The following is a 54,212-nucleotide window of genomic DNA, read 5'->3' as shown; positions in this document are numbered from 1 at the left end:
ATGGCCGATCTCGACGGTGAAGCAAATCGAAAGCTGATCGCCCACGGCCTTGCAGCCTCTATCGATGACGGGAGGGTCGCCGGGCCGAATTAGGCGTGGTGCCGAGCGGGCTCGCGTTATCGATTTAATCGGCCCACCGGAAGACTGCCGTACACGCTCGCCTGGCGTGATCCGGAGATCATCCTCTGCCGTCCATCCGCTGATGTAGCCGGTCTTTGCGGCCACCGCGGCGAGCGGCAGGATCACCTACCCGGTGATATCAGCCACCCGACTATGTCGGACGCAACTTTGGTCTGTCGGGACTTCATAAGCAGACTGTCTCGTTTGTGCCCGGGTGGGAAGGTCTCGGCTCCGTCGCTCAACTGCCGGGCTTCTATAGCAAGCCGTACCTTCAGCGAGGACTTTGGTTTGAACCGGAGGCGCTTCATTGATCAGTCCCCATCCGTAAACCTGCCTCATCAATAAGAACTCGCCGTAGCGCATAAAGGTTCATGAACGCCCGGTGAATGCTCATTGAACTTTAGCGATTTGACCATCCTGCGATGGAGCGAGAACTATGACCAAAAGGTGTTTTCAGCCAGGATGCTGCAGAGACATGGTTTGAGGAGAACGATCCCGAAGGCGTGGCGTTCGAATATGAGGTCCTCGAATGAACCGGATCGGCCGCAGGACTATCTACGCCATGTTGTAGATCGTGGTGCTGTTGATCATGTGGCAATTTTTCGCATCGCTTTGGGGCCCGCCAGCGGCGAAGAGACTGCCAACTGAGGCGGCTTCAATGGATCATAGAGAGGATTGCAAGCAGACCGATACCGGCCAGCGCCCAGACCAACGATTGAACCGTCCACGGCCGCATGAGCACCCTCGCTCGGGTTTCCTGCTCATAGCAAGTGTACCGGGGAGCCGTGCGCGGCTTGAGTTAGATCAACTACCGAGGACGAGCACCGACGTGGCTGCGACGGTGAAGACTGCGGCCGCAATAACTAGTGTGAGAAATACGCTGTCGTTCATCTCCAAAAAAATTAACATAGGCTAATTCTGACCGACTGGCTGATCGACTGACCGACGACTGCCCCCCGAGCGCGCCAACGGTTTTCCCCGAGGCGCTGTTCACGCCGTTCATCAGCTCGCGAAGGCCGTTATAGTTCGGGATGGTCGTGCTCCACGACGTGCCATCAAACCACGACGTTCCCGCATTGGGCGCCGGAGGCGAGTTTGAGAACAGTGCACCGCCGCCGTAGTGGTGGAAGCCGTTCGACTGGCCGTAGATGCCAATCAGCACCTGCGCATTACGGACTTTAGAGCTCCCCCCTGTCGCTCTCCCAAGGAGTGCGTTAGCCACAGGATATGAAACAGGGAAAGTGACGGGGGTACGTAACGGGATAGGTGGGCACGGGCCGACGCCCTGGGCGCCGACGGTGAAGTCGCGCACCGCGCCGCCAACACTGCTCGGCAGGATCGACGCCGGGCGCTCGATGGGCTTCGGGGGCTCGGGGGAAACGTAGAGACGGCCGTTCTGCGCCGCGTTTTGGGCACCTAGACCGGGCGTAGCCGCGGGCGCGGCGGGCGCGGCCGCTGGCTGCAGCGGGATCAAATCCTCAAACGATACCGTCGGCGCTTGCTGCGCAGGTTTCGCCGGAATGAGATCGTCAAACATTCCCGGCTTGCTCGCCGGCGGAGCTCCTTCGAGTTGCGCGATCAACGCGGGATTTGTCACGGGTCTTGGCGGCGAGGTTTTGCCCTCGAGCTGCGCGATGAGCGCAGGATCCGTGACTGGACCATCGAGCTTGTAGCCGGGAGGAAGCGGCGGGACGGCGGCCGGCGGATCGAGCTGGTAGCCAGGCGGTAGCGGAGGAATTGGCGGCTGCGAGGAGCGCGGACGGGAGCTCAACGCGCGCCGAATTTCCGCTTGCGTGAAGTCATCAGGGAATTGGTGGACGTTGCCTTCGAATTCGACGAGTTGGGGCATTGTCAGTGCGCCTTGATAATGTAGTTGAGGACGATGCCTGGCGGCGGTGTCTGCACCGGTGTGCTGCTGCCGCCCTGCGCGCTGCCGGTGAAGGTCGAGCTGCCCTGCGATACGGTCAAAGACGCGTTGCCGGTAATACCAAAAGTGCCGCCACCGCCGACACCGCCACCGCCCGATGTGTTGCCGAGGACGACGGTGTTTGCTGTGCCTGAAATCGATCCGTTCGTGATGGTACCGGTCGGCGTATATGGCGGGAGGTTTGCCGTTTGCAGGGTGCGGTTTTGCTGCCCGCCGACTGAGCCGAGCGTAGAGCCGTCGATCCCGCCACCAGCGGAAGTTAATCTATTGGCAGCCACGCCGCCCAGGTTATCAGCGCCGAACGGGATCCGCCCTCGCATGTCCGGCAACGTGAAGTGCGTGCCATCGGCTGCGCCGTACGTTGTGCCGACCGCGGCGAACAGCGCAGGATAATCCGTGCGAAGCAAGGATTGCCCAAAGCACAACAACCACCCCGATGGGGCGCTTGTGCCCGCAAAAGGCACCAGCGCGCCGGCCGGGATCACCCGGTTGGCGTCATCAGCCAACTTTGTGAAGCTCACCGCGGCGTCAGCAATCTTCGGATTGGTGATGCCTTGGTCAGCCAGCTTGTTCGTCGTGACGGCGCCCGTCGCGAGCTTCGAATTGGCCACGACGCCATCGGCCAGCTTGTTTGCGGCCACCGCGCCGTCGGCCAACTTCGCGGAAGTGATCGAATCGTCTGGAATTGCGGCGGCCGCCGTGAAGTCAGCGATCTCGTCCCATTTGTCAGGCTCGAAGCCGGCGCCAGAAGTATGCGTGACGTTGGCGATATAGAAGATTGAATTGTGGAAAATTGTACTGACGTTCGCAGTGTAGAGAACGCCGCTCGCCCACTGCGCCGGTGCGGCGAAGCCAAGCGTCACACTTGAATTGAACTGCTCTTTGCCAACCGAGCCGCGCTTCAGCGCACCGTCGGCATCTTGGATCTTTGCGAGGTTTTGCTGGGTATCGTCGAGAGAGACCTTGACGGCGTTGAACTCGGCATCAAGGGCATTGCCCGGCTGCTGCGCGCTCGGGTTTTCAGCGCTGAACAGGGCAAAGGACGTCTGACGGTTGTAGGGCGTGGATGACATTGATCGCCGACGGGGGGGGGAGAGGAAGGGCGCGGGATTGCGCGGTGGGTGCCGTCGGCGAAGCGGCGTTGCGTCCGTGAGATGAAGTGTAACTCAGACGCGGTTATTGAGAAGTGAAAAGGTCTGGCGCTGGCGTCTCCCGATAGTCCCCTTCCAAGGTGAACGTGACAAGAATCACAGGCCTCATTTGTAGTCAGCGGTAGGATCTGCGTCTCCTCCGACCGAGAGAAAGCTTGCGAATATCGCAGTCCTGAGTAGCTTTGAAGTCCGCGATCGAGGGTGAGACCATGCCGCGCGCGCTTCGCAGAATGATGCTGCCCCTAGTGCTGATGATGCTCTGCCTGGGCACCGAGCGGGCGGTAGCAGAGAAACGGGTAGCGCTCGTTATAGGCAATTCAAAATACGAAAAGACAGCCCCCCTTTCCAATCCGGCGAACGATGCCACGCTGATAGCTGAGATGTTCAACGCTGTCGGCTTCGACAACGTGGAACTCCGTCGTGACCTTAAGGTGAACGACATGCGCCGCGCGCTACGCGACTTCATCGACAAATCTCGCGACGCCGATGTGGCCGTCGTCTACTACGCCGGACACGGCATCGAGGTCGATGGTGTCAACTATCTTGTGCCTGTCGACGCCGTCCTAGAGCGAGACATCGACGTTTACGATGAGGCGCTCACGCTTGATCGGGTCCTGGTGTCAGTAGAGCCTGCCAAGCAGCTGAGACTAGTTATCCTCGATGCCTGTCGGGACAATCCGTTCGCGCGCTCCATGAAGCGCACAATGGCCTCTCGGACGATCGGCCGAGGGCTTGCCAAGGTCGAGCCAGCGAGCGCGAACACGTTAATCGCCTTCGCTTCGAAAGCAGGTTCGACCGCAGCCGACGGCGATGGCAAGAACAGCCCTTTCACAGCCGCGTTGGTCAAGTATATCACAAAACCAGGCCTCGACCTTCGGAGGGCATTTGGGTATGTCCGGGACGACGTGCTGAAGTCCACCGGCAATCGTCAGGAGCCGTATGTTTACGGCTCGCTGGGGGGCGACGATGTGCCGTTGGTTCCGGCTCAGCCGAGTGCGCCCACACCGCGGGCAGACGCTGATGCGGGCGTGAGACGCGCATACGAGCTCGCGTTACAGGCCGGCGAGCGCGAGGGTTGGGAGGCTTTCCTCCAAGCCTATCCTGACGGTTTCTATTCCAATCTGGCCAGAGTCCAGCTCAGGAAGATCGCCGCCGAGGAGATTCGTGCAGCGGCCGCCGAGAAGGCACGGTTAGCGGAATTGGAAAGGGCGCGATTGGCGGCTCAGGGCGCGCAGCAGGCCGAGCAGATCAAGGCGGCCGAGGCCGTAAAGCGTGCCGAGGAGGCACGTATAGCCGCTGAGAAAGCGACGGCCGCAGAGCGGGAAAAGGCTGCTGCGGCGGAGGGCGCTCGCCTCGCGGCTCAGGAAAAGCTTGTCGGCTCGGCCGAAAAACGGGTAGCAGCACTCAATCCATCTGCGACGGCGGATCTGTCTCCCGCTGCACTGATAAGCTCCCTGCAACAGGAGCTTCGTCGGGTGGGCTGTCTCTCTGATGCGACAGCAGGCATATGGAGTTCAGCATCGGAGCGGTCTCTAGCTCTCTTCAACAAGAACGCTGGAACGATGTTCGACCCAAAGGCGGCGAGTGTTGAAGCCCTGGACGCCGTGAAGACGAAGACAGGTCGGGTGTGCCCGTTGACTTGCGGCAATGGCTATCGGCCGGAAGGGGACCGATGTACCCGGATCGCGTGCCGCTCAGGTTATCATCTGAACGAGGAAGGTGTTTGTCAGAAGGTAGCCGTGAACAAGCCGTCGTCTCGGGAGGAGGGAGAAGGCAGCACTGCTAGGGAGCGACCCGCGGCGCGGGCCGTGGCCGCCCAAGCAAGCGGTACCTACAAGCAGTGCATGGGTCCGCTGCCTGGCTGTTATGAACGGGCCATGTCTTCTTCGGGAGCCTTCCGCGGTAACCCGGAAGGCGCGCGGCGTTGGTGTACGCGGGCTCCGACCTGTTGAGCTACTGCGAGCCAACGGACTGCTTAAAAACCAGTCCTGAACTTCCCAAAAAACTGAAATTTAGTCGAGCGGCTTTGCGGCCTTTGGAGTGCGAACGGCTGCCTCCCCCCTAGGGGTCGGAAGCGGGCCGGGGGTGGATACCGGCCGGGCCCGACGCGTTCGCATGCCTGCACGTGTCAAATGAGCGAGCCCCTCGTCAATCGTATCCGCCAAGCGCCGCATTATCGCGCGGCCTTCCGCCGTCAAACGATCACCTTGCTACAACGCGACCTGGCGCGCTCGCTCAAGGTTTCGTTTCGCGCGCCCCCCCTTGAGCCGTAAGAGCGGAGCAAGTCTCGAGCTCAATGATCGCGGCGAGATACTTCTCGTCATCATCGCGTGCAGCCATGACTCGATTGAGCGCGATCACGGCGGGATCATCTGAAGGCGAAACTCGCTTTTGCTTCATGTACGTTCCTCCGCGGCGCACTGAGTCTAGCTAACTTATTGGCGCTGCTCAAATCTCCGAGTCACAAAAGTGCTTGTGGCACAGTGATTTCTTGTATTGTGTTGCGCGATTTCAAAACCCGACAAAAGCGCTGAAATCGACAAAAACGTAAAACGATCAAGCGCTAGCTTGTCGGGTTTTACGTATTAGACTTTCCAGACAAAATTTCTGTTGCTGAATTCTCAAACGAGCGCATCCTGATTGCGGGTCGAAAGCCCGAACACTAGCCGAGAGCCGATCCGGTGAGCGGCAATCACAAATCTTGTCCAGGGGCCGCGCGCGTATGTCCAAGGCGCACGCCCAAAGGTGCGCGGGGCCGCCTAGTGTCGGTCATTTCGCCCCTGGACTCGCATCTTGCTCGAAAGGCAAAACACTATGCGCACCTCAACCGCTGTCCGCACGTCGACGAACTCGAATGATCTCGGCGCCCTGCTCGCTCGCCGCCGCACCGACCTGATCCTGGCCATTGAAGACGGAAATGCCCTCCTTCGCTGCCAAGTGAGCTCGGCGATCGCCGCAGCGATGCTGGCGCCCCTCAAGGGCGAGGCAGCCGGACAATTCCGTCCTCTGCCCGGCAACCAGGTCCAGATAGACGCCGCGGTGACATTGCCCGTGGCGATGCAAATGATGGAGGCCAAGGCGGCCATGGAAAATCAGCTGCACTGAAACCGACGCCGGCGGGCGGTGCAAAAGCCGCCCGAAAGGCCTAGAATCGTCGCTCGTGCTTCCCCGGTGCTTCCCCGGTGGAAGCGCGGGCGCAATCCGCGATGGATAGGAGTGAAAATGTCCCTGCAATTGCAGTTTGTTAGATGGTCGGAGCGAGAGGATTTGAACCTCCGACCCCTAGTCTCCCAGACTAGTGCGCTAACCGGGCTGCGCCACGCTCCGAACGTCGTTCCATTAGCTAGGATCGCTGCTTTGCGCAAGGCGGGCTACGTCATTTTGACGTACTCGCCGAAGTCCCCGGAGCCGCCCGTAAAGCCGACTCACCCGTCCTTCAGCGCCTGGTCGAGCATTTCCCGGCAGGCGACGAGGTCGGCGAGCGCCCGTCCCAGCCGCTCGCGGTCGAGGGCGCTGGGGGCGGCTGGCGCGGCAGCGCCGCTCTTGCGGAAGGTGGTGAGGATTTCCTCGTCGTCGATCTCGGCGAAGCGGAAGTCGATGCCTTCCTCCTCCTCGCCCTGGTAATCGTCATCGTCGGTGTCGGCGACGCCGCGGATCGGAGTCTCGTCCTCGGGCTCCATCAGGCTCTGGCCGATGGCGTCCTCGATCGCCCCGAAGGAGACCGCAGCCGAGCTGTCGGCGAGGCCCTGCACCGACTTGACGCCGTGCTCTTTCAGGATCCGCTGCACACCGCGGATGGTGTAGCCCTCCCCGTAGAGGAGACGGCGGATGCCCTTGAGCAGGTCGACATCGTCGGGGCGGTAGTAGCGGCGGCCGCCGCTGCGCTTCATCGGCTTGATCTGGGAGAATCGGGTCTCCCAGAACCGCAGCACGTGCTGCGGAATGTCGAGTTCCTGCGCTACTTCGCTGATGGTTCGGAACGCATCCGGCGCCTTGTCCAAATGCCAAATCCTCCGCGCAGGCGATTACGCCTCGGGTTGAGCCTTGCTGGCATCGCCGTTGCCGCGATGCTGGGTATTGATCCGCTGCTTCAGGATCGCCGACGGCTTGAACACCATGACCCGGCGCGGCGAGATCGGCACCTCGGTGCCGGTCTTCGGGTTACGGCCGATACGCTGACCCTTCTTGCGAACCATGAAGGAGCCGAACGAGGACAATTTCACCGTCTCGCCCCGCTCGAGGCAGTCGGTGATCTCCTTCAGCACGAGTTCCACGAAGGCGGACGACTCCGTGCGCGACAGGCCTACCTTCTGGTAGACGGCCTCGCAGAGGTCAACACGCGTTACGGTTTTACTTTGGTCGGTCATCGCCCTGCCCCACATCACGGCGAACAATTGTTGTCTGAAATTATGAGGTTACGATGCGATGGTCAACAGCGCTCATCGATGCAGACGCATCGATAATCGGCGCCGATTCCGGCAAAATTTTATCGATTGCGGCTCTACCAGCGCACCAGCGCTGAGCCCCAGGTGAAGCCGCCGCCCATCGCTTCGAGCAGAACCAGGTCGCCGCGCTTGATGCGGCCGTCCTTGCGCGCCACCGACAGCGCCAGCGGGATCGACGCGGCCGACGTGTTGCCGTGACGGTCCACCGTCAGCACCACCTTCTCAGGAGCAATATGGAGCTTGTGGGCGGAGGCGTCGATGATTCGCTTGTTGGCCTGGTGCGGCACGAACCAGTTGATGCTGTCGGCATTGAGCCCGGTCGCCTCGAAGGCATCCACGATCACATCGGTGATCATGCCGACCGCGTGCTTGAAAACCTCGCGGCCCTCCATGCGCAGATGACCGACGGTCTGGGTCGAGGACGGTCCGCCGTCGACGAAGAGTTTGGCCTTGTGGCGGCCGTCGGAGCGCAGATGCGTGGTCACGACGCCGCGGTCGGTCGCGGCATTGCCCGGCTGCTCCTGCGCCTCCAGCACCACCGCGCCGGCACCGTCGCCGAACAGCACGCAGGTGCCACGGTCGTTCCAGTCGAGGATGCGGGAGAAGGTTTCCGCCCCGATCACCAGTGCGCGCTTGTAGGCGCCGGTGCGCAGGAAGTTGTCGGCGGTGGCGAGCGCGAACACGAAGCCCGAGCACACCGCCTGGAGGTCGAAGGCCGCGCCATGGTTGATGCCGAGCCCGTGCTGCACGGCGACGGCCGTCGCAGGGAAGGTGTTGTCCGGCGTCGAGGTCGCCAGCACGATCAGCTCGATCGACTGCGCGTCCACGCCGGCATCCGTGAGCGCGGCCTGCGCCGCCTTGATTGCCAGATGCGAGGTGAACTCGCCCTCGGCCGCAATGTGCCGCTCGCGAATGCCGGTGCGCTGCACGATCCACTCGTCGGAGGTGTCGATGCGGGCCGCCAATTGGGCATTGGTCACCACCTGCTCCGGCAGATAGGAGCCGCAGCCGAGCACGACCGAACGAATTTGAGTCACGAAACAGCCTCCTGCGCGGCCTGCACGGAATTGAGTGCACCGCCCTCGCGGTTGAGCATCTGATTGATCTTGTTCAGGAGATCGTAGTGAGCCATCTCATAGCCAACATCGATCGCATAGGCAAAGCCTTCGGCGGTGGTTCCGCCATGGCTCTTGACCACTAGTCCCTTCAGCCCCAGGAACACGCCGCCGTTGGACTTGTTCGGGTCCATCTTGTCGCGCAGGGCCTGGAAGGCGCTGCGCGCAAAGAGATAGCCGAGCTTGGACATCCAGCTCCGCTGTATCTCGTTGCGGAGTAATTCCGCCATCTGCCGCGCGGTTCCCTCGGCGGCCTTGAGTGCGATGTTGCCGCTGAAACCTTCGGCCACAATGACGTCGGCCAGCCCCTTGCCGATGCCGTCGCCCTCGACGAAGCCGATATAGTCGAGCTCGGGCAGGTTTCTCGCACGCAGGATTTCGCTGGCTTCGCGGATCTCCTCGTGCCCCTTGATCTCCTCGGCCCCGATGTTCAGCAGCCCGACGGTGGGCCGCTTCTTGTTGAACAGCACGCTTGCCATCGCAGCGCCCATCACCGCGAGCGACACCAGATGGTGCGCGTCGCCGCCGATGGTGGCGCCAAGGTCGAGCACGACGGACTCGCCGCGCCTGGTCGGCCATATCCCGGTGATCGCCGGGCGGTCGATTCCCGGCAACGTGCGCAAGTTGAAGCGCGACATCGCCATCAGCGCGCCGGTATTGCCGGCGGAGATCGCAACATCCGCCTCGCCCTTCTTCACCGCGTCGATGGCAAGCCACATCGAGGAGGTCTTGCGGCCGCGCCGCAGAGCCTGGCTCGGCTTGTCCGACCCGCTGACAGCGACGTCGGTATGGATGATCTTCGACGCGGCCTTGAGCTCGGGGTGGCGGTCAAGCTCGGGTTCGATCTTGGCGCGGTCTCCGACCAGGAGGAACTCGATCTCGCGATGCCTGCCGAGCGAGATGGCAGCGCCTGGAATGACCACGGGGGGCGCCGACATCGCCCCCCATGGCGTCAAGCGCAATGCGAACCTTGCTTAGCATAAAAGTCCTGGAAACCTGGTCTGCTGCGGTCTTGAACTAGCGGGGCCGCAAATGGGTTCGCCACGGACATGGCGACCGGCCTAGTGCCACGCCGCACCCGGACCGGGGCGCGACAATAGCGTTTTGTTATCCCGAAACAACCTCTTGCCCCCAGCCTTTTGCATTCGGGACGATCCGGCCACGGACCGGAAAAATTCAAAGAAAATATATTGAAATCAAATAGATAAAAGCACCTCTCAAACCATCCCGGCAAGCACTTCCCACCGCACGGCAAAGCGTTCTTACGGGGAATACGTAGCTATCTGCCTTTCTTCTTGTCCTGAAGCGCTTTCAGCGCCGCGAAAGGATGGTCCTCGGGGTCGAGAGCGATGACCTCCGCCTCGAACACAGCTCCCGGCTTTCGCGGATAGGGGTCGATCGCCAGGAACAGGGCATCGGTGGCGAGCCGGCCGAGATCGATGATTCCATTGATGATCGCCTCCGGCGGATCGACGACCTCGGGCGGCTCCTCATCGTCCTGCCCCTCCTCGATCAGGTCAGCCAGGCGGCGCGCCTCAGCCTCGGGGGCGAACATCAGATCCACCTCCTCCTCGATCTCGTTCTCGATCGGATCGAGTGTGACCACGCAGGTCTGGCCGACGCGGGCGCGGACGTGGCCCGTGACCTGGACCCGGCCACCGCTTTTCGGCTCAACGTCGAAGGCGGCGTGGGTGGACAGTATCTCCCGGAGGCCCGCGACCTCCGCCATGGCCTGCCGCTCGGCGGCTGAGGCCTCGAGCTCACGGTGCAGGCCGGTGTCGGGAATCTGGGCGACGATGACGGGCGCCCGCCAGGGATCGCGTTCGAATCCGGTAGTCGGTCGGCTCATGGTGTCACTTCCTCGCTGAGCGCCGGGGGAAATTTGAAGGACGCGCACAAGAGCGCGGCCTCGCCGGTCCGGCCGAGATCAGTCTCCGTGGCCCGGGCGTAGGCCGCGAGCCGCTTCGCCTGGTCCATGCCGGTCTCATTCAAGATATTCTTGCAGATCGCCGATGCCAGCGCCTCGCCGCCGCTTTCGATGGCCTGGTCATAGGCCTGCACGCGGCCGTAAAAGGCCTCGCCGAACGCCCGCATCCGCTTCGGCACCGTCTGGTCGCCGACCCCCATCTCGCGCAAATTGTCGTCCATGTCCTCGCAGAAGCGGTCGAACAGCGCCTGCGACAGCTCCGTGGCGCCCTGGACCGTACGCAGGCGGCGCAGCAGCAGCCAGAGGTGCAGCAGCAACAGGTCGAAACGACCGTTAACCGTATCAGGCACGCCCAAGTCGCGGTAAAATATGGGTTCTCGCGCCTGCGCCACGATCATGCCATAGATGGCTTCAATGGTGCCGCGCGGGGCTTGCCGGGGTTTCCTGAAGTGATTGAACGGCCAAACCATTGTGGCTTCCGCAAGCGGGCGTGCGCGTGTTGCAATTGCAGTCTCCGCCCGGTACTTCAGCGCCTCGCCCGACGCAAGGGGACGGAATCAGTTCCGCAATGACGATAACGAACCAGACCAGCCTGCGCGCAGACAAGCGGCGCGGCTTTCAAGCACGCTGGCGCGGTTTGCGCTTGCTCGCGGCCGCGACCCTGGTCGGGGTGGCGCTTGCGGGCTGCACCGGCGAGCAATTCCAGAAGGGCTATATCCTGCCGCCCGGCGCGCTGGAGCAGATTCCGATTGGCGCAAGCCAGGACCAGGTGCTGATCGTGATGGGCACGCCCTCCACGGTCGCGACCCTCGACGGCGAGGTATTCTACTACATCTCGCAGCGCTCGGAGCGTCCTGTCGCCTTCATGAACCAGAAGGTGGTCGACCAGCGCGTGATCGCGATCTATTTCGACAAGAACCGGCGCGTGCGCCGGCTTGCGAATTACGGCCTCCAGGACGGCAAGATCTTCGACTTCATCAGCCGGACCACGGCGACGTCGGGCCAGGAGATGAGCTACCTGACGCCGCTGTTCAAGCTGCTCAGCTTTAACTGAGCCTTCAGCCTGCGGCGTCCTGCCGCCCTCCGCGCGGCGCTTGCCGTCGTCCGCGCGGCGCTTTCCGTCGTCCGCGCGGCGCTTTCCGTCGTCCGCGTGGCACTTGCCATCGCGTGCGACTTGCCGTCGCGCACCGGGTTCCATACGCTTCCTGCAAAACAAAAGCAGGGAGTGGATTCGTGCCCAACAAGGTTCTGTCCCGTCGCCATGTGCTCGCTGGCGCTGCCGGCCTGTCGGCCGCAGCGATTCTGCCGCGATCGAGCCTGGCGGACTGGAAACCCACCGAAACCGTCCGCCTCATCGTGCCGGCTGCGGCCGGCGGCTCGACCGACGTCATGGCCCGGCTCTTGGCCGCCCATCTGCAAACCGCCTGGGGCCAGACGGCCGTCGTGGAAAACCGCTCGGGCGGCGGCGGCACGATCGGCACCGCCGAGGCGGTCCGCGCCAAGCCCGACGGCCACACCATCCTGATCGGAAACCCCGGGCCGAACGCTATCGCCTACAGCATCTTCAAGAACCTCACCTACAAGCCGGAGCAGCTGCAGCCGGTCTCCAACATGATCCGGATCCCGAACATCGTCTCGGCGCATCCGAAGACCGGCATCAAGTCGATCGCCGAGCTGATCGCCTATCTCAAGGCCAGTCCGGACAAGCTCAGCTACGCCTCCTCCGGCGTCGGCCAGAGCCCTCACCTCACCGGCGCCTGGTTCCTCCAGCTCACCGGACTGAAGATGACGCACATCCCGTTCCGCGGCGCCGGTCCCGCGCTCCAGGCTGCGCTCGCCGGCGACATCCAGATCCTGTTCGACAATCTCTATCCGAGCCTGCCGCAAATACAGAACGGTACCCTCACCGGCCTCTGCGTCACCACGAGCGAGCGCAGCGACCTCGCGCCGAACCTGCCGACCATGCGCGAGAGCGCGCCGGAGCTCGCTAATTTCGACGTCTCGTCGTGGTTCTCGGTGTTCCTGCCAAAGGGTGTCCCCGCGCCCGTGCTCGAGGCGCTGAACCTCCAGGTGAAGGCGATGCTCGAGCGCGACGACATCAAGAAGAACATCGCCGCCATGGGCGCCCGCGCCGACTACGGCACGCCACAGCAATTCTCCAACTTCGTGGACGCCGAGACGAAGAAGTTCGCCGGCATCATCCAGAAGGAAGGGCTGCAGATGGACGTGCAGTAGCTCTCGTGTCCCGGACGCGGTGCAGCCTAGGCGATGCGTAGCATCGTCCTGGCAACGCTGCGCCGCTGAGCCGGGACCCAGGCTCTTGAAACATAGACCCCTGATCTGCAGCGCATCACTTCGTGCTGCGCAGCGTCCGGGAAAGCAGGCAGATAGAGGCACCAAACACAAACCCCGCGGCTCGCGCCGCGGGGTTTGTCTTGTCTCGTTTGCGTCGCTAGTGCGCCAGGATCGCCAGCAGCAGCAGGGCCACGATGTTGGTGATCTTGATCATCGGGTTCACCGCCGGTCCCGCCGTGTCCTTGTAGGGATCGCCGACAGTGTCGCCGGTCACGGCGGACTTGTGGGCGTCAGAGCCCTTGCCGCCGAAGTGGCCGTCCTCGATGTACTTCTTGGCGTTGTCCCAGGCGCCGCCGCCCGAGGTCATGGAGATCGCGACGAACAGGCCCGTCACGATCACGCCGAGCAGCATCGCGCCCACTGCGGAGAAGGCCGCCGACTTGCCAGCCGCGCCGCCGCCCGCGATCGCGTAGATCAAGAAGTAGACGACGATCGGAGACAGCACCGGAAGCAGCGAGGGGATGATCATCTCCTTGATCGCCGCCCGGGTCAGCAGGTCGACCGCCTTGCCGTAGTCCGGCTTGTCGGTGCCCTGCATGATGCCCGGCTTCTCGCGGAACTGACGCCGCACTTCCTCGACGATCGCGCCGGCAGCACGACCAACCGCGGTCATGCCCATCGCGCCGAACAGGTACGGCAGCAGGCCGCCGAACAAGAGACCTACCACGACGTAAGGATTGTTCAGCGAGAAGTCCGGATTGACGCCGGCGAAGTAGGCGTGGTTCGCGGAGTCTCCAACGAAGAACTTGAGGTCCTGGTTGTAGGCCGCGAACAGCACCAGGGCACCGAGACCGGCGGAGCCGATCGCGTAGCCCTTTGTCACCGCCTTGGTGGTGTTGCCGACCGCGTCGAGCGCGTCGGTCGACTTGCGCACCTCCTTCGGCAGGCCCGCCATCTCGGCGATGCCGCCGGCGTTGTCGGTCACCGGCCCGAAGGCGTCGAGCGCGACGACCATGCCGGCAAGCGCCAGCATGGTCGCCGTCGCGATCGCGATGCCGAACAGGCCAGCGAGGCTGTAGGTGACCAGGATGCCGGCGATGATGACGAGCGCGGGCAGCGCGGTCGCTTCCATCGAGACGGCGAGGCCCTGGATCACGTTGGTGCCGTGACCGGTCACCGACGCCTGGGCGATCGACTTCACGGGACGATAGTCGGTGCCGGTGTAATATTCGGTGATCCAGATGATCAGCGCGGTGACGACGAGGCCGACGACGCCGCATTCGAACAGCGCCATGCCGGTATAGTCGACGCCATCGAGCTTGCCGAAGCCGATCAGATAGTAGATCACGCCGGCGATGCCGATCAGCGACAGGATGCCGGTTACGATCAGGCCCTTGTAGAGCGCGCCCATGATCGACTGGCTCGGCCCGAGCTTGACGAAGAAGGTGCCGATGATCGAGGTGATGATGCAGATGCCGCCGATCGCAAGCGGCAGCGTCATCATGTTGGAGAGGATCGGCGTCTTGGCGAAGAAGATCGCCGCAAGCACCATGGTGGCGACCGCGGTCACCGCATAGGTCTCGAACAGGTCGGCGGCCATGCCGGCGCAGTCGCCGACATTGTCACCGACGTTGTCGGCGATGGTCGCCGGGTTGCGCGGATCGTCTTCAGGGATGCCGGCCTCGACCTTGCCAACGAGGTCGCCACCGACGTCCGCACCCTTGGTGAAGATGCCGCCGCCGAGACGGGCGAAGATCGAGATCAGCGAGGCGCCGAAGCCGAGCGCCACCATGGCGTCGACCACGGTGCGACTATCGGGCGCAAGCTTCAGCGAGTGGACCAGGAAGCCGAAATAGAGGGTCACGCCGAGCAGCGCGAGCCCCGCCACCAGCATACCGGTGATCGCACCCGCCTTGAAGGCGAGTTCGAGGCCGCCCGCAAGCGACGTGGTCGCAGCCTGGGCGGTGCGCACATTGGCACGAACCGAAACGTTCATGCCGATGAATCCGGCCGCCCCGGACAGGATAGCGCCGATGGCAAAACCGATCGCGACGTAGAGTCCGAGGAAATAGGCAAGCACCAAGAAAATGACGATGCCGACGATACCGATCGTAGTGTATTGCCGCCGCAGGTAGGCCTGTGCGCCTTCGCGCACCGCTCCTGCAATTTCCTGCATGCGCGGCGACCCCGCATCCGCGCTCAACACCGAAGACGTCGCCCAAATCGCGTAGACGACGGAAAGCACTCCGCAGAGCACTATCAACCATAATGCTGTCATGTGATTTTTGCCTCAGATCCTTGATGTACCCCCGGCGCCTTTTGTTGTCCGTCGTGCGGTGCGGCGCCTTGATTTTGAACAAGGCCGTCCCTTGTTCCGAAGGGGCGGCCCTAGTCAGTCACAAGCTTGCCAAAATCAAATTGAGGGTGCAACGCCGTAAGCGGCCGAAAAAGCCGATCTGGGCAGGTATTTAGGTCGTAGACGCCCGCTTTGCGGAAATACCGGCAAACGGCTCTTCGCCACACCGACGGGGGCCAGTCCCCTCTGCCTCAGGCGGCGGGCCTTACGGGATGACGGGACGTTGACGCCATTTCCAAGGTCTGCCCGTCGGCTGTTGTGCGTCGGTTGAAGATCTTGACCTCGTAGACGCCGCCACTGGGGCCAGCCTCCTGCGTCACCGAGACGACCTGCTCGCGTGTGAGGACGCCGAGCTGCACATCCTGGTCGGGCAGGATGAGCGTCGCCAGTTCATTGACGAACACCACCACAAGATGGCCTTTCGCCATATTGTTCTTCGACAACAAGCGCAACTGGCTGTGATAAGGCTGCCGGGTCCAGGCCGACGGCAGGCCGGGATCAACCACGACCTGGATGTTGTTGGTCTCGGGGTGCAAGGTGAGCACCATCTTCGACTGATCGGGCTTCCATTGCATGGACATCGCCGGCTCGGTTTTCCAGAGACAGTTGAACGCCGCGCACTCGCTCGGCAGATTGTCGTGGATCGTGCAGCCCCGGCCGGGCTTACAGTGCGAGCACCACTTGCCGGCGGCCTTGCCGAGTTCGACCACGTTGTAAACCTTGCAACAGAGCGTGCAGCTTCCGCACTCCCTCCCGGGAACACCCCGCGCCTCGCTCAAGCTCGAAACGGCCGCCGTCATCCGAATCACATCCATTAGCTGCTTTTGCTATGGCGCTGATACATCTGTTTGCTGTCGCCGGGGTTGCGATCGCCAATAGTAACCGGCGACCGGGAACAGCCAGAGGACAGATCGGGTTCGAGGCGGACTTGAATTCAGAAGTGGCTGTACGACAGGCGCTTGAGGACCAGCTCCCTGCCCTGGCCGTCGACAAAGCGGGGCGGCGTCGGCCCTTGCACGATAGATCCGATCGCCGTGATCGCCACGCCCGCCGCCCGTCCCGCCGCCATGAAGGCTTCGGCTCGGCCTACCGGAACGGCACACAGGACCTCGTAATCATCGCCTCCCGCCACGAGCGATTCGATCCCAACGGCTCCGCGCGCGACCAGCCCAGCCGCCGGACCGGACAGCGGCACACTCGCGGCTTCAATGACCGCCGAGACCCCGGAGGCCGCGCAAAGCTTTGCGAGATCGCCCGCGAGCCCGTCGGACACGTCCATCGCGGCGCTGGCATGCTCGCGCACTCCCAGTGCCAGCGCGTTGCGCGGCTGCGGAATGTGGTAGCGCCGGACCAGCATCTCGCAGGACGAGGGATCGAGCGCCTGCTTGACGTTGCCGCCTTTGAGAATGTCGAGACCGAGCGCGGCGTCGCCGATCGTCCCGGTCACCATGACACGATCGCCGGGCCTGGCCCCGGTACGCCCGACCATGCGCCCCGAGGGCGCCCGGCCGAACGCCGTGATCGAGATCATCTGCGGACCGGGCGTCGAGACAGTGTCGCCGCCGAGCAACGGGCATGCGAAGGCGCTGGCATCCTCGCCAAGCGCATCCGCAAAGGGGCGCAGCCATGCATCGTCGGCGCCGCGCAGCGCCAGCGTCAGCACGAAGCCGGCCGGAGTGGCGCCCTTGGCCGCGAGATCGGACAGATTTACCCGCAGCGCCTTGCGCGCGATGGTGCCGGGCGGATCATCTGCAAGATAGTGCACGCCTTCGACAACGGCGTCCGTGGTGACGACGATGTCTTCACCGGCAGATTTCAGAATCGCGGCATCGTCGACCAGGCCGAACGCCCCGGGATCAGTCGCTAGCGGCTTGAAATAGCGCGCGATGAGGGAGTCTTCGGCGGAGGGATTTTGCGTATTTGCCACTGGCCTAACCCCACTCTCCACTGTCATCGCCCGGCTTGACCGGGCGATCCAGTATTCCAGAGACGGTCGTATGAGATCGATAGGCCGCGGCGTACTGGATGCCCCGCCGGAGCCTGTCATCGGGCTCGCCGAAGGCGAGACCCGGTGGCGGGGCATGACGGATGAATATGGGGCTGGCGTATTGCTTCAATCGACGGCCCCTTGAATCCAACTACCCCCGCCCGAACTCGTCGCCGCGAAACTGGCGGCCGATCTGGTCGAGCACCGCGTTGACCATGCCGGTTTCCTCGCGGTCGACGAAGGCGTTGGCGACGTCGACATATTCGGACACGACGACGCGGCCGGGAACGTCCTTGCGATGCTGGAGCTCGTAGGCCCCTGCGCGCAGCACCGCGCGCAGGATCGCCTCGATCCGCTTCAGCGGCCAGCCCTTGGACAGCGCCTCGTCGATCAAGGGGTCGAGCTTCTTCTGGTCGCGCACGACGCCGGAGACGACGTCGCGGAAGAACGCGGCTTCCGCCGGCAGATATGTGTCGCCCTCGACCTCGTTGCCGAGCCAGTGGCTCTCGAACTCGGCGAAGATGTCGTTGATGCCGGCACCCGCAATGTCCATCTGGTACAGCGCCTGCACGGCCGCGAGCCGTGCCGCACCGCGCCGGTTCGCCTTCCTCTCCGGAGCACCTGCCGGTTTCCTGGTGGTGTCAGCCATGGCTCAGACCCGCGCCAGGCGGCGTTTGATGCGCAGCATCGCAAGTGCTGCCCGCGCGGCATCGCCGCCCTTGTTGAGCTCGCTGGCGCGCGCACGCGCCCAGGCCTGTGCCTCGGTATTGACGGTGAGGATGCCGTTGCCGAGCGGCAGCTTTCGCGCCACCGCAAGGTCCATCAGCGCGCGCGAGGATTCCTGCGAGACGATCTCGAAATGGATGGTGTCGCCGCGGATCACGCAGCCGAGCGCGATCACCGCGTCGTAGGGCTTGCCATTGGCGGCCGCGGCGTCGACCGCGATGGTCACCGCCGCCGGGATCTCCAACGCGCCGGGAACCGTGATCACGTCATGCATCAGGCCGGCGGCCTTCAGCTCGGCCACCGCGCCGTCCAGAAGCGCGTCCTGGAGATCGTCATAGAACCGCGCCTCGACAATCAGCGCACGCGCGCCGGAGATGTCGGTCTGGTCCTTCAGGGGTGCGCGCCGCGCGTCTGCCATCGTCTAAATCCGTTCTAGAGGTCGGCGCGTTATGTAGTCGCCGCAGGCGGGTAAGCCAAGTTTTAAACTGTCGTTCCGGGGCGCGAAACGACCCCGGAATCTCGAGATTCCGGGTCTGGTCCCTCGGACCATCCCGGAATGACCGGCTGCGCCGGTCACTTCATTTCCGTCAGCCGCGCTGCGTAGCGGGCCATCAGGTCGACCTCGATATTGACCTCGGCGCCCGCCTTCCAACCACCGATCGTTGTGACTGTCAGCGTGTGCGGGATGATCAGCACCGAAAAGCTCACGTCCTTGACCGTATTGATCGTCAGCGAGACGCCGTCGAGCGTGATCGAGCCCTTGGTGGCGATGAACCGCGCCAGCTCGCGCGTGGTGCTGAGCTCGAACCGCGCCATGTCGGGCAAGTCCTCGCGGCTGACGATGGTCGCGATGCCATCGGCATGGCCGGCGACGATATGGCCGCCGAGCTCGTCACCGATCTTGAGCGCGCGCTCGAGATTGAGCCTCGTGCCCACCTTCCAGTGTTTTGCGGTCGTCAGCGCCAGCGTCTCGGCTGCAGCATCGACGTCAAACCAGGTTTTGCTGCCTTCGACGCCGGAAGCGACCACCGTCAGGCAGACGCCGTTGCAGGCGATCGAGGCGCCGTCGGCGATGGTGGCGCGATCGTAGCGGCAGGCGATGCGCAGACGGTGCAGCTGTCCCTGCGCCGTTGGCGTGAAGCTGACGATCTCGCCGATATCGGTGACAATGCCGGTGAACATTACGAGCGCTCGTAGATGGTGAGAGTATCCTTTTCGAATGTCTCGCTAGCATGAACCTTGTAGGCCTGCGACTGCGTGATTTTCGACAGGGGCATTGCATCGAGCGCATCCACCCCAGCGGCGCCGACCGCTTCCGCTCCGCGGAACAGCCAGATCTCGTCGACGAGGTCGGCCGCCACGAATGATGCAGCAACCCGGCTGCCGCCCTCGACCATCAGCCGCGTGATGCCTTTCTCGGCCAACGCATGCAGCACGGCCGGAAGATCGAGCCCGGAGGCGCGGCCCGGTGGCATTCGCATGATTTGCACGCCGGCAGCGCCGAGGCGGGTCGCGGCGGCTGCTTCCGCAAGCCTCGAGCCGAACACCCAAAGCGGCGTCTCTCGCGCGGAGCGCACCAGCTGGCTCGATGCGGGAATGCGCAGGCTCTGGTCGAGCACAACGCGCACCGGCGAGCGCGCCGCCATGCCCGGCAGGCGGCAGTTGAGCTGAGGATCGTCCGCCAGCACCGTGCCGATACCGACCAGGATCGCATCGCTCTGCGCGCGGAGCAGATGCACGCGATTGTGCGCCGCCTCCCCCGTGATCGCGAGCGGCTTGCCGCCGGCGGCGCCGATCTTGCCGTCGGGCGAGACCGCGAGCTTCAGGATGACATGCGGGCGCTGGTCCCGGATACGGCGGAAATGTCCGGCGTGGTCGAACGCGGCTTCCGCCGCGCAGAGGCCAACGTCGACGACAATGCCGGCGGCGCGCAGGCGCGCGTGGCCCTGGCCCGCGACTTCCGGATTGGGATCCTCGATCGCCGTCACCACGCGCTTGATGCCTGCGGCAATCACCGCGTCGGCGCAAGGCGGCGACTTGCCGAAATGCGAGCACGGCTCCAGCGTGACATAGAGCGTCGCGCCCCGCGCCTCTCCCGCGCGCCGCAGCGCTTCAGGCTCGGCATGCGGACGTCCACCGGGCTGCGTCCAGCCTCGACCGACGATGACGCCATCCTTGACGACGACGGCGCCGACGGCCGGATTGGGCCAGGTGCGCCCCTGCCCGCGCTTACCGAGCGCCAGAGCAAGCTGCATGAAACGGCGATCGGCGTCCTTGGCGTCGCGGGCCTTCCGCGCGAACTGATCTTCCAGGATACGGAAGATCATTTGCGGATCGCGGCGAGCCGCGCTTCCTCCTCACCGGAGAGCTCGCCGAGCACGTCGGCGAAATCCTTGGCCTCGCGGAAATTGCGGTAAACCGAGGCGAAGCGCACATAGGCGACGTCGTCGAGTGTGCGCAGATGCTCCATCACGGTCTCGCCGATCACCTCGGAGGAGATCTCCGCCTCGCCTCCGGTCTCGAGCTCGCGCACGATGGTGGAGACCATCTTCTCCACCCGCTCGGGCTCGACCTGCCGCTTGCGCAAGCTGATCTGCACAGATCGCATCAGCTTGTCGCGGTCGAACGGCACGCGGCGGCCGTTGCGCTTGATCACTGTGAGCTCGCGCAGCTGCACGCGCTCGAAGGTGGTGAAGCGGAAATTGCAGGCGACGCATACGCGCCGCCTGCGGATAACGGAAGAGTCCTCGGTCGGACGCGAGTCCTTTACCTGCGTATCGAGACTGTTGCAGTTCGGGCAGCGCATCCGTTTGCCTTGACCTTACTGGTAGATCGGGAACCGATCGGTGAGCGCCTTGACCCGTTCCTTGATCGCAGCTTCCACCAGCGGCGCCTTGCCGTCGTCGGACTGCGCGATGGCGTTCAGGACCTCGGCGATCATGCCGCCCACTTGCTGAAACTCGGCAACGCCGAAGCCGCGGGTCGTCGCCGCAGGGGTGCCGAGACGCAGGCCCGAGGTGACGAACGGCTTTTCCGGATCGAACGGGATACCGTTCTTGTTGCAGGTGATGGCGGCGCGGACCAGCGCCTTCTCCGAGACGTTGCCCTTCAGGCCCTTCGGCCTGAGGTCAACGAGCATCAGATGGTTATCGGTGCCGCCGGAGACAATGTCGAAGCCATGGCCCTTCAGCGTCTCGGCCAAGGCCTTGGCGTTCTCGACGATGTTCTTCGCATAGACCTTGAAGTCCGGACGTAGCGCCTCGCCGAAGGCGACCGCCTTCGCCGCGATCACATGCATCAGCGGCCCGCCCTGCAGGCCCGGGAAGATCGCCGAGTTGAGCTTCTTGGCGAGCGTCTCGTCATTGCTGAGGATAAGGCCGCCGCGCGGACCGCGCAGCGACTTGTGGGTCGTGGTCGTGGTGACGTGCGCATACGGCACGGGCGAGGCATGCACGCCGCCGGCGACAAGACCTGCGAAGTGCGCCATGTCGACGAGCAGATACGCGCCGACGCTGTCAGCGATCTCGCGGAAACGCTTGAAGTCCCAGGCACGCGAATAGGCCGAGCCGCCGGCGATGATCAGCTTCGGCTTGACCTCTTCGGCCTGCTTGGCGACCGCGTCCATGTCGATGATCTGGTCCTCGCGGCGCACGGTGTAGTGCGCGGCCTTGAACCACTTGCCGCTCATGTTGACGGGCGAGCCGTGCGTGAGATGGCCGCCGGCCGCGAGGTCGAGACCCATGAAGGTGTCGCCCGGCTGCAGCAGCGCCAGGAACACCGCCTGGTTCATCTGGCTGCCGGAGTTCGGCTGCACGTTGGCGAAGTTCGCACCGAACAGCTTCTTGGCGCGATCGATCGCGAGGTTCTCGGCTACGTCGACCCACTCACAACCGCCATAGTAGCGCGCGCCTGGATAGCCTTCCGCGTATTTGTTGGTCATCACCGAGCCCTGCGCTTCCAGCACCGCACGGCTGACGATGTTCTCGGAGGCGATCAGCTCGATCTCATGGCGCTGCCGGCCGAGTTCGCCCTTGATGGCGGCGGCGATTTCCGGGTCGGCCTGGTTGAGCGAGGCGGTGAAAAACGAATCGGGCGCGGAGGCGGTTTTGGCGAGGGTCATCTTGCGAATATCTCCACCGCCGCAGCCTTTTGGCGGGCTACGGGCGGGTCTGGTGTGGCGATCGGAAGCGGCGAGCGCGATCTACCACATCGCCCGCCCCCGGCCAAGTATTTGCGGGTCGGGCCTGATATTTATGCAAGATATGGTGGGGATTGAAGGATTTGGGCGCTGGGGCGGCCCTACGAAGCCGCTCATCCGCGAACATCGGGAATGGGGCCGATTTCAACCCCAAACCCAGCGCCTGGAGCCGCCCGCCGAGAGCAGCGTCCCATCACAGCCCAGTATACCCCGCTTTGACGGGGTCGACGCTGCCATCGAGCTGGCGCAAATAAGTCAGGCCGCAGACCGTCAACCTGTGGGGGTCCTTCTCGCCGGCTTCCATCAACGTGTTCAGGTAGTTCGTGACCTTGACCCGCGCCTCCTCGCTGGCCGCCGCCGTGCGGTTGGCGAGCAGATCATAGGTCTGCATGATGCGGTCGATGGCAGCTTCCATGGCACCCTCGGGTTCTTGCCGGTTTTGGGGGATTTGATCAGGCAACAGCTCTGGCCTCGGGCTCGGCCTCGAACCGGGCGATTGCCTTGTTGGCGAGCCTGAGCTTGTTGAACTCGCCGTTTTGGAGCAGCCTGATGATGATCTCGAGCAGACGTTCGTTGGTGACGAGCGAGTCGGGAATTGCACCGGAGCGACGGAGGTAATTCGCGGCGATGGCGTAGGCATCGCTCACGAGTTCGACGTTCATTGCCTGAGGCCCGCGCTCGACCAGCATCGCATCCTCCGATCCGGAGAAACAACTGCGGCGCGAGGAACTGGTTCCGCCCGGCCCGTTAATTTTTCGCAGTCGCGAAGACGACAAAACGCACCGGTCCGGGCAGAAGCCGGGCCGGCGCGCTTGGGGAAGTTAGGCACGTTCGGGAGGCTTGCCGGTCTTGTCGCGGGCCGGCTTGGCCTTGATCCCTCCGAAAGAGCTCAGAGGCGATACAGGATCTGGTCGGTCCAGAACCGCTCGAGGCGGTGCAGCGACTTGTTGAGGGTCGAGAATTCCTCGCCCGAGATGCCACCGACCTGCTCAACCGTCTTGACGTGCTTCTGGTAGAGCCCGTCGACGATGCGGCGGACTTCCTGGCCCTGCGGGGTCAGGCGGATGCGCACCGAGCGGCGATCAACGCGCGAGCGCTGATGATCGAGGAAGCCGAGCTCGACAAGCTTCTTCAGATTGTAGGAGACGTTGGAGCCCAGATAGTAACCGCGCGTGCGCAGCTCGCCTGCGGTCAGCTCCTTGTCGCCGATGTTGTAGAGCAGGAGCGCCTGCACCGAATTGATGTCCGCACGGCCGCGGCGATCGAACTCGTCCTTGATGACGTCGAGGAGACGGCGATGCAGCCGCTCCACCAGAGTCAAAGCTTCCAGATAGAGCGACTGCACCGAGCCCTGCTGGCCGGAGACGCGCTCTGCGGTATCTGCCGCAGTTGCGACGGCTTTCATCATGACACTTCCCCTGTTGTCGTTTTTATCGACACTTATTCGACGAAACTTTTGTCCCGCCTGATAGGTGCAACTTAAGGGGGCCGATTGAAGATCAGCTTAAACAAGACAATAAAGAGATCATGAATTTAAGACAGTGAATTGCGTATTAAGCCTGTGCCACAAGGACTTTTCGCAACCGTCTGTTGACCCTCGCAAGGTCCTGTTCACCCTCCGTCCGCCCCGATTGTCGCATTCCAGAACAGCCCCGCCCCGTTTCGAAACGGCTGCGTAACAGCTGTGGCGGAACGCGCTGGTTAGCGAAAAGTTAGAGCGAATTTTACGCAACGATCGGTCAACCAAGCGCGCAGTCAAAGTACTCGTGTCCCGGACAAGCGGAGCGCTGATCCGGGACCCAGACGCCACAACGAGATTGCGGTGAGATGGGCCCCGGCTCTGCAGCGCATCACGCCGCAGGCGCGGCGCGCTGCGCTGCGTCCGGGGCACGAGAGAGAGTATGTTGAGCCGCCTGCGCGCTACGGCGGTCGTTCGCGCGCGGCCATCCAGGCGAGCGCGAGATAGGCGGCGAGCATGAAAGCCTCGACGCCGACCACGATCAGGCTGCCGCCGTAGATGCCGGGAAACATCAGCTCGATCACGGCCATCGACACGACGGTCGTGAGCCACACCACCGCGCCCCACGGCGTTGCCAGCCATAGGCCGACCGCGGCGACGAGCTCGATCACGGCGAAGTAGACGGTTGCGGCCTGCCAGGCCATCGACTGGTTCTCGAACGCCTCGTCCTCGCCGCCAACGAAGCCGGTGACCTGCGCCCAGTGATAGAGGCCCTTGAGGATCGAGAGCAGAGCCATCACCCGCAGGAACAGGACGAGCCGGCGCGTCCAGACACTGTCGTCGGACTCGTGGCGCTCCGACGAGATCGCCGCCACCGACATTGCATTGTCTCTGGCGTTGTCTCTGACGGCGTCCCCGGCGCTGTCACGGGCCGCATCGCGGGTGGAGATCTCGGACATGGCACCCTTCTGGCTGCTTTGCCCCGCAAAATCAATCGGCTGCCATCCCTTGCGGCAGGTCAAGCCGCGGTGACGGGAACCGTGCGAACTGGTATAAGAATAATTCCAGCCGGAGGAAGAGTAATGGCGATCAAATACGGACGTCCGATCGAATTGCGCGAGGTTTCGCGCCGGGATGGCACAGCAGCCTCCCCTGCCCTCGATCTGACCGTCCGGCCGCGCCGCAACCGCAAGGCCGAATGGGCCCGGCGGATGGTGCGCGAGAGTGTGCTCACGACGGATGACCTGATCTGGCCGCTGTTCCTGATCGACGGCCACAACAAGCGCGAGCAGATCGCCTCGATGCCCGGCGTCGACCGCCTTAGCGTCGATCAGGCCGTGCGCGAGGCCGAGCGTGCAATGAAGCTCACCATCCCCTGCATCGCGCTGTTTCCCTACACCGATCCGTCCCTGCGCGACGAGGAAGGTTCGGAGGCAACTAACCCGAACAACCTCGTCTGCCAGGCCGTTCGCGCGATCAAGAAGGAGTTTCCCGAGATCGGCATCCTCTGCGACGTCGCGCTCGACCCCTTCACCAGCCATGGCCATGACGGCCTGATCGTTGACGGCAAGATCTTGAACGACGAGACGGTCGCCGTGCTGGTGCGTCAAGCGCTGGTGCAGGCCGAAGCCGGCTGCGACATCATCGCGCCCTCCGACATGATGGACGGCCGCGTCGCCGCGATCCGCGAGGGGCTCGATCGCACCGGCCTCCTCGACGTGCAGATCATGGCCTATGCGGCCAAATATGCCTCCGCCTTCTACGGCCCGTTCCGCGACGCCATCGGCTCGGCGAAGACGCTGACCGGCGACAAGCGCACCTACCAGATGGACAGCGCCAACACCGACGAGGCGCTCCGCGAGGTCGAGCTCGACATCGCCGAAGGCGCCGACATGGTGATGGTGAAGCCGGGCATGCCCTATCTCGACGTGGTCCGCCGCGTGAAGGACACGTTTGCGATGCCGACCTTCGCCTACCAAGTCTCCGGCGAATACGCGATGATCGCAGCCGCCGCCAACAACGGCTGGCTCGACGGCGACCGCGCCATGATGGAGAGCTTGCTCGCCTTCAAGCGCGCCGGCGCGGATGGTGTGCTCAGCTATTTCGCGCCGAAGGCGGCGGAGAAGCTGAGGGCGCAGGGGTAAGTTATCCGTAGGGTGGGCAAAGCGCAGCGTGCCCACTAACTCCAGCGTGCAGGACAGCGAGCGATGGTGGGCACGGCGCTAACGCGCCTTTGCCCACCCTACGAAGTCCGCGCTGGTGGTCCCGCCTCCCAGCGTCGTGGGTACCTCCTCCGCCGCCGAATCGCCGGAATATTTCCGCTTCTTGGTGCCGGCGCGCCCTTGGCACGGGGATGATCTGCTCCCATGTCGTGCCCGAGGGTTTTCCCCTGCGAGGACGAACCATGTCGTATGACTCGGGCAATTCAGGCGGCGCCTGGCGCAATGACGGCGCGGCGCAGCCGCACGCCTACGACCCCTATCTGCATCCGGAACTTTTCCGCGGCGTTGCGACGCGACGGGCGTTCGCCTTTCTGATCGACATGGTCGTGATTTCGGTGCCGGTGATCCTCGGCTACCTCTTCATCGCCGTATTCGGCGTGGTCACGCTCGGCATCGGCTGGGCGCTGTTCTGGCTGGCCTGGCCGGCCTCCGTGATCTGGGCCATCGTCTATTACGGCGCCTGCATCGGTGGTCCGTCGTCGGCAACGATCGGCATGAGGGTGATGGATCTGGAGCTGCGCACCTGGTACGGGGCGCCCGGCTATTTCGTGCTCGGCGCCACCCACGCCGTGCTGTTCTGGGTTTCGGTCTCGTTCCTGTCGCCTTTCGTGGTGCTGGTCGGCCTGTTCAACGGCCGCAGGCGCCTGCTGCATGATTTCGTGCTGGGAACTGTCGTGATCAACAACTCGGTCCGCGCACCTGTCCCTCAGGCGGCCAGGACTTACTGATCAACGACCTACCGATCAACGACCTACTAACTGGGATCGACTAAGCTGACTGCTGATCTGATCTGCCGAGCAGGCCAATTGACCGGGGGCTTCCGTAGCGCGATGCTGATGCACACTTCGGAGGCCCACGACGTCCCTTGACCCAGCACTCGCGCGACACCCCCCCAATTCTACCTCACGGCGCCTTCCCCTTGCCCCTATTTGCCGGGCCGGCACGAGCGCAAGGTGTTCACGCACCTCGTGGGTGACCGCGCTGGCGACCTCAACGACCTCCTGACCCATGGCGGGTTCCGCCGCAGCCAGTCGATCGCCTACCGGCCGGCCTGCGACCAGTGTCGCGCCTGCGTCTCTGTCCGGGTCATCGCCAACGAGTTCCGCCCTTCCCGCAGCTTCCGCAAGGTGATGGCGCGCAACGCCGATATCATCGGCGAGCAGCGCAGCGCTGTGCCGACCTCGGAACAATATTCAGTGTTCCGCGCCTATCTCGACGCGCGTCACCGCCATGGCGGCATGGCCGACATGACCGTGCTCGATTACGCCATGATGGTCGAGGACAGCCATGTCGAGACCCGCATCATCGAGTACCGCAAGCGCGGCCCCGACAGCGGCATCACCGGCCGCGGCGAGGAGCTGATCGCGGTGGCGCTGACCGACGTGCTCAGCGACGGCCTGTCGATGGTCTATTCGTTCTTCGAGCCGAGCCAGGTCAGCCGCTCGATGGGCACCTTCATGATCCTCGACCACATCGCCCGCGCACGGCGTCAGGGCCTGCCCTACGTCTATCTCGGCTACTGGATCGAAGGCTCCAAGAAGATGGACTACAAGGCCCGCTTCCTGCCGCAGCAGCGCCTCGCGCCCTCAGGCTGGCTGCGCGTCGACGCACAAGGCGATACAGCCTCCGAGCCGCAGGATTAGAGAATACGCGAGTCCCACTCGCATCGTATTCAAGACGAACTCTGAAGGCGTGCGTGGGATACGGAGGGTATCCTTGTCGAGCCAAAACTACGATTTGATCGCGCGAGCGATCATCGAACGACTCCAGGTTCTCTGTTTCTATCACGGTTGCCCGCGTGCAATCTGTCCAGCTTTATTGGGACACACGAACGGCGAGGAATACACGCTCGCCTTTCAATTCGCTGGCGGCTCGAGCAAAGGCCTTCCACGCACAGGCGAGTGGAAGTGCTTGAAAGTCGCCGAGATGAGCAACGTCGAGGTTCGCGCTGGAGAGTGGCACGCCGGTTCAAGCCACAATGAGCGCCAGCAATGCGTGAAAATCGTCGACCTCGACGTAAATCCGCTCAGCCCCTACCAGCCTCGACGTCGCGTGACACCCCGATCACCCCAAAATACCAAAGGGGCTGAACAAGCCCTGAGGGAACGAGCGAATGGCTTGGCTTCTTCTTGACATAGCGATGGATACACATATCATTTGATGTATATCCACAAGAGAGACGATCATGCAGGTAGCCAAATGGGGCAACAGCCTCGCCGTTCGTCTTCCAGCAGCCGTTGTTGACGCCCTCGAGCTTAAGGAAGGCGATGAGATTGAAATTCATGTCGCTGGGACGCGGCAATTCGGTGTCGCGCGCAAGCCAGATCGCAATGAGTTGTTAGAGCGGCTGCGTACTTTCCGCGGCCGGCTCCCCATCGATTTTAAGTTCGACCGGGATGAGGCGAATGAGCGGTAGCTTCTTCGACACCAACGTCCTTATATACCTCTTCTCGCGAGATCCCGCGAAGGCTGATCTGGTTGAACAGGCGCTTTCGCAGGGCGGCACGATCAGCGTCCAAGTGCTCAACGAGCTAGCGAATGTGTCCCGTCGAAAAATGCAATGTCCGTGGAAGGACACGAACTCCTTTCTGGCTCTCCTGCGAGGCTTGCTCACCGTCCAACCAGTAACCCTCGAAATCCACGATACAGGACTTCGTCTGGCTGAACGGTACGGGATCCCAATCTATGACGCTATGATTGCGGCTTCCGCGCTTCACGCCGGTTGCGACACGTTACTTTCGGAGGATTTCCAGCATGGCTTAGTCCTCAAGGAAGGGCTCCGTATCACCAACCCTTTTCTTTAAGCAGAAAGCGGTCGGCAGCCAGCCGCCCACCACCTCACCCGAACAGCGTATCCACCAGCACCTTCACGTTCAAAACCACGATCACCCCGGCAACGATCCACGCGATGGCGGCGATGGACGTCGGTATCGCGAACTTGCCCATCTTGCGGCGGTCGGAGACGAAGCGGATCAGCGGGATCACCGCGAAGGGCAGCTGCATTGAGAGCACGACCTGGCTGAACACCAGCAGATCGGCGGTGCCGCGCTCGCCGTAGATTGCAGTGACGACGATCACCGGAACGATGGCGATGCCGCGCGTGACCAGGCGGCGCGCCCAGCTCGGCAGGCGCAGATCGAGAAAGCCCTCCATCACGATCTGGCCGGCGAGCGTCGCCGTTACCGTCGAGTTGAGACCCGACGCAAGCAGAGCCACCGCGAACAGCGTCGAGGCAATGCTGAGGCCGAGCAGCGGCGACAAGAGTTCGAACGCCTGGCCAATCTCGGCAACGTCAGAATGGCCGCTCTTGTGGAAGGTCGCAGCCGCCACCACGAGGATCGCAGCGTTGATGAACAGCGCCAGCATCAGAGCGATGGTCGAGTCCGTCGTCGCCCATTTGATCGCCTCGCGCCGGCCTGTGTCGTTACGTTCATAGGCGCGCGTCTGCACGATCGACGAGTGCAGATAGAGATTGTGCGGCATCACGGTCGCACCGATGATGCCGATCGCGATGTAGAGCATCTCCGGATTGGTGAAGATCTCGGCCTTCGGCGCGAAGCCGCGCAGGACTTCCGCGACCGGTGGCGCTGCCGCCGCGATCTGGATCGCGAAGCAGACCGCGATCACCGCGAGCAGTGCCATGACGAAGGCTTCGAGGAAACGGAAGCCGCGGTTCATCAACAGCAGCAGCAGGAAGGCATCGAGAGCGGCGATCAGCGCACCGCCGATCAGGGGGATCCCGAACAGAAGCTTGAGCGCAATCGCGGTGCCGATGACCTCGGCGAGATCGCAGGCGATGATCGCCGCTTCGCAGACGAGCCAGAGCAGGAAATTCACCGCCGGCGAATAGGTCGCGCGGCAGGCCTGCGCGAGGTCGCGATCCGTGACGATGCCGAGCCTCGCCGCCAGCGACTGCAGCAGGATCGCCATCAAGTTCGAGAGCAGAATGACCGAGAGCAGCGTGTAACCGAACTTCGATCCGCCCGCGAGGTCGGTCGCCCAGTTGCCGGGGTCCATGTAGCCGACCGAGATCATGTAGCCCGGGCCGACGAACGCAAGCAGCCGCCGCCACCACACCCCTGCCGTGGGGACAGCGACTGAGGCGTTTACCTCGGCCAGGCTCTTGGTGGTGGGAGCGTCAGTGCGCCAGCCGGCGGCATCGGTGGTCAAATCGGGCGATCGGGCATCCATGAGGTGAGAATACCGAAGTCGAACCTTATTGCAACTAATTTGCAACTGCATCTAGCAGCATCGGTTCCGCCGCGCCCGTTATTCGCTGCCCTGTCGGGAAGCGGGTGGGTTTGGCCGTCCGCGGAAGCGGATACTGCCGTGAACTCGACTCCGCAGGAAATGAGCCATGTCAAATTCGCCCCACCTCCCCGGCACATTCAACCGCCTGGCCTGGTCGAACCTCGCGGCGCAGTCGGCCGAGCAGATCGCGCTGGCCGCGGCCCCCATCGTCGCGGTGCTCACGCTGGGCGTCGCGGAGGGCCAGACCGGCCTGCTGCAGACCGCCCTCACCCTGCCGTTCGTCCTCTTTGCCATTCCGGCGGGCCTGCTTGCCGACCGCATCTCTCGCCGCTCGCTGATGGCGGGCGCCGAGGCGCTACGGGCCGCAGCCCTTGCGGCCATCGTGCTCCTGCTCGCGCTCGGCGCGCTCAATTTGCCGCTTCTGGCGCTGCTCGGCTTCACAGCTGTCTGCGGTACCGTCGTCTACAGCGTGGCCGCGCCGGCGCTGGTACCGTCGCTGGTGAGCGCGGAGTTGCTGCCGGCTGCGAATGCCCGGATCGAGCTGGCGCGCACCATCGCCTTCGCCAGCGGCCCTGCGCTCGGCGGCGCGCTGGTCGGCTGGTGGGGCGCCAGCCCGGCCTTCGGCTTTGCCGCCGCGCTCTCGACCATCGCCGTGGTGCTGCTCTCCGGCATCTACGAGCCCTTGCGCCCGCCGGTGCCGCGCCGCCATCCGTTGCAGGACATCCGCGAGGGAGCCGCTTTCGTGTTTCACCATGCGCTGCTGCGGCCGGTGTTCATCACCCAGTTCATCTTCAACACCGGCTGGTTCCTGCAGATTGCCGTGTTCGTGCCCTACGCCGTGCGCCATCTCGGCTTGACGGCGGCTGGCGTCGGCATTGTGCTGACGATGTACGGGGTCGGCATGGTGATCGGCGCGCTGGTCGCAACGCGCGTGATGAAGCGCATCGCCTTCGGCACGGTGGTCGGCCTCGGCCCGGTTACCGGCTTCGTCGCCGCAGTGGTGATGGCGCTGACAGTGCTGGTCCCCTCGTCCTGGCTCGCGGGCCTCAGCTTCTTCCTGCTCGGCGTGGGGCCGATCCTCTGGGTGATCTCGACGACGACCTTGCGCCAGTCCGTGACGCCGCCCCGCCTTCTTGGCCGCGTCTCCGCCATCAACATTATGAGCTACGGCGCCCGTCCGCTCGGCTCGGCACTGGGGGCGATCGTCGGCGGCGTCTGGAGCGCGGAAGCGTGCCTCTATCTCGCGGCGGCCGTGTTCGGCGTGCAGGCGCTGGTCATCATTCTGTCACCGGCGGTCGCGCTCGATCGGCAGCCGGCGATGGTGGGAGACGAAGCGCCGGCGCGAGGTTAGCGCGACCATGACGAATATTGCCTGAGGTCACCTGCACGGGTTCGCCCCGCCGCAAGCACAAGCGCGTTCGGTTCAAAAACACGCCCCCCCGGCCTTGAAGTTGCATCTATTTTATGATGCACTTTCGACGCGACTCAAAACCGTTCCGGCGCACCATCCCTTTCGCCGCCTCAGCGTCAGCTTGTTTCGGAAGGCGGCCCTTACATTTCATCAGCCTCCTGGAGATTGCCATGCCCACTCGTCAGCCTCCGCTCGACTTGTCAAAATTTCATACTGACGACAATGATTTCGCCCACCTCTCATTGAAGAACCTGATCGACGCGCGTGAACTCTTCCACATCCACTTGATGCGGCACCCTAACGTCGTCGCAACCGCACTTGGCCGCTACCGCATCCGCAAGGGCGACAGCTGGCCGCACGCAAGGAAAAAGCACCACGGCAAGGGCGTGCGGAGGCTCGACAATTCGGAAGTCAGACCCTACTCGTGGCCGTGTATTCTGGTCTTCGTCTCGCAGTGGCAGAATCCGAATGAATTCGAATCCCGTCCGGGCGATCTGATCCCGAGCACGGTGTTCATGCCTGACGGCTCGAAAGTCCCGATATGCGTCATCGAAGCCCCCAGGGAATCGGCGACGCCCATCGCGGCACCGAACAACATCGCCTACCCCCTCAACAACATTGGCCCGGGCAACCCGCTGATCGCCAACGTGCAGGGACAGAAGTATCTCGCAACGATCGCCGGCCTCGTCAGCGACGGTCACAAGTTCTACGCCCTCACCAATCGCCATGTCACGGGCGAGGAAGGCGAGCCGGTGAACGCGATATTGGCGCAGACCGAGGAGCGGATTGGTGAGACCGCCGCGAAGCAACTCACCCGCCTTCCGTTCTCGTCGCTCTACCCGAACCTGACACTCAGCGACACCTTCGTAAATCTCGACGTTGGGCTGGTCGAGATCGACGACATTTCGCGATGGACAACGAAGATCGACGGCATCGAGGGCACGGTCGGACCGATGGCCGACTTTTCCGGCTCCAACCTCTCGCTGTCACTGGTCGGATGCGCTGTGCGCGGCATCGGTGCGGCAAGCGGGACCATGCTTGGCGAGATCCACGGCCTCTTCTACCGCTACAAGACGAGCGGCGGGTTCGAATATGTCGCCGACCTGATGATTGGACCGCGCACGCACGAGGCGAGCGGCAAGCAGGCGGTACCGAAATTCTTGACATTGCCGGGCGACTCCGGAGCGCTTTGGCTCCTGGAACCGGCGGAAAAGCCGGACGCCGCCGAGAAGGGCAAGTCCGCGAATGATCAGTACCTGCCTCTGGCGATGCAGTGGGGGCGCAATATGCTCTATTCGGCCGACAAGGCTCCGCCGCAAGGCTTCGCGCTGACCACCCTGCTATCGCGCACCTGCGCCTTGCTCGAGGTCGACTTCGTACGCGCGTGGAATGTCGATCAACCCGATACCTGGGGTGCCCTCGGGCATTTCTCCATCGCCTCAAGGACGCTGGTTGCGCTATCGAACCGTTTTCCCAAGCTGAAGGCGCTGATGGAGAACAATCTCCTGATCATCAGCCACGACGATGAAACCTTGAACAAGGGCGATTTCACCGGCATGGGGAGCGAAGATTTCGTGCCTATGGCCGACGTTCCGGATTTCTTCTGGAAACCGCGTGTCGCCCAGCAGGGCTTCGCCCGCCAATTCGAGGGCAGCAATCATTTCGCCGACATGGATCAGCCGGGTCCGCACGGCAAGACGCTGCTGGACCTCACCAAGGATGACGCGAACGTCGATCCGAACGTCTGGGAAGACTTTTACGACAGCGTCACCGACATCCTGAGTGGCCAGAAGATCAAGGAAGACCGGCGAGGCCTTCTGCCCTTCCGCGTATGGCAAATCTTCGATCAGATGTGCGACTTCGCTGCCAAGGGCAAGGCCGAGGAATTCGTCTGTGCCGCCGGCGTGCTCGCCCATTATGTCGGAGATGCTTGTCAGCCGCTCCATATCTCCTACCTGCACGACGGTGACCCCGGACATCCAGTCAAGCACGTCTTCACCAAGGGGAAGAAGGCCGGACAGACCAAGCTGCAGCCGCTCGGCACCGGCGTTCACAGCGCCTATGAAGACGCCATGGTGTTCGAGAACCGGAATGCCATTCTCCAGGGACTGAAACAAACGCCCAGGGTTCAGCAATCTGAACTCGTCGCCTCCGGCCGCGATGCGGCGATCGCGACCATCAAATTGATGCGCGACACGTTCAAGGCGTTGCCGCCACCGAAGATCGTGCGGGCCTATGTCGATGTCGGCAAGGGCGGCAAGGCTGCTTCGGCCAAATTGTGGTCGCTGTTCGGCAAGAAGACGATCGGCGTGATGCAGGACGGCGCGCACCTGCTCGCCGTGCTCTGGGAAAGCGCCTGGCAGGTCGGCAATGGTGAGAGGAACGTGACCCGTCGAAGCGCCCTGTCCAAGAAAGAAGCCATGAGCATCGTCCAGAACGAGAACTTCCTGCCCTCGTTCACTATCGGGCAAATCGGCAAGGCGCTGCACGGCCTGCCAGCCGCCGCTCCGTCCGAACAATCCGGTGTCAAACCCGTTTCGCGAAGTCGCAGGGCGGCGCCTCCCCGGCAGCAGCGAGGGAGTAAATCCCAACCGGGCCGAGGATCGACCACGGCCACCAGACGCTCCTCGACCCGTCGCTAACCTGCATCGAACACTCGGACGGGGCGCTCCAGCGATTTCCGGCGATCGGTCGAGGCGTGAAGCCGAGAGCGTTTTCGGGCGAAGTGGATACCGGTTCGCGTAAAGAAAACGCGTCAAAACAATAATCTAGAGCCCCGTTCCGATTCCATCGGAACGGAAATGGCTCTAGCCCGCCAGATACCGCTCGTAGCTCCCCGTCACGGGCTCGCTCGCGTCGACCTCCGGATCGAGCGTGTAGAGATCCTGCGCGCGGCCGATGCCGCGCAGTGCGTAGCGGCCGGTGGAGACGAGATAGCGGCGGCCGGCGGCGTCCAGGCCCTTGTAGAACTCCGCCGACGCCAGGAGCTCGCGGTCGACCGAGCGGCTCATCGAGGCGATGCGGCTGACCTCATTCACGGTCGGCCCGACCACCGTGAAGTCCAGTCGGTCCTCGCTGCCAATATTGCCGTAAAAGACCTCGCCGACATGCAGGCCGATATAGGCGGACGTGGTGGGGCGGCCGTCGGCCTCCCGGCGCACATTCAGCGCCGCGACGTTCTTGCGGAACAAATGCTCGGCGCGCAGCGCCGCGCGGCGGGCGTCCGCCATGTCCTCGCCGGTGAACATCGCGAGCACACCGTCGCCGATCAGCTTCAGCACGTCGCCGCCGGCATCATGGATCGCGTCGATCACGGCCTGGGCATAGTCGTTGAGGAACGGGATGATCTCGTCGGGGCCGATGCTCTCGCTGATCCCGGTCGAGCCGCGCAAGTCCGAATACCACAGCACGGCGTTGATGCGCTCGGTGACACCGCGCGAGATGCGCCCGCGCAGCACCTGCTCGGAGGCGTCACGGCCAAGATAGACGCGCCCCAGCGTGCGTGCGATGTCGACCTGCTGTGCCGACTTGATCGCGAGCCCCAGCACCGGCACGAGATCGCGCAGAGCCTCTAACTCGGCTTCGCCAAAACCTTCGGGGCGGCGCGTGGTCCAGCAGGAGTACAAGCAATCCATCAGACCGAGCGCGCCGTTCTCGCCGAAGCGGTGCACGAAGGCGAGATAGTGCCGGTGGCCCTTCTCGGCGAGCTCTCCGATCTGCGAGAAATCCATCGAGGGCGCGTCCGCAAGATCGATCACCATCTCGTCGTGGCCGTGCTCGAGCATGTGGAAGAACACCGAGCGGCGCCAGCTCTTGGCAGCATCGCCTTCGGCAGTCGAGCCGTATTCGAACGCGTCGCTCTCGTTGCTGGGCCGGTCGCTCCAGCGGAAACCGCGCCCCTCATAGATCGGATGCAGCGTGTCGATGACGACGAGCCCGCGCGAGAGTTCCAGCCCTTCGGCGCGGCAGCGCTCGCAGAACCCGCGGAGCAGTTCGCTTTCAGGCAGGCCCGTGAGCCCCTGGCCGGTCAGCCAGTTCATCAGCGCGAGGCGCGAGGTCAATTGCATGCGCCATTATGGCGTGCATTCGTGACGAGCGAAAGGCCACGCTCGAACCGCGCGAGGACCAAGGCTCACGTCCTTCGCAGGTCGAATATGCGGCGGCCACGGTTGACGCGCTCGCCACGCGGGCAGCAAATGCTGGTTATGAAGACTTCGTCGGCCAGGATCGGAAGCGCGCGCGGATGAGCCAGCGTCAGCTTCCGATCATCCTGGCGCTCGGCACTACGCAGACCCTCGCCTGGGCTTCGAGCTACTATTTGCCGGCGTTGCTCGCCGATCCCATGGCGCGCGACCTCGGCGTCTCCTCCAACTGGATTTTTGGCGCGTTCTCGGCCTCGCTGGTGATCTCGGCGATGCTCGGCCCACGTATCGGACGCCAGATAGATCTCGTCGGCGGCCGGCAGGTACTGTCGGCTTCGAACCTGACCATCGCCGCCGGCCTCGTCCTGCTCGGCTTTGCGCAATCCGTCCCAGTGATGGCGATCGCCTGGCTCGTGCTCGGCATCGGCATGGCGATGGGGCTCTATGACGCCGCCTTCGCCGCGCTGGGCCGCATCTACGGCACCGAAGCGCGCGGCTCGATCACCGGCATCACGCTGATGGCGGGCTTCGCCTCGACCGTCGGCTGGCCGCTCACCGCCTGGGGTCTGTCGCATATCGGCTGGCGCGAGACCTGCTTTGCCTGGGCGGCCGCCAACATCCTGATCGGCCTGCCCCTCAACTTTTTCATGCTGCCGGCGATCAAGGGCGCCAGGCAGGCGGCTGCGACCGCCGAGAAACCGCACGTGCCGCTTGACCGCACGATGATCCTGCTCGCCTTCATCTTCGCTGCGGTCTGGACCGTCACCGGTGCGATGGCCGTCCATTTCCCGCGCCTGCTGGAGGCAACAGGCGCGACGCATGTCGAGGCGATCGCGGCCGGCGCGCTGATCGGCCCGGCGCAAGTGGCCGCGCGCATTCTCGAAGCGGGCTTTCTGAGCCGCTTCCATCCGCTGTGGTCGACGCGCCTTGCCTGCCTCACCCACCCGATCGGCGCAGCCGTTGTGGCCATCTTCGGCGCCCCCGCCGCAAGCGCGTTTGCGCTGCTGCACGGCTCGGGCAACGGCATCTTGACGATCGCGCGCGGCACGCTGCCGCTCGCGATCTTCGGCCCGAAGGATTTTGGCTACCGCCTTGGTGTTATCGGCGCCCCGGCAAGGATGGCGCAAGCGGTGGCGCCGCTGGCCTTCGGCCTGCTCATTGACGTCATGGGCGCCAAGGTGCTGATCGTCTCCTCCGCGCTTAGCCTGTCGGCACTGGCGGCCTTGTTCCTGGTCCGCCCGGAACGGCGGCCGCATTGACCGTGCCTGAGCTTTCGCGCACAAGCGCGCCATGACCGACGACACCGGCAGCCCGTTCAAGCGCGCCATCCGCTGGGCAACCACGCCGCCGCAAGCCTGGGGCGTCTATCTCCTCGCCATCGTGCTGGTGTGGCTGCTGTCGTTCTACGCCGGCACGCTCAAGCCCAAGAAAACGCCGGAGAGCGGCCCGTCCACGGTGACTGCGCCGAGGAGCTAAGCCGGCTTCGCCTCGCTGGTTGCGATCCAGATGCCGGCGAACACTGCGACCAGCCCAATCAGAAGATTTGCCGTGATCGGCTCGCCGATGAGCAGCGCCGCCAGCAAGGCGGCGGCAATCGGGTTGATCGTCATCGTATTGGCAACCCGGGTCGGCGTTGCCCGCGCCAGCGCCATGACCCAGAGGATGAAGGCGAGCGCGCCGCCGCCAATGCCGAGATAGATTCCGGCGATCCACTGCGCCGTCGAGAAGTGATCGAGCGCCGCAAAGCTGCCCTTCACCAGACTCGCCAGCACCAGCATGGCAGCGCCCGCGCCCATGCCGACGGTGAGAAAGCCGAGCGCGCTGGAGCGCTGCATCAGCGGGCGCGACAGCACGTTGTAGAATGCCATGCAGAACACGGCGCCGGTCATGATCAGTTCGCCGCGCCAGGCGCCGGGCGGGCTCTGCGCGAGGCCCGCGGCCAGCGCCGCCGCAACGCCGAGCACGGCGATACCGACACCGGTGATCTTGCGCACGGTCAGCCGCTCCACGCCGAGGAGCGCGCCGACCACCATGGTGTAGAGCGGCAGCGTCGCCAGCGCGAGGCTGGCGCGCGCGGCCGTCGTGTAGGACACCGCGATGTTGTAGAGGATGAAGAACAGACCAAAGAAGCAGATTCCGAGCAGCGCCACTGCCGGCCAGTCAGACCGCTGCGGCCAGCGTACGCCGAGCATCAGTGCACACGGCAACAGGCAGAGAAAACCGATCCCCCAGCGCATGATCGCCAGCAGAATGGGATCGGCGCCGCCGACGAGATAGCGGGTAACGGCTGCCGCTGTCCCACCGAGACTGCTCGACGCCAGCGCGATCGCAACCCCGGTCCACTCGCCCACGATCGTCTCCTGTTGCGGAGCTTTTCGCGGGCCCTAGCACCAGGCTGCTGCCACCGTCATGGCAGCAGCTTCGGCGCACGCGTCAGTCGTAAAACTCCGGCGACATCTTCTGGCTGTCGCGCTGGGCCTTGTCGTGGTTGATCCAGAGCTGCGCCTTCTCCTTGGCGAGCGTGTCGGCGATCTTCTGCATCGAGGCCGCGCTCTGGTCCTTGTTGGTATTCATGCTGGGAACTCGGCGGTTGTCCCAATTATCCCTGAAGTGGACAGCGTCGCCGGACAGCACTACCGCACCGGTCTTCGGCAGTTTCACCAGCAACGACTGGTGTCCCGGCGTGTGGCCGGGCGTTGACAGGATGGTCACGCTGCCGTCGCCGAACACGTCCTTGTTGCCGGACAGCAATTCAACGGGATGCGAGGGCTTGAAGCGCGGCTCGTTGTTGACGCCGGGCCAGTCATATTCGGCCTTCTGCACATAGAGCGTGGCCTGCGGAAACAGCTCAACATTGCCAATGTGGTCGGGATGCGTGTGCGAGACGGCCATCGCCTTGATGTTATCAGGCTTGACGCTGAGCTGTTCGAGCTGGGCCGCGAGCGTCTTCGGGCGGCGCCAGGTGACGGCCTTGGGGTCGGCCGGCGTGAGGCCGTTGGGCATCGCGGCAACCGCATCGGCGATGCCGGTGTCCCACAGGAACCAGCCCTTGGCGTGCTTGATGAGATAGCAGGTGTCGACGAAGTCCATCGTCTTGCCCTCGTTCAAGCCCGGCGTCCAGCGCGAGATGTCGCCGGCGGTGCCCTCCCCGCAATTGAGGACGTAGAGCTTTTCGACGCCGGTCTTTTCCGACTGCGCGACGGCCGTCTGGGTGGACAGGGCGAGCGCGGCGATGGCGAGAGCGAGCGTGATCCTGGACATCATGTTGGTCCCTCCTTGCAGCGCCTTGTGCGGGCTGCGACCGAGGATCAACCCCGGCGGGTCGGCGGAATTCCCATCCACCAGCCTCGGCAAGCAGCGCCATCGAGCCGAGCAGCGATCGTCACACGGATTGACAGCCCCGCCTAGTTTCGCTGTAATCAGGGCCATGGGGATTGAGCGATCTCCCCACGAGGCGACATGCCCAAGTATCGCGTCCCGTTCGTTTTTTGCGAGGACGCATCATGTCAACATTCACGACCATATCATCTGACAAACTGGTACGGCTGATCGGCACGGCGAACGCCCCTGCGCTCATCGACGTGCGGACCGAGGAGGATTTTGCCGCGGATCCGCGGCTGATCCCAGGTTCCATCAGGCTCAGCCATGACAATGTTCCCGACTGGGGCGCCGCCTTCGCCGGCCGTTCCGCCATCGTCTCGTGCCTGCGCGGCGAAAAGCTCGCGCAGGGCACCGCGGCCTGGCTCCGCCAGCTCGGCGTCCGCGCCGAGACGCTCGATGGCGGCTTCGAGGCGTGGAAGGCGGCAAAGCAGCCGCTGCTCGACACGCGCAAGCTGCCGCCGCGCGACGCCACGGGACGCACCGTCTGGGTGACGCGGGCGCGGCCGAAGATCGATCGCATCGCGTGCCCCTGGCTGATCCGCCGCTTCGTCGATCCCAACGCGGTGTTCCTGTACGTGGCGCCGTCCGAGGTGGTCGCCGTCGGCGAGCGGTTTGGCGCGGTGCCCTTCGACATCGAGAACGTGTTCTGGAGCCATCGCGGCGAGCTCTGCACCTTCGACGTGATGATCGAGGAGTTCGGCATTGCCACGTCGCCGCTGCTCCGGCTCGCGACGCTGGTGCGCGGCGCCGACACCGCGCGGCTGGACCTCGCACCGGAAGCTCCCGGCCTGCTCGCAGCCTCCCTCGGGCTGTCGCGGATGTACGATGACGACCTCGAACAACTCGAGGCCGGCATGCTGCTCTACGACGCCTTCTACCGCTGGTGCCGCGACGCCACCGGCGAGACCCACAACTGGCCGACCAACAAGGCGAAGGCGTGATGGATACCCGTAGCGTTCAAGCAGGAGCTGATGCCGGTCACGGCATCAGCTTCGGTGAAGCCTTCCGCGTCTGGCTCCGCGTCGCCTGCCTGAGCTTTGGCGGGCCCGCGGGCCAGATCGCGGTGATGCACCGCATCCTGGTCGAGGAAAAGAACTGGATCTCCGAAGGCCGCTTCCTGCATGCGCTGAACTACTGCATGCTGCTGCCGGGACCGGAGGCCCAGCAGCTCGCGACCTACGTCGGCTGGCTGTTGCATCGCACCGCCGGCGGGCTGATGGCGGGCGGGCTGTTCATCCTGCCCGGCGTCATCGCCATCATGGGCTTGAGCTACATCTACGCCGCCTTCGGCAATGTCAGCTTCGTCGAGGCGTTGTTCTTCGGGCTCAAGGCCGCCGTGCTCGCCATCGTCGTCGAGGCCGTGGTGCGCGTCGGCAAGCGCGCGCTGAAGAACCGCATCATGATCGCGCTCGCCGCGATCGCCTTCGTTGCGATCTTCTTCTTTGCCGTTCCCTTCCCCGTCATCATCATCGTCGCCGGCATCATCGGTTATGCTGGCGCGAGATCCGGCCGTCCGGAATTTGCACCGGCTGGTCACGGCCATGGCGGCAACACCGCTGTGATCGACAGCATGCTCGGCGAAACGGTTCCCGAGCATGTGCGTCCCAACACCGCGCGCGCGATCCGCCTCAGTGCGCTCTGGCTTGCGCTCTGGCTCGTGCCGGTGATCGCGCTGCTTTTGGTCCTTGGGCAGGCCAACGTCTTCAGCCAGATCGCGCTGTTCTTCTCAAAGATGGCACTGGTCACTTTCGGCGGCGCCTATGCGGTGCTGGCTTACGTCGCCCAGCAGGCGGTCGAGCATTATCACTGGCTCGAGCCGCACGAGATGCTCGATGGCCTCGGCATGGCCGAGACCACACCGGGCCCGCTGATCATGGTGCTCCAGTTCGTGGGCTTCATGGCGGCCTACCGCGACGCAAGCGGGCTGTCGCCGATGCTCGCGGCGACCCTCGGCGGACTGCTCGCAACCTGGGTCACCTTCACGCCCTGCTTTCTCTGGATCTTCGTCGGTGCCCCCTATATCGAGCGGCTGCGCGGCAACACGGGACTCGCCGGCGCGCTCGGCGCGATCACGGCTGCCGTCGTCGGCGTGATCCTCAACCTCTCGATCTGGTTCGCGCTGCATATGCTGTTCCGCGAGACCGTGCCGGTGCACGCCTTCCCGCTGGACTTCGACATGCCGGTGCTGAAGAGCATCGACATCCCCGCGCTCGTGCTGTCGATCGCGGCCGCAACCGCGATCTTCCGCTTCAAGCTGGGAATGCTTACGGTGCTGGCGGGCAGCTGCGCAGCGGGCATAGCGCTGCGGTTGGCAGGGGTGATCTAGGGAGACCAATCAGATCATACCTGGACTCCTCGGGCCCTGCGAAAGACAGTAAGGTGTCGTTCGAGAGGAACCAGGCCTCGTGGGATCGTTTTCGGATCAGGCTGCCAAACCGCGCGGACGATTGCTCGTCGTCCTGCTGCTCCTCGGCCTGCTTGCGGCTGTGTGCTTTGGCGCCATCTACGCCGCCGGAGACCTGTCGAAGCTTCAGACCGTCGTATCTGCGCAGGAAGGCCTGACGGCGTTGCGCGGCGTGACGGATCCTGGCGAGCTCGATCAAGCCATCAAACAGCATCCGTCCAACAAGCTCCTCAGGCTCGTCGCACTCGCAAACAAGGACGTGAACGACATCGACGCTGCGGCCCAGAAGCTGCTTGATGAAGCCGCGCCAAGGCCCTTTCCGAAGCCAAGCGATCTCGGCGCGGCAAGCCGCGATGACCTTGATGCGCTTCTGCGCGACCTGAAGACTGCGGAAGCCAACGTCGCGACGTTCGCGCCGCGCTACGATGCGCTGCTTAAGTCTGCACGTGACCAAGCGGAGAATGATGCCCGGTCATTGAACGTCGGGGACGAGCGATTTTCGTCCTTCATGGCGATGATCGACGAGCAGCATGCGGGCTGGACTGCACTCACCTTCAAAATGCTCGCCGCGCGCGCGGACTATTACAACGCCTTCGAAAAATGCATGGCGCTGCTGGTGCGCGAGTTCGGCATCTACAGGGTTGAGGACGGTCAGCTCGTCTTTCCCTTCCAGTCCACGGCAAATGCCTACAATCGCGCTGCGACCGCAACGTCCGACGCGGCGAAACGCGGCTCCGAGCTCGATGGCGAAAGGGCGAGCCTGCGACAGTCGGAGCTGATCCGATGGAAGGCGCTTGTGGAGCGGTAGCGCTGTTGCTGTCTCTCGCGCTGGGCAACATTCGCGCCGCTGTTTGAAATGTGAACTGGAGAACGACGCTGTTGCCTTCCCGCCGTCATTACGAGCGCAGCGAAGCAATCCAGACCGTATCCACGGAAAGACTCTGGATTGCTTCGCTGCGCTCGTAATGACGATGTGGATCCAACCTGCCACCGTACATTCAGTCGTCATGCCCGGGCTTGTCCCGGGGGATCCACGTTTATCCCAACGCGCGGCGGCGCGCGGGTGGCCGGGACAAGCCCGGCCATGACGATGCAGCAATAGCCCGCAGCCCCTACCCGATCACCTTGCCGAACTTGTTCGACTTCGGGAAGCCCTTCGGCGGCAGGCGGCCGGCGTCGGCGCGGGTGCCTTGCCACTCGGCGAGCTCCTTCATGGTCGTGGAGAATTCGCGCCCCGCAGAGTCCTTCCAGGTCAGGCCTGCCTTGGCGTCGAACACGGCAAGGTCGGAGAGGCCGCCGTCCTTGTACTTCTGCAGGCGCACGCCGCGGCCGCGTGCCATCTCCGGCACCTGGTCGAGCGGGAAGACCAGCATCTTGCGGTTCTCGCCGATGACCGCGACGGTGTCGCCGAGCACCTCGGTGATCGCGCGCGCCTCGTTCGGCATGTCGACGTTGAGGATCTGCTTGCCCTTCTTGGTGGTGCCGACGCAATCGTCCTCATTGACGATGAAGCCCTGGCCCTCGTGGCTCGCGACCAGGAATTTGCGGCCGCCCTTGTTGACGAACAGCGCGACGGGAGCTGCCTCCTGCTCGAGATCGATGAACAGGCGGATCGGCTCGCCGTGGCCACGGCCGCCGGGAAGCTTGGCGACATCGAGCGAATAGAATTTGCCGTTGGTGGCAAACAGCAGCAGCTTCGAGGTCGTCTCGGCGAAGAAGGCGAAGCCGAGCTTGTCGTCCTGCTTGAAGGCAAGCCCGGAGAGATCCTCGACATGGCCCTTCATGGTGCGGATCCAACCCTTGTCGGAGACCACGATGGTCACCGGCTCGCGCTCGACGAAGGCTTCCTCGATCGCGGCGAGATCGTGCTCGGGCGCATCCGCAAACGTGGTGCGGCGCTTGCCGAGCGGCGTCTTCGGCCCGAACATGTCGCGGACCTTGCCGACCTGCTCGCCGACCTTCTTCCACTGCTCGGCCTCGGAGGCGAGCAGGCCTTCGATACCCTTCAACTCCTTGCGCAGATCCCTGTCTTCATTGCGGATCTCCATTTCCTCGAGCCTGCGCAAGTTGCGCAGACGCATGTTGAGGATGGCCTCCGCCTGGATCTCGGTGAGCTTGAACGCCTTGATCAACGCAGGCTTCGGCTCGTCCTCGCTGCGGATGATCTTGATCACCTTGTCGAGGTTCAGATAGGCGACCAGATGGCCGCCAAGGACTTCCAGCCGGTGCTCGATCTGCCCCTTGCGGAAGTTGGAGCGGCGGATCAGCACGTCGCGCAGATGGTCGAGCCATTCGCGCAAGACTTCGGCAAGGCCGACCACCTTGGGAACGCGGCCCTTGATCAGCACGTTCAGGTTCAGCGGAATCTTGCTTTCGAGCTCGGTCAGCCGGAACAGCGATTCCATCATCAAAGCGGGATCGACGTTCTTCGATTTCGGCTCGATGACGAGCCGAACGTCCTCGGCCGATTCATCACGGGCTTCACCGACGAGGGGCAGCTTCTTCTGATCGAGCAGCTCGGCGATCTTCTCGACAATCCTCGATTTCTGCACCAACCAGGGGATCTCGGTGACGACGACGACCCAGGTGCCGCGCGCGCCCTCCTCCACCGACCACCTGGAGCGGACACGGAACGAGCCGCGGCCCGTGGTGTAGGCTTCCGCGATCGCTTGCTTGGAATCGACGCAGATACCGCCGGTCGGGAAGTCCGGGCCCTTGACCCACTTCAAGAGCGCCTTGGATTTCGCGTCGGGCTTCTCGATCAGATGCAGCGCGGCTTCGCAGAGCTCGGCCGCATTGTGCGGCGGGATCGAGGTCGCCATGCCGACCGCGATGCCTTGCGCGCCGTTGGCGAGCAGATTCGGGAAGCCGCCGGGCAGAACGACCGGCTCTTTCGACTGGCCGTCGTAGTTCGGGCGGAATTCGACGCCGTCCTCGTCAATGCCCTCGAGCAGAAGCCGCGCGACATCGGTCATGCGGGCTTCGGTGTAGCGGTAGGCGGCGGCGTTATCGCCGTCGATATTGCCAAAATTGCCCTGGCCGTCGACCAGCGGGTAGCGCGAGGAGAAGTCCTGCGCGAGGCGCACCATGGCGTCGTAGATCGCCTGGTCGCCATGCGGATGGAACGAGCCCATCACGTCGCCGACGATCTTGGCGGACTTCTTGAAGGCCGTGCCGGGGTCCAGCCTGAGCAGGCGCATGCCATAAAGGATGCGCCGGTGCACCGGCTTCAGACCGTCGCGCGCATCGGGCAGCGCGCGGTGCATGATGGTGGAGAGCGCATAGGCGAGATAGCGCTCTTCCAGAGCGTCCCGCAGCGGCACCTCGTGAATTTCAGCCGGCTTCTCCGGCGGAATCAATCGTTTTCCCATGCCGCCCGGTTAAACTGTGGAAGCGAATCGGGCAAGGATCGATTGGTTCCCCTGGGATGGCCTAGTGGCCTGCCCAGCCGGCTGTCACAGTCTGGGTTTTGGCTTGGCCAGGCGCTTGGGCGGGAGCCGGCGCATTGGTCACACAGCGGCGGGCGGCCTCAATTTCGGCTTCCGTCGCACCGTGGGACCGCGCCCATGTCTCTGTGGCCGCAGCGGAATATTTCGCCACATAGTATCGGACGACGGTGCAGGACGCCCGGCGAAAAACGCCAGGTTGCGGCTCTCCGGCCATTGCATCAGGCACAAGCGCCAGTAGCGCCGCGGACACGGCAAATCCCTTGATCAGCATCTAGGCTTTCCCCGTTGTGGAACCCTGCCCGGCAAACTCAGGCGGCCGGAGTTCGTTCCGGGGGAACAAGCTGGGCAGAGGTGCAGTCAGCTCATGGCGCCGGGAGCGCCGCCTTGGCTTGCTGCCGCATCAGGGCGTTGATGAAGCCGGCGCGCGCATCGGAATGGCCCTGCCCGCGCGGCTCCAGCACGTGGCGCAGGAGGAACAGGCCGGTCAGCCGAAAACCGTCCTGGAGATCCTGTTCGGTGAGGTCGCTCGCGGCCTCGCCATGACGCAGGAACGGCGGCAGCCGCAACAGCCGGTCGCGCCACGGCTCGCCGGCGGTGCGCGACACCGCGCCGCCGGATTTCGGCGACACGTAGATCAGGTCCGTGGTCTCCCCGGTCACCGCGCAATTCTCCAGCGCCAGCCCGAAGCCGAGCTCGGCGAGCATCGCCAGCTCGAAATGGATCAGGTGCACGGCGGCGCCGCCGATGTCGTCGAAATCATCGAGCGAATGCTCGAGCAGCCCAAATATCTCCTCATGCGGATCGCGTTCGGGAAGGAGCCGCGCAATCGCGGCGAGATGAGTGACGCCGTAAACGCCATGGGACGAGCCCAGCAGCGTCGCGGCACGCAGCTTCAGCCCTTCGATCGCATAGGTGCCGAGATGCTCATCGAGCCTTGCCCGCCACACCGCGCTGACGCTGTTGCCGGGCTGCAGCAGCGGCCGCATCCGCGAGCCGGCGCCGCCGCGCACGAGACCGAGATGCCGGCCGTGCGCGCGCGTCAACAGCTCGACGATGGCGCTGCTCTCGCCATGCCGTCGCACGCCCAGCACGATGCCTTCGTCGGTCCATTCCATGGGGGAAGTCTAGCGCATTTCAGGTGATCGTAGGGTGGGCAAAGCGAAGCGTGCCCACCAATTTGATCCTCTGGGCGATTGCGGTGGGCGCGGCGCGCAAGAACGCGCCTTAGGCCACGCTGCGGCACCGCGCGAAAATTCACGCGTCGAACCAGCCCTGCGCGTCCCCGGTGAAGGAGAAATACAGCCCCATCGCCGTCAGCACGCAGGAGACGATCTCGATGGCGCTGTCGAGTTCCATGCCCTTCTCGCCGATGATCTGACCGAGCGAGATCACCGACAGCACGAGTGCTGCCGCCAGCACCCAGCGCGGCCAGTTCTTGCGCCAACGCGCGGCGAGCCAGACGAAATAGACCAGCAGCACGATCATCGCGCCGGCGAGCAGCGTCGCCGTCATGATCATCTGCTCGGTCATCTCGGCGTTGGGCGTGCGGTCCTGGACCGCGACCGACAGGGCATCCAGCATCAGCGATGCATAAAGCAGCGCTTCGAAGCGCCGGACGTTGCTGGGCACGCTCATCGGATACCGATCTTTTCTTGGTTATTCTTTGGGGAAGTCCAGGCCCATCTCGCGATAGCGATCGGGGTCGTCACCCCAGTTCTCGCGCACCTTGACGAACAGGAACAGATGCACCGGCACATCCAGGATCTGCATCAGCTCCTTGCGCGAGTCCGCGCCGATCGACTTGATGGTGGCGCCGCCCTTGCCGAGCACGATCTTGCGCTGGCTCTCGCGCTCGACGAAGATCGTCTGCTCGATGCGCACCGACTTGTCCTTGCGCTCCTCCCATTTGTCGGTCTCGACCGTGGACTGGTAGGGCAGTTCCTGGTGCAGCTTCTGATAGATCTTCTCGCGCGTGATTTCGGCAGCCAGCTGCCGCATCGGCGCGTCCGACATCTGGTCCTCGGGATAGAGGAACGGGCCCGGCGGCACCATCTCGGCAAGCGTGCTGCGAATGTCGTCGACGCCGTCGCCCGAGATCGCCGAGATCATGAAGGTCCTCGCGAACGGCATGCGCTCATTGGCAGCCTGCGCCAGCGCCAGCAGCTTCTCGCGCTGGACCAGGTCGACCTTGTTGATCACCAGGATCTTCTCGTGATTGACGCTGGCAGCCTTGGCGAGGATCGCCTCCGCCTCTTCATCAATCCCGGTCTTGGCATCTAACAGCACGCAGACAAGGTCGGCGTCATGCGCCCCGCTCCAGGCGGTCGAGACCATGGCGCGGTCGAGCCGGCGCTTGGGCAGGAAGATGCCGGGCGTATCGACCAGGATGATCTGCGCATTGTTCTCGATGACGATGCCGCGGATCAGCGCGCGCGTGGTCTGCACCTTGCGCGAGACGATCGTGACCTTGGCCCCGACCAGCGCATTGACCAGCGTGGACTTGCCGACATTCGGCGCGCCGATCAGCGCAACGAAGCCGCAGCGCGTCGCGGCAGGCGCCTCTCCGCTTGCTTCAGTCATCATTGCTGCCGCCAACACCTTCGCGTTCAATCATCACAGAAGCCGCCACCTTCTCCGCCGCGCGCTTGCTGCCGCCGACGCCTTCCGCCGGCGCCAGTCCCGGCAGGTCCACCGCGACGCGGAATTGCGGATCGTGGTGCGGGCCGGTGCGCTCGACCTCGCGATAGACCGGCGTCGGCAGCCCCTTCCCCTGCGCCCATTCCTGGAGCACGGTCTTGGGATCGCGCAAGGGACGTCGCGGCTTGTGCATGCGCTCGGTCCAGTTGCGCTTGACGAATTCGGCCGCGGCCGCATGGCCGCCGTCGAGGAAGATGGCGCCGATCACGGCCTCGCAGATGTCGCCGAGCACGCTCTTGCGCAGGCGGGCGTCCGCGCTGGGGCCGACCGAACCGAGCTTGACGTCGTCGAGCAGACCGAGCGACTTGGCGACGTCGGCGCAGCTTTCCTTGCGCACGAGTTCGGCAAGCCGCTTGGACAGCTCGCCCTCATCGGCATTCGGGAAGGCGTGATAGAGCATGTCGGAGACGACGAGTCCGAGCACGTGGTCGCCGAGGAATTCCAGCCGCTGATAGCTGTCACCGCGCTTGCGCCCGGACTTCAGCGCCGAGACATGCGTGATCGCCTGCATCAGCAGGTTCGGATCGGCAAAGCCGTGCCCGATACGCGCCTCGAGTGCAGCATTCGCATCCGCCGCCTTGGCCTTGCTGCCCCGCGCCCGCTTCTTCTTCGCAGGCGTCTTGGAAGCACCTTGGCCGTCAGGGGCCGCTTGCGCCTCGATCGGTTGGGTCGTGATGTCCTTGGCTTCGTCTTTCATCGGACGATTTTGAAGAAGCGATTCCAGCGTACCGCCCACGGCCAGCGCCAGAACATCCAGGCATGCTCGCCTTCGGCGATGGAGAAGAAAATCATTTGCGCACGGCCGATCAGGTTCTCCTTCGGCACGTAGCCGACCTGGCCAAGGAAACGGCTGTCGGTGGAGTTGTCGCGGTTGTCGCCCATCATGAAGAAATGGCCAGACGGCACGGTGTAGACGTTGGTGTTGTCCATGTAGCCGTTGTCGGCGCAATCCAGCGTCTCATAGGACACGCCGTTCGGCAGCGTCTCCTTCCAGCGCTTCACCCGGGAGATGCCGCCGCCTTCGGAACCGCAGGGGTCCTCGCCGACATACTCGCTCATGCGCTGCCGCTCGACCGGGGTGTCGTTGATGTAGAGCAGCCCATCCTTCATCTGGATGCGGTCGCCGGGAAGCCCGATCACGCGCTTGATGTAGTCGGTGGAGTCATCCTTCGGCAGGCGGAACACGACGATGTCGCCGCGGTTCGGATCCGAGCCCCAGATCCGGCCCGAGAACAGCGGCGGCGAGGACGGGATCGAGTAGTGGCTGTAGCCGTAGGAATATTTCGAGACGAAGAGATAGTCGCCGACCAGCAGCGTCGCCTTCATCGAGCCGGACGGGATGTTGAAGGGCTGGAACAGGAAGGTGCGGATCACCAGCGCGATCAGGAGAGCGTGGATCACGACCCGGATCGTTTCGCCGACGCCGCTCTCAGTTTTCGTTCCCGAAGTCACGCTCATTGCTCTCTCAATTCCGGCCGGCGATCACAGAACGCCCTCCTCCTGCGAACAGCCATCGGTTCGCAGCCCAAGGAGATTGTCCTGATTCTGATAGTGAGGGCCAATTCTGGCGTAAAGCCGAATTCGCCCAGCCTGATTTGCGTCCGCGGACTTTTAGACGGTTGTCGCAGGCCACGCAATCAAGGATCGCATCAAAACTACATAAGATATTGATTTTTAATACGAATTATAAGATAGCCGCCCAGCGGTCAGGGCTTGGCCTGCGGGACGGCGGAAATGATGACGAAGGCCTGTGCCAGCGGCCAGTCATCGGTGATCGACAGGTCGATCCGCGCCTCGAACCCCTCCGGCGTCAGGGCCTGGAGCCGGGCCAGGGCGCCGCCGGTCAGTTGCATGGTCGGCCGCCCGCCGGGCAGGTTGACCACCCCCATGTCGCGCCACCAGACACCTCGCCGGATGCCGGTGCCGAGCGCCTTGGAGCAGGCTTCCTTGGCGGCAAAGCGCTTGGCATAGGTCGCCACCACCATCTTCTCGTTCTTGGCGCGCCGCTCGGCCCTGGCCCGCTCGGCCGCGGTGAAGATGCGGTCGAGGAAACGCTCGCCGTGGCGCTCGATCACCTTGCCGACACGGGTGATGTCGATCAGGTCGGAGCCGATGCCGATGATCATGCCTGGCTCCGGCCGCGATCCATCGCCGCGCGCATGCTGCGCACCGTCTCGGCGAGCCCGACGAACAGGGCTTCGCCGATCATGTAGTAGCCGATGTTGAGCTCCATGATCTCCGGCAGGGCCGCGATCGTCTCTGCCGTCGCATAGTCGAGCCCGTGTCCGGCATGGACCTCCAGCCCCGCGGCCTTCGCCAGCTTCGCCCCCGCCACGATCCGCTGCCATTCGGCTTCGGCCTTCTCGGCGTGGCCGTCGACGACGGCATCGCACCAGGCACCGGTGTGGATCTCGATCACCGGCGCGCGCAGCCGTGCCGCCATCTCGATCTGCGCGGGATCGGCGGCGATGAACAGCGAGACGCGGATTCCGGCATCGTTCAGCCGCGCGATATAGGGCGCGAGCGCGTTGTGCTGGCCGACCACGTCGAGCCCGCCTTCGGTCGTCACCTCCTGCCGGCGCTCCGGCACCAGGCACACCGCATGCGGCTTCGTGGCGAGCGAGATGCGCATCATGTCGTCGGTCGCCGCCATCTCGAAATTGAGCGGCTTGGAGATCTCGGCCTTCAGCCGCGCCATGTCCTCGTCGCGGATGTGCCGGCGATCCTCGCGCAAATGCGCGGTGATGCCGTCGGCGCCGGCCTCGATCGCAAGCAGCGCCGCGCGCACCGGATCGGGATTGCGGCCGCCGCGCGCGTTACGCAGGGTCGCGACATGGTCGACATTGACGCCGAGGCGAAGCGGAAGAGCAGGCATTGCAAAACTCACGAAGTGACATTTCTCAACTCGTCATGCGCGGGCTCGACCCGCGCATCCATCTTCTTTGAAGAGATGGGTTGCCGGGTCAAGCCCGGCAACGACGCGCTTCATCCATTAACACGTTCGACGCGGGCAACGACCGCTTTCGCGCGCAACTGGGCCAGGATCGCGCTCAAATGCTTCAGGTCGTAGACTTCGAGATCGATCGTCGTTTCCGTGAAGTCCGGTGAGCGGCGCTGCATGCTGATATTGTCGATATTGCCGTCATGCTCGGCGATCACGGTCGCGATCTGTGCGAGCGCGCCGGGCTCGTTGACGTTCTCGACCTTGATGCGGGCCGGGAAGCGCTGCGGCGCGGAGTCCTCAATGTCCCAGCGGACGTCGAGCCAGCGCTCCGGCTCCTCCTCGAAATCCTTCAGGTCCGGCGACTGGATCGGATAGATCGTGATCCCCTCGCCCGGCGTGACGATGCCGACGATGCGGTCGCCGGGCACGGCGCCGCCGTTCGGCGCGAACTTCACCGGAAGGTCGGAGTTGATCCCGCGGATCGGGATTGCGACCGGGCTGCGTGGCGGCTCCGACGATTTCTCCTTGAGCTTGGCCGCGAGCCCCTTCTTGATGCCGTAGCGCGCGACGCGCTCCTCCTTGTAGTCGGGGTACATCGCACGCGCGACGTGGGAGGCCTTGATCTCGCCGCGACCGACCGCCGCCATGACATCCTCGATCGAGGTGCGGGCAAGCCGCGGCAGTGCACCCTTGAGCTTGTCGTCGGCGTATTCGATCTTGGCGCGCTCGAACAGGCGCTCCACGATGCGCCGGCCGAGGCCGACATACTGATCGCGCACGGCGGTGCGGGTGGCACGGCGGATCGCGGCGCGCGCCTTGCCGGTGACCGCGAGCGTTTCCCAGGCTGACGGCGGCGCCGATTGCGCTTCCGAGGTCAGCACCTCGACCTCATCGCCGTTCTGGAGTTCCGACGACAGCGGCGCGAACTTGCCGTTGATCTTGCAGCCCACCGCGCTGTTGCCGACGTCGGTATGCACGGCATAGGCAAAGTCGATCACGTTGGCATGGCGCGGCAGCGCGATCAGCTTGCCTTTCGGGGTGAAGCAGAACACCTGGTCGTGGAACAGCTCGAGCTTGGTATGCTCGAGGAACTCCTCGGGGTTGGCGCTCTCCGACAGGATGCCGATGGTGTGGCGCAGCCAGGCGAACGCGTTGGACTCGCGCTTGAGGAACTCGGTCGGCGAGCCCACGCCTTCCTTGTAGAAGACGTGCGCGGCAATGCCGCGCTCGGCGATCTGGTCCATCGCCTCGGTGCGGATCTGGAGCTCGACGCGCTGGTTGCCCGGGCCGATCACGGTGGTGTGGATCGAACGATAGTCGTTCTGCTTCGGCGTCGAGATGTAGTCCTTGAAGCGCCCCGGCACGACCGGCCAGGTGGTGTGGACGATACCAAGCGCGCGATAACAGGACTCGATGTCGTTGACGACGACGCGGAAGCCGAAGATGTCGGATAACTGCTCGAAGCCGATCGACTTGCGCTCCATCTTGGTCCAGATCGAGAACGGCTTCTTGCGGCGGCCATAGACCCGTGCGCCCAGGCCCCGGTGGCGCAGATTGTTGGAGAGCTGATCCTCGATCTCGCCGATCAAATTGCGGTTGCGCTCGGCGAGTGCATCGAGCCGCTGCATCACCACCGAATAGGCTTCGGGATCGAGCGTGCGGAAGGACAGGTCCTCCAGCTCCTCGCGCATTTGCTGCATGCCCATGCGGCCCGCCAGTGGCGCGTAGATGTCGAGGGTCTCCTCGGCAATGCGCCTGCGCGATTCCGTCGGCACGAATTCCAGCGTCCGCATGTTGTGCAGGCGGTCGGCGAGCTTGACCAGGAGAACGCGGACATCGTCGGCAATGGCCAGCAACAGCTTGCGCAGGTTCTCGGCCTGCTTGGCCTCCCGCGACACCAGCTCCAGCCGCTTCAGCTTGGTCAGGCCCTCGACCAGCACGCCGATCTCCGGTCCGAATATCTGGTCGATCTCGGCCCGCGTCGCCTCGGTGTCCTCGATCGTGTCGTGCAGCAATGCGGCCACGATGGTGGCGTCGTCGAGCTTCAGGTCGGTGAGAATCGCCGCGACTTCGAGCGGGTGCGAGAAATAGGGATCGCCCGAAGCGCGGGTCTGCGAGCCGTGCGCCTTCATGGCGTAGACGTAGGCGCGGTTCAGCAGATCTTCGTTGGTGTTGGGATTGTAGGACCTGACGCGCTCGACGAGGTCATATTGACGCATCATGCGCGCGCGCGGCTTCGTCGGACGGGCCACCGGCGCAGTCGGAGCCACGGCAACCGATTCGGTTGCGGCCAGCATCTGCGTTGATCTCCGGCGCCGATACACCATGCCATTCCTGCCTTCAAACGGACCACGGGACGGCCCGTTGCATACATCTTAGCTCCGATCGCGCGCGTATCCGATCAATTCAGTGACAGGGCGCGGCGCGAACCGCAACGCTATGGTAACCACGAAAACGCCAACAAAAGCAAAGGCCCGAACACGGGTTCGGGCCTTTGATAAGATCACAAGAATTCGACGATCGCGATAGGACGATTACTCGTCCTCCTCGGGCTGCTCTTCCGGCGGCGCGAGGCCTTCGAGGCCCTTCAGGAGCTCCTCTTCGGTCATGCGCTCAACGGCAACTTCGGTATCGTCCGCATCGACGCTGGCGCCGGCGGAACCGATCAGCGGCACCGTATCCGGCTCGGGCTCGTCGACCTCGACGAACTTCTGGAGCGAGTGCACCAGCTCCTCGCGGAGGTCCTCCGGCGAGATGGTCTGGTCGGCAATCTCGCGCAACGACACAACTGGGTTCTTGTCGTTATCGCGGTCAACCGTTAGTTGTGAACCGGACGAGATCATGCGGGCGCGGTGGGCAGCCAACAGGACTAGGTCAAACCGGTTGTCGACCTTGTCGATACAATCTTCTACGGTGACGCGAGCCATGGACTGTCGCTCCGTTGTAGGTGGGACGAAATATGTGGATGATCGGGGCTAGTTATAGGGGGCGGGACGGTTTCGCAAGGCCAATTTGTAATTTGGCCTCGCCAAACGGCTCTGCTATCCCCACATTGGGGCCAGGTCGAGTGGTTTTCCGGGCTGTCGGACGGGATAGCACCGGGTGTATCCAAGACCGCCATAACTATACCTTGATTGCCCCGACTTCTCCGGATTTGCGGTTTCGACGGGTTTAGGCAGCACTTAGAACTGCGCGGCTTGCTGCCGCCGCGCCAACAATAAACGATCAATCACGAACACTACGCGAGCAAACTGAATGTCACCTTCTCCCACCAACAAGATCGCGCTCTTCATCGATGGCGCTAATCTCTACGCGACGGCTAAAACCCTCGGCTTCGACATCGATTACAAGCGCCTGCTGAAGGAGTTTCAGAGCCGCGGGACGCTGTTGAGAGCGTTCTACTACACCGCCATCATCGAGGATCAGGAATACTCCTCGATCCGTCCGCTGATCGACTGGCTGGACTACAACGGCTACACCGTCGTCACCAAGGCGACCAAGGAATTCATCGACGCCTCCGGCCGCCGCAAGGTCAAGGGCAACATGGACATCGAGCTTGCCGTGGACGCCATGGAACTCGCCGAGCACATCGACCAGATGGTGCT

General features: G+C 63.9%; 53 protein-coding genes, 1 tRNA gene and 2 pseudogenes. 18 read left to right on the top strand and 38 right to left on the bottom strand.

Going from position 1 to position 54,212, the window contains the following annotated elements; genetic code table 11:
• Nucleotides 1-928: 928 nt before the first annotated feature.
• Both AC630_RS43645 and AC630_RS10440 read right to left on the bottom strand, forming a co-directional pair.
• The gene (locus tag AC630_RS43645; protein ID WP_143197949.1) at nt 929-1,969 is read right to left on the bottom strand and encodes a hypothetical protein; all 1,041 of its coding nucleotides are present in this window, start codon (nt 1,967-1,969) and stop codon (nt 929-931) included.
• 2 nt (nt 1,970-1,971) lie between these two features.
• Nucleotides 1,972-3,120 carry a phage tail protein gene (locus AC630_RS10440; protein WP_074118458.1) on the bottom strand — a complete coding sequence of 383 codons (1,149 nt, stop codon included), beginning with the start codon at nt 3,118-3,120 and terminating at the stop codon, nt 1,972-1,974.
• A gap of 308 nt (nt 3,121-3,428) precedes the next feature.
• Between AC630_RS10440 and AC630_RS10435 the strand changes: the two genes are divergently transcribed.
• The gene (locus AC630_RS10435; protein ID WP_083636179.1) at nt 3,429-5,150 is read left to right on the top strand and encodes a caspase family protein; all 1,722 of its coding nucleotides are present in this window, start codon (nt 3,429-3,431) and stop codon (nt 5,148-5,150) included.
• A gap of 283 nt (nt 5,151-5,433) precedes the next feature.
• Here the strand turns inward: AC630_RS10435 and AC630_RS45345 are convergent, their stop codons facing one another.
• Nucleotides 5,434-5,598 carry a hypothetical protein gene (locus AC630_RS45345; protein WP_167561166.1) on the bottom strand — a complete coding sequence of 55 codons (165 nt, stop codon included), beginning with the start codon at nt 5,596-5,598 and terminating at the stop codon, nt 5,434-5,436.
• A gap of 414 nt (nt 5,599-6,012) precedes the next feature.
• Here AC630_RS45345 and AC630_RS10430 point away from each other — a divergent pair, with 414 nt between their 5' ends.
• A complete protein-coding gene (locus AC630_RS10430) occupies nt 6,013-6,303 on the top strand; it encodes a hypothetical protein (RefSeq protein ID WP_074118456.1) in 291 nt (96 codons plus the stop codon).
• Nucleotides 6,304-6,447: 144 nt separating this feature from the next.
• On the opposite strand, the gene AC630_RS10425 is transcribed toward AC630_RS10430, so the two are convergent.
• From AC630_RS10425 to AC630_RS10395, 7 genes and pseudogenes are all read right to left on the bottom strand, one after another.
• A tRNA-Pro gene (locus AC630_RS10425) sits at nt 6,448-6,525 on the bottom strand.
• Nucleotides 6,526-6,623: 98 nt separating this feature from the next.
• Nucleotides 6,624-7,199, bottom strand: coding sequence for a MerR family transcriptional regulator (locus AC630_RS10420; protein WP_074118455.1), 576 nt, complete (start codon nt 7,197-7,199; stop codon nt 6,624-6,626).
• Between the two features lie 24 nt (nt 7,200-7,223).
• A complete protein-coding gene (locus AC630_RS10415) occupies nt 7,224-7,565 on the bottom strand; it encodes an integration host factor subunit alpha (RefSeq protein WP_208866994.1) in 342 nt (113 codons plus the stop codon).
• A gap of 134 nt (nt 7,566-7,699) precedes the next feature.
• Nucleotides 7,700-8,680, bottom strand: a complete 981-nt coding sequence (locus tag AC630_RS10410; protein WP_074118454.1) for a beta-ketoacyl-ACP synthase III — start codon at nt 8,678-8,680, stop codon at nt 7,700-7,702.
• A pseudogene (plsX, locus tag AC630_RS10405) lies at nt 8,677-9,739 on the bottom strand (phosphate acyltransferase PlsX). The gene AC630_RS10410 and the pseudogene plsX overlap by 4 nt, the downstream one beginning before the upstream one ends.
• Before the next feature lie 298 nt (nt 9,740-10,037).
• A complete protein-coding gene (locus AC630_RS10400) occupies nt 10,038-10,607 on the bottom strand; it encodes a YceD family protein (RefSeq protein ID WP_074118453.1) in 570 nt (189 codons plus the stop codon).
• On the bottom strand, nt 10,604-11,155 hold the full coding sequence (locus tag AC630_RS10395; protein WP_074118452.1) for a ubiquinol-cytochrome C chaperone family protein: 552 nt from the start codon (nt 11,153-11,155) through the stop codon (nt 10,604-10,606). Before AC630_RS10395 ends, AC630_RS10400 begins: the two co-directional genes overlap by 4 nt.
• Nucleotides 11,156-11,253: 98 nt before the next feature.
• Between AC630_RS10395 and AC630_RS10390 the strand changes: the two genes are divergently transcribed.
• Together AC630_RS10390 and AC630_RS10385 are read left to right on the top strand one after the other, a co-directional pair.
• A complete protein-coding gene (locus AC630_RS10390; protein WP_074118451.1) occupies nt 11,254-11,739 on the top strand; it encodes an outer membrane protein assembly factor BamE in 486 nt (161 codons plus the stop codon).
• A gap of 179 nt (nt 11,740-11,918) precedes the next feature.
• Nucleotides 11,919-12,920 carry a Bug family tripartite tricarboxylate transporter substrate binding protein gene (locus AC630_RS10385; RefSeq protein WP_074118450.1) on the top strand — a complete coding sequence of 334 codons (1,002 nt, stop codon included), beginning with the start codon at nt 11,919-11,921 and terminating at the stop codon, nt 12,918-12,920.
• Nucleotides 12,921-13,137: 217 nt separating this feature from the next.
• On the opposite strand, the gene AC630_RS10380 is transcribed toward AC630_RS10385, so the two are convergent.
• The 13 genes from AC630_RS10380 to AC630_RS10315 form a co-directional block, all read right to left on the bottom strand.
• Nucleotides 13,138-15,258, bottom strand: a complete 2,121-nt coding sequence (locus AC630_RS10380; protein ID WP_074118449.1) for a sodium-translocating pyrophosphatase — start codon at nt 15,256-15,258, stop codon at nt 13,138-13,140.
• 269 nt (nt 15,259-15,527) lie between these two features.
• A complete protein-coding gene (locus AC630_RS10375; protein WP_245330332.1) occupies nt 15,528-16,046 on the bottom strand; it encodes a hypothetical protein in 519 nt (172 codons plus the stop codon).
• A gap of 224 nt (nt 16,047-16,270) precedes the next feature.
• Nucleotides 16,271-17,290, bottom strand: coding sequence for a thiamine-phosphate kinase (gene thiL / locus AC630_RS10370; RefSeq protein ID WP_143197947.1), 1,020 nt, complete (start codon nt 17,288-17,290; stop codon nt 16,271-16,273).
• A gap of 184 nt (nt 17,291-17,474) precedes the next feature.
• A complete protein-coding gene (nusB, locus tag AC630_RS10360) occupies nt 17,475-17,972 on the bottom strand; it encodes a transcription antitermination factor NusB (RefSeq protein WP_074118445.1) in 498 nt (165 codons plus the stop codon).
• Between the two features lie 3 nt (nt 17,973-17,975).
• Nucleotides 17,976-18,467: a 6,7-dimethyl-8-ribityllumazine synthase gene (ribH, locus tag AC630_RS10355; protein WP_074118444.1), complete on the bottom strand. Its 492-nt coding sequence runs from the start codon at nt 18,465-18,467 to the stop codon at nt 17,976-17,978.
• Between the two features lie 155 nt (nt 18,468-18,622).
• On the bottom strand, nt 18,623-19,231 hold the full coding sequence (locus tag AC630_RS10350; protein WP_074118443.1) for a riboflavin synthase: 609 nt from the start codon (nt 19,229-19,231) through the stop codon (nt 18,623-18,625).
• Nucleotides 19,231-20,376, bottom strand: coding sequence for a bifunctional diaminohydroxyphosphoribosylaminopyrimidine deaminase/5-amino-6-(5-phosphoribosylamino)uracil reductase RibD (gene ribD, locus AC630_RS10345; protein ID WP_074118442.1), 1,146 nt, complete (start codon nt 20,374-20,376; stop codon nt 19,231-19,233). Before ribD ends, AC630_RS10350 begins: the two co-directional genes overlap by 1 nt.
• Nucleotides 20,373-20,855: a transcriptional regulator NrdR gene (gene nrdR, locus AC630_RS10340; protein ID WP_011087793.1), complete on the bottom strand. Its 483-nt coding sequence runs from the start codon at nt 20,853-20,855 to the stop codon at nt 20,373-20,375. Before nrdR ends, ribD begins: the two co-directional genes overlap by 4 nt.
• A 15-nt stretch (nt 20,856-20,870) precedes the next feature.
• Nucleotides 20,871-22,169 carry a serine hydroxymethyltransferase gene (gene glyA / locus AC630_RS10335; RefSeq protein ID WP_074118441.1) on the bottom strand — a complete coding sequence of 433 codons (1,299 nt, stop codon included), beginning with the start codon at nt 22,167-22,169 and terminating at the stop codon, nt 20,871-20,873.
• Nucleotides 22,170-22,440: 271 nt separating this feature from the next.
• The gene (locus AC630_RS10330) at nt 22,441-22,662 is read right to left on the bottom strand and encodes a hypothetical protein (RefSeq protein WP_074118440.1); all 222 of its coding nucleotides are present in this window, start codon (nt 22,660-22,662) and stop codon (nt 22,441-22,443) included.
• Nucleotides 22,663-22,699: 37 nt separating this feature from the next.
• Entirely contained in the window at nt 22,700-22,936 is a 237-nt protein-coding gene (locus AC630_RS10325; protein WP_074118439.1) for a hypothetical protein, read from the bottom strand.
• A 200-nt stretch (nt 22,937-23,136) separates the two neighbouring features.
• The gene (ldtR, locus tag AC630_RS10320; protein ID WP_074118438.1) at nt 23,137-23,655 is read right to left on the bottom strand and encodes a transcriptional regulator LdtR; all 519 of its coding nucleotides are present in this window, start codon (nt 23,653-23,655) and stop codon (nt 23,137-23,139) included.
• A 512-nt stretch (nt 23,656-24,167) separates the two neighbouring features.
• Complete coding sequence (locus tag AC630_RS10315) at nt 24,168-24,665, bottom strand: DUF6163 family protein (RefSeq protein WP_074118437.1); 498 nt, start codon at nt 24,663-24,665, stop codon at nt 24,168-24,170.
• 123 nt (nt 24,666-24,788) lie between these two features.
• On the opposite strand from AC630_RS10315, the gene hemB reads away from it, so the two are divergent.
• From hemB to AC630_RS10285, 6 genes and pseudogenes are all read left to right on the top strand, one after another.
• A complete protein-coding gene (gene hemB, locus AC630_RS10310; protein ID WP_074118436.1) occupies nt 24,789-25,850 on the top strand; it encodes a porphobilinogen synthase in 1,062 nt (353 codons plus the stop codon).
• A 260-nt stretch (nt 25,851-26,110) separates the two neighbouring features.
• Entirely contained in the window at nt 26,111-26,656 is a 546-nt protein-coding gene (locus AC630_RS10305) for an RDD family protein (protein WP_074118435.1), read from the top strand.
• A 137-nt stretch (nt 26,657-26,793) separates the two neighbouring features.
• A pseudogene (locus tag AC630_RS10300) lies at nt 26,794-27,571 on the top strand (arginyltransferase).
• Between the two features lie 73 nt (nt 27,572-27,644).
• Nucleotides 27,645-28,061: a hypothetical protein gene (locus AC630_RS10295; protein WP_074118434.1), complete on the top strand. Its 417-nt coding sequence runs from the start codon at nt 27,645-27,647 to the stop codon at nt 28,059-28,061.
• A 52-nt stretch (nt 28,062-28,113) separates the two neighbouring features.
• Nucleotides 28,114-28,344, top strand: a complete 231-nt coding sequence (locus AC630_RS10290) for an AbrB/MazE/SpoVT family DNA-binding domain-containing protein (protein ID WP_074118433.1) — start codon at nt 28,114-28,116, stop codon at nt 28,342-28,344.
• Entirely contained in the window at nt 28,334-28,732 is a 399-nt protein-coding gene (locus AC630_RS10285) for a PIN domain-containing protein (RefSeq protein WP_074118432.1), read from the top strand. Before AC630_RS10290 ends, AC630_RS10285 begins: the two co-directional genes overlap by 11 nt.
• A 34-nt stretch (nt 28,733-28,766) precedes the next feature.
• On the opposite strand, the gene AC630_RS10280 is transcribed toward AC630_RS10285, so the two are convergent.
• Complete coding sequence (locus tag AC630_RS10280; protein WP_074118431.1) at nt 28,767-30,119, bottom strand: Nramp family divalent metal transporter; 1,353 nt, start codon at nt 30,117-30,119, stop codon at nt 28,767-28,769.
• Between the two features lie 166 nt (nt 30,120-30,285).
• Between AC630_RS10280 and AC630_RS10275 the strand changes: the two genes are divergently transcribed.
• Together AC630_RS10275 and AC630_RS10270 are read left to right on the top strand one after the other, a co-directional pair.
• The gene (locus AC630_RS10275; RefSeq protein ID WP_074118430.1) at nt 30,286-31,530 is read left to right on the top strand and encodes an MFS transporter; all 1,245 of its coding nucleotides are present in this window, start codon (nt 30,286-30,288) and stop codon (nt 31,528-31,530) included.
• Nucleotides 31,531-31,760: 230 nt separating this feature from the next.
• Nucleotides 31,761-34,232: a phospholipase C/P1 nuclease family protein gene (locus tag AC630_RS10270; protein WP_208866993.1), complete on the top strand. Its 2,472-nt coding sequence runs from the start codon at nt 31,761-31,763 to the stop codon at nt 34,230-34,232.
• Nucleotides 34,233-34,397: 165 nt separating this feature from the next.
• Here the strand turns inward: AC630_RS10270 and AC630_RS10265 are convergent, their stop codons facing one another.
• On the bottom strand, nt 34,398-35,657 hold the full coding sequence (locus AC630_RS10265) for an adenylate/guanylate cyclase domain-containing protein (protein ID WP_074118428.1): 1,260 nt from the start codon (nt 35,655-35,657) through the stop codon (nt 34,398-34,400).
• 176 nt (nt 35,658-35,833) lie between these two features.
• Between AC630_RS10265 and AC630_RS10260 the strand changes: the two genes are divergently transcribed.
• Both AC630_RS10260 and AC630_RS10255 read left to right on the top strand, forming a co-directional pair.
• On the top strand, nt 35,834-36,991 hold the full coding sequence (locus tag AC630_RS10260) for an MFS transporter (protein ID WP_074118461.1): 1,158 nt from the start codon (nt 35,834-35,836) through the stop codon (nt 36,989-36,991).
• Between the two features lie 31 nt (nt 36,992-37,022).
• The gene (locus AC630_RS10255; protein WP_074118427.1) at nt 37,023-37,208 is read left to right on the top strand and encodes a hypothetical protein; all 186 of its coding nucleotides are present in this window, start codon (nt 37,023-37,025) and stop codon (nt 37,206-37,208) included.
• Here the strand turns inward: AC630_RS10255 and AC630_RS10250 are convergent.
• Nucleotides 37,205-38,083, bottom strand: a complete 879-nt coding sequence (locus AC630_RS10250) for a DMT family transporter (RefSeq protein ID WP_074118426.1) — start codon at nt 38,081-38,083, stop codon at nt 37,205-37,207. The genes AC630_RS10255 and AC630_RS10250 overlap by 4 nt on opposite strands.
• Before the next feature lie 82 nt (nt 38,084-38,165).
• Nucleotides 38,166-38,996, bottom strand: a complete 831-nt coding sequence (locus AC630_RS10245) for an N-acyl homoserine lactonase family protein (RefSeq protein ID WP_074118460.1) — start codon at nt 38,994-38,996, stop codon at nt 38,166-38,168.
• Nucleotides 38,997-39,235: 239 nt separating this feature from the next.
• On the opposite strand from AC630_RS10245, the gene AC630_RS10240 reads away from it, so the two are divergent.
• From AC630_RS10240 to AC630_RS10230, 3 genes are all read left to right on the top strand, one after another.
• Nucleotides 39,236-40,054: a chromate resistance protein ChrB domain-containing protein gene (locus AC630_RS10240; RefSeq protein WP_074118425.1), complete on the top strand. Its 819-nt coding sequence runs from the start codon at nt 39,236-39,238 to the stop codon at nt 40,052-40,054.
• A complete protein-coding gene (chrA, locus tag AC630_RS10235; RefSeq protein ID WP_074118424.1) occupies nt 40,054-41,439 on the top strand; it encodes a chromate efflux transporter in 1,386 nt (461 codons plus the stop codon). Before AC630_RS10240 ends, chrA begins: the two co-directional genes overlap by 1 nt.
• 79 nt (nt 41,440-41,518) lie before the next feature.
• Entirely contained in the window at nt 41,519-42,325 is an 807-nt protein-coding gene (locus AC630_RS10230; RefSeq protein WP_143197946.1) for a hypothetical protein, read from the top strand.
• 304 nt (nt 42,326-42,629) lie between these two features.
• Here the strand turns inward: AC630_RS10230 and parC are convergent, their stop codons facing one another.
• The 11 genes from parC to rpoZ form a co-directional block, all read right to left on the bottom strand.
• Complete coding sequence (gene parC / locus AC630_RS10225; RefSeq protein ID WP_074118422.1) at nt 42,630-44,888, bottom strand: DNA topoisomerase IV subunit A; 2,259 nt, start codon at nt 44,886-44,888, stop codon at nt 42,630-42,632.
• A 61-nt stretch (nt 44,889-44,949) separates the two neighbouring features.
• Nucleotides 44,950-45,237 (bottom strand): hypothetical protein, encoded by a 288-nt coding sequence (locus AC630_RS46840; protein ID WP_074118421.1) that lies wholly within the window; start codon nt 45,235-45,237, stop codon nt 44,950-44,952.
• A 91-nt stretch (nt 45,238-45,328) separates the two neighbouring features.
• Complete coding sequence (gene recO / locus AC630_RS10215; RefSeq protein WP_074118420.1) at nt 45,329-46,081, bottom strand: DNA repair protein RecO; 753 nt, start codon at nt 46,079-46,081, stop codon at nt 45,329-45,331.
• Between the two features lie 139 nt (nt 46,082-46,220).
• Nucleotides 46,221-46,601, bottom strand: a complete 381-nt coding sequence (locus AC630_RS10210; RefSeq protein ID WP_074118419.1) for a hypothetical protein — start codon at nt 46,599-46,601, stop codon at nt 46,221-46,223.
• A 21-nt stretch (nt 46,602-46,622) separates the two neighbouring features.
• The gene (gene era, locus AC630_RS10205) at nt 46,623-47,549 is read right to left on the bottom strand and encodes a GTPase Era (RefSeq protein WP_074118418.1); all 927 of its coding nucleotides are present in this window, start codon (nt 47,547-47,549) and stop codon (nt 46,623-46,625) included.
• Nucleotides 47,539-48,360 (bottom strand): ribonuclease III, encoded by an 822-nt coding sequence (gene rnc, locus AC630_RS10200; RefSeq protein ID WP_074118417.1) that lies wholly within the window; start codon nt 48,358-48,360, stop codon nt 47,539-47,541. Before rnc ends, era begins: the two co-directional genes overlap by 11 nt.
• Entirely contained in the window at nt 48,357-49,121 is a 765-nt protein-coding gene (lepB, locus tag AC630_RS10195; RefSeq protein ID WP_074118416.1) for a signal peptidase I, read from the bottom strand. Before lepB ends, rnc begins: the two co-directional genes overlap by 4 nt.
• A gap of 248 nt (nt 49,122-49,369) precedes the next feature.
• Nucleotides 49,370-49,789, bottom strand: a complete 420-nt coding sequence (acpS, locus tag AC630_RS10190) for a holo-ACP synthase (protein ID WP_074118415.1) — start codon at nt 49,787-49,789, stop codon at nt 49,370-49,372.
• On the bottom strand, nt 49,786-50,538 hold the full coding sequence (locus AC630_RS10185) for a pyridoxine 5'-phosphate synthase (RefSeq protein WP_074118414.1): 753 nt from the start codon (nt 50,536-50,538) through the stop codon (nt 49,786-49,788). Before AC630_RS10185 ends, acpS begins: the two co-directional genes overlap by 4 nt.
• Nucleotides 50,539-50,648: 110 nt before the next feature.
• Nucleotides 50,649-52,934, bottom strand: a complete 2,286-nt coding sequence (locus AC630_RS10180; RefSeq protein ID WP_074118413.1) for a RelA/SpoT family protein — start codon at nt 52,932-52,934, stop codon at nt 50,649-50,651.
• Nucleotides 52,935-53,141: 207 nt separating this feature from the next.
• Nucleotides 53,142-53,534: a DNA-directed RNA polymerase subunit omega gene (gene rpoZ / locus AC630_RS10175; RefSeq protein WP_027522935.1), complete on the bottom strand. Its 393-nt coding sequence runs from the start codon at nt 53,532-53,534 to the stop codon at nt 53,142-53,144.
• A gap of 328 nt (nt 53,535-53,862) precedes the next feature.
• On the opposite strand from rpoZ, the gene AC630_RS10170 reads away from it, so the two are divergent.
• On the top strand, nt 53,863-54,212 hold a 350-nt coding region (locus tag AC630_RS10170), incomplete at its 3' end, for a LabA-like NYN domain-containing protein (RefSeq protein WP_143197945.1).

Origin of the sequence: Bradyrhizobium sp. AS23.2 (assembly GCF_001908185.1) — a bacterium.
Taxonomy (GTDB): domain Bacteria; phylum Pseudomonadota; class Alphaproteobacteria; order Rhizobiales; family Xanthobacteraceae; genus Bradyrhizobium.
Note: the sequence above shows the minus strand (reverse complement) of the source record. Positions and strands in the feature narration are given on the sequence as shown.

What these genes read in the sequence shown, in the direction of transcription:
- AC630_RS10350 (WP_074118443.1), bottom strand. Translation starts at nt 19,231, where the DNA reads ATGTTCACCGGCATTGTCACCGATATCGGCGAGATCGTCAGCTTCACG.
- rnc (WP_074118417.1), bottom strand. Translation starts at nt 48,360, where the DNA reads ATGAAAGACGAAGCCAAGGACATCACGACCCAACCGATCGAGGCGCAA.
- AC630_RS10315 (WP_074118437.1), bottom strand. Translation starts at nt 24,665, where the DNA reads ATGTCCGAGATCTCCACCCGCGATGCGGCCCGTGACAGCGCCGGGGAC.
- era (WP_074118418.1), bottom strand. Translation starts at nt 47,549, where the DNA reads ATGATGACTGAAGCAAGCGGAGAGGCGCCTGCCGCGACGCGCTGCGGC.
- chrA (WP_074118424.1), top strand. Translation starts at nt 40,054, where the DNA reads ATGGATACCCGTAGCGTTCAAGCAGGAGCTGATGCCGGTCACGGCATC.
- AC630_RS10260 (WP_074118461.1), top strand. Translation starts at nt 35,834, where the DNA reads ATGAGCCAGCGTCAGCTTCCGATCATCCTGGCGCTCGGCACTACGCAG.
- AC630_RS10275 (WP_074118430.1), top strand. Translation starts at nt 30,286, where the DNA reads ATGTCAAATTCGCCCCACCTCCCCGGCACATTCAACCGCCTGGCCTGG.
- AC630_RS45345 (WP_167561166.1), bottom strand. Translation starts at nt 5,598, where the DNA reads ATGAAGCAAAAGCGAGTTTCGCCTTCAGATGATCCCGCCGTGATCGCG.
- AC630_RS10180 (WP_074118413.1), bottom strand. Translation starts at nt 52,934, where the DNA reads ATGGTGTATCGGCGCCGGAGATCAACGCAGATGCTGGCCGCAACCGAA.
- rpoZ (WP_027522935.1), bottom strand. Translation starts at nt 53,534, where the DNA reads ATGGCTCGCGTCACCGTAGAAGATTGTATCGACAAGGTCGACAACCGG.
- AC630_RS10325 (WP_074118439.1), bottom strand. Translation starts at nt 22,936, where the DNA reads ATGCTGGTCGAGCGCGGGCCTCAGGCAATGAACGTCGAACTCGTGAGC.
- AC630_RS10435 (WP_083636179.1), top strand. Translation starts at nt 3,429, where the DNA reads ATGATGCTGCCCCTAGTGCTGATGATGCTCTGCCTGGGCACCGAGCGG.
- lepB (WP_074118416.1), bottom strand. Translation starts at nt 49,121, where the DNA reads ATGAGCGTGACTTCGGGAACGAAAACTGAGAGCGGCGTCGGCGAAACG.
- parC (WP_074118422.1), bottom strand. Translation starts at nt 44,888, where the DNA reads ATGGGAAAACGATTGATTCCGCCGGAGAAGCCGGCTGAAATTCACGAG.
- AC630_RS10440 (WP_074118458.1), bottom strand. Translation starts at nt 3,120, where the DNA reads ATGTCATCCACGCCCTACAACCGTCAGACGTCCTTTGCCCTGTTCAGC.
- AC630_RS46840 (WP_074118421.1), bottom strand. Translation starts at nt 45,237, where the DNA reads ATGCTGATCAAGGGATTTGCCGTGTCCGCGGCGCTACTGGCGCTTGTG.
- AC630_RS10305 (WP_074118435.1), top strand. Translation starts at nt 26,111, where the DNA reads ATGTCGTATGACTCGGGCAATTCAGGCGGCGCCTGGCGCAATGACGGC.
- AC630_RS10240 (WP_074118425.1), top strand. Translation starts at nt 39,236, where the DNA reads ATGTCAACATTCACGACCATATCATCTGACAAACTGGTACGGCTGATC.
- thiL (WP_143197947.1), bottom strand. Translation starts at nt 17,290, where the DNA reads ATGACAGTGGAGAGTGGGGTTAGGCCAGTGGCAAATACGCAAAATCCC.
- AC630_RS10255 (WP_074118427.1), top strand. Translation starts at nt 37,023, where the DNA reads ATGACCGACGACACCGGCAGCCCGTTCAAGCGCGCCATCCGCTGGGCA.
- AC630_RS10380 (WP_074118449.1), bottom strand. Translation starts at nt 15,258, where the DNA reads ATGACAGCATTATGGTTGATAGTGCTCTGCGGAGTGCTTTCCGTCGTC.
- ldtR (WP_074118438.1), bottom strand. Translation starts at nt 23,655, where the DNA reads ATGATGAAAGCCGTCGCAACTGCGGCAGATACCGCAGAGCGCGTCTCC.
- AC630_RS10210 (WP_074118419.1), bottom strand. Translation starts at nt 46,601, where the DNA reads ATGAGCGTGCCCAGCAACGTCCGGCGCTTCGAAGCGCTGCTTTATGCA.
- ribD (WP_074118442.1), bottom strand. Translation starts at nt 20,376, where the DNA reads ATGATCTTCCGTATCCTGGAAGATCAGTTCGCGCGGAAGGCCCGCGAC.
- acpS (WP_074118415.1), bottom strand. Translation starts at nt 49,789, where the DNA reads ATGATCATCGGCATCGGCTCCGACCTGATCGACATCACCCGTGTCGGC.
- AC630_RS10245 (WP_074118460.1), bottom strand. Translation starts at nt 38,996, where the DNA reads ATGATGTCCAGGATCACGCTCGCTCTCGCCATCGCCGCGCTCGCCCTG.
- AC630_RS10290 (WP_074118433.1), top strand. Translation starts at nt 28,114, where the DNA reads ATGCAGGTAGCCAAATGGGGCAACAGCCTCGCCGTTCGTCTTCCAGCA.
- recO (WP_074118420.1), bottom strand. Translation starts at nt 46,081, where the DNA reads ATGGAATGGACCGACGAAGGCATCGTGCTGGGCGTGCGACGGCATGGC.
- hemB (WP_074118436.1), top strand. Translation starts at nt 24,789, where the DNA reads ATGGCGATCAAATACGGACGTCCGATCGAATTGCGCGAGGTTTCGCGC.
- AC630_RS10430 (WP_074118456.1), top strand. Translation starts at nt 6,013, where the DNA reads ATGCGCACCTCAACCGCTGTCCGCACGTCGACGAACTCGAATGATCTC.
- AC630_RS43645 (WP_143197949.1), bottom strand. Translation starts at nt 1,969, where the DNA reads ATGCCCCAACTCGTCGAATTCGAAGGCAACGTCCACCAATTCCCTGAT.
- AC630_RS10330 (WP_074118440.1), bottom strand. Translation starts at nt 22,662, where the DNA reads ATGGAAGCTGCCATCGACCGCATCATGCAGACCTATGATCTGCTCGCC.
- AC630_RS10390 (WP_074118451.1), top strand. Translation starts at nt 11,254, where the DNA reads ATGACGATAACGAACCAGACCAGCCTGCGCGCAGACAAGCGGCGCGGC.
- AC630_RS10285 (WP_074118432.1), top strand. Translation starts at nt 28,334, where the DNA reads ATGAGCGGTAGCTTCTTCGACACCAACGTCCTTATATACCTCTTCTCG.
- AC630_RS10270 (WP_208866993.1), top strand. Translation starts at nt 31,761, where the DNA reads ATGCCCACTCGTCAGCCTCCGCTCGACTTGTCAAAATTTCATACTGAC.
- AC630_RS10280 (WP_074118431.1), bottom strand. Translation starts at nt 30,119, where the DNA reads ATGGATGCCCGATCGCCCGATTTGACCACCGATGCCGCCGGCTGGCGC.
- nusB (WP_074118445.1), bottom strand. Translation starts at nt 17,972, where the DNA reads ATGGCTGACACCACCAGGAAACCGGCAGGTGCTCCGGAGAGGAAGGCG.
- AC630_RS10400 (WP_074118453.1), bottom strand. Translation starts at nt 10,607, where the DNA reads ATGAGCCGACCGACTACCGGATTCGAACGCGATCCCTGGCGGGCGCCC.
- nrdR (WP_011087793.1), bottom strand. Translation starts at nt 20,855, where the DNA reads ATGCGCTGCCCGAACTGCAACAGTCTCGATACGCAGGTAAAGGACTCG.
- ribH (WP_074118444.1), bottom strand. Translation starts at nt 18,467, where the DNA reads ATGGCAGACGCGCGGCGCGCACCCCTGAAGGACCAGACCGACATCTCC.
- AC630_RS10395 (WP_074118452.1), bottom strand. Translation starts at nt 11,155, where the DNA reads ATGGTTTGGCCGTTCAATCACTTCAGGAAACCCCGGCAAGCCCCGCGC.
- AC630_RS10415 (WP_208866994.1), bottom strand. Translation starts at nt 7,565, where the DNA reads ATGACCGACCAAAGTAAAACCGTAACGCGTGTTGACCTCTGCGAGGCC.
- glyA (WP_074118441.1), bottom strand. Translation starts at nt 22,169, where the DNA reads ATGACCCTCGCCAAAACCGCCTCCGCGCCCGATTCGTTTTTCACCGCC.
- AC630_RS10185 (WP_074118414.1), bottom strand. Translation starts at nt 50,538, where the DNA reads ATGCCTGCTCTTCCGCTTCGCCTCGGCGTCAATGTCGACCATGTCGCG.
- AC630_RS10265 (WP_074118428.1), bottom strand. Translation starts at nt 35,657, where the DNA reads ATGCAATTGACCTCGCGCCTCGCGCTGATGAACTGGCTGACCGGCCAG.